Consider the following 56,174-nt stretch of genomic DNA (forward strand, 5'->3'; position numbering starts at 1 on the left):
ACATCTTTTGATAGCTGCGTCATCCGGGTCGCATATCCGCCTGTCGGCACCGTCAGTCCGCTGCATCCTCTGCCTGATCACCCGCACCGTCCGAATTGAGAGACGGGGGCGTGGCGGGCAGGATCACGCTGGGCGAGGGCAACTGCACCGGAGCTGCCGGGGCAGCAGGTGCATCGGTAGCAGCAGGCGCAGCAGGCGCGGGCGCATCGGGTGCCGGAGCATCGGGTGCCGGAGCAGCCGGGGCCGTGGTCGGAGCCGGGGGCATCTCGCTGGCCGGGGTGCCCTGAACCGGGGTTGCGGGCGCATCGGTCGCGGGCGTTTCCGCAGGCGTGGTTGCGGGTGTCTCGGCTGCGGGGGTTTCCGCTGCGGGCGCGGGCGTCGCTGCCGGACGGGTTGCTGCGGGGGTCGCACGGCGGGTGGCGCGCGGCTCTGCCGGGGCCGGGGCACGTGTCGCTGCGACGGCTTGCGCCACCTCGGCCGAGGCCGGGCCTGCACAGCCACGCTGGACATTGCCCGCGACGGTCACGGTCGCCGTCATCGGGAAGCGGTCACCCGACATGCTGTCCTGACAGCGCGCTGCGCGGATATTCACGGTGAAGGGACGACCGCGATGGACGCCGATATATTCGACGCCTTCCGCAAAGGCGATGCGATCGACGCGGATCGCGGTGCCGCGCTGGTTCTCGGGCGTCTTGTAGATGGCGGTGTTGCCTGCGACATCGACGGCCCAGAACGGCTCATTGCCGCGCGCGCTGAAAGCGGCGGTGTTGTAGGTCGTGGCTTCTGCGGTCGAAAGGGCGCGGCCCTCTTCGGCGCCGGTCTCGATGGCCTGTTCCAGCGGCGAAACGCCGGGCGGGCCTTTGTGTCCTTCAACCTGAGGTTCTTCCTGACCGGGCAGGTTGATGCCTTCGCAAGCGGCAATCGGCAGGGTCAGAAGGGCGATGAGGGCAAGACGCGGGGTCATCGGTCGGCCTTTTTTTGTTTGGATCACTGTCACGCAACCGTTAGCAACCGTTAACCGCCGGAGCAAGCACGGCGCATCCCGAACGGCGGCCCCTTGCCGTCACGAAAAAGTCAGCGCGGCCGCCACCTGCCCGAGACCAAAGCCGCCCGCAGGCGCCGCAACACCCACCGTTCGCAAGCTGTGTACAGCCTGTGTACGCCCTGTGCATCCTCGGTGGATATGCGGTGCAGCCGTTTCGCCAGCATTTGCTGGTAAAATCCGCAGATGGATTTCTCCGTTGCACAAATACCGGCTGCAACGCCCGCAGGCGTTGCGCGGCTTAACAGTTCGGCACGTTCACGGCCAAACCGCCCAGCGACGTTTCCTTGTATTTGTCGCTCATATCGCGCCCGGTCTGCCGCATCGTCTCGATCGCGGCGTCCAGCGGCACGAAATGCTTGCCGTCGCCCCGCAGCGCCAGACTTGCCGCGCTGACCGCCTTGATCGCGCCCAGCCCGTTCCGCTCGATACACGGCACCTGCACCAGCCCCTTCACCGGATCGCAGGTCATGCCCAGATGATGCTCCAGCGCAATTTCGGCTGCGTTTTCAACCTGCTCCGGCGTTCCGCCCAGCACGGCGGCCAAGCCCGCCGCTGCCATGGCCGAGGCCGAGCCCACTTCCGCCTGACAGCCGCATTCCGCCCCCGAGATCGAGGCATTATGCTTGATCAGCCCGCCAATCGCCGAGGCGGTCAGCATGAATTCCGGCATCTGCCGCTCGGACGCGCCGGGCACATGGTCCAGCCAGTAGCGGATCACCGCAGGCACCGTTCCGGCCGCACCATTGGTCGGCGCGGTGACGACCTGACCACCGGCGGCGTTTTCCTCGTTCACCGCCATTGCATAGGTGGACATCCAGTCGTTGATCACATGCGGCGCGGTCAGGTTCATGCCGCGTTCGGCCATCAGCTTGTCATGGATCCCCTTGGCCCGGCGCCTGACGCTCAGCCCGCCGGGCAGGATGCCATCGGTCATCAATCCGCGATCCATACAGTCGCGCATCACCCGCCAGATGCCTAAAATCCCCTCGCGCAGATCGGCATCGTTGCGGTAAACCAGCTCGTTCGCCTGCTTCATCTCGGCAATTGATTTGCCTGATTTTTCGGCCATTTCCAGCATCTCGACCGCGCTGGAAAAGGGGAAGGGCACTTTCGGCGCGGCGTCGCTGCGGTCCTCGTCCCCCTTCCGGGCGAGTTCGTCGTCGGTCAGCACAAAGCCACCGCCGACCGAATAATAGATGCGGTGAAAGATCACATCGCCCTGCGCATCGGTCGCCGACAGCGTCATTCCGTTCGCATGGCCGGGCAGGGCGCGGTCATAATCGAAGACCAGATCCGCCTCGGGATCGAAGACCAGATCGCCCAGACCCTTTGGGCTGAGAAGTTTGGTGCGGCGGTTTTCATCGAGCGCCGCCTCGGCCGCTTCGGCGTCCAGCGTAGCGGGAACGAAGCCCGCAAGCCCAAGAATCGTTGCGCGATCGGTGGCGTGGCCCTTTCCAGTAAAGGCCAGGCTGCCATGCAGGCTTGCCTTCAGCCCCGCGGCCTTGAAGGGCTGCTGACGAAGCTCTTCCAGGAAGCGGGCACCCGCCACCATCGGCCCCATCGTATGCGACGATGAAGGACCGACACCGACCTTGAACAGGTCAAATACCGACAGGAACATGACGACCTCTTGTATATTCGCGTCCATCTAATCAGGACCATGACGACGCTGCCAGCACGGAAGCGACCGGGTCGCCCCTCGGTTGCGACATCGCGTTAACTGTCTGCTGCCTTTATTGCGGGCATGCTGCATAATAAATAGGCATGAATTGCGATTGCCCAACAAGTGACCATTGCTGCGAAACGCGCCAGCTTGCGGCTTTGCGGTGCCGCGTGAAGGAACGAGATATGACGAATTGCGAACCGATCATCATTGGCGAAACGCACCTTGGCCCGCCGGTCTTTCTGGCGCCGATGGCGGGAATCACCGATCTGCCGTTCCGCCGTGCCGTGGCGCGGTTCGGGGCAGGGCTGCTGGTCAGCGAGATGGTCGCCTCGACCGAAATGGTGACGCCGCGCCCCTCGACCCGTGCGGCGGTCCGGGCCAAGGCGCTGACCGAAGGCGGGTTGCCCGTCAGCGTCCAGATCGCCGGACGCGAGGCCGCACCGATGGCTGAAACGGCGCGCATCGTCGAGGGGATGGGCGCGCGGATTATCGACATCAATATGGGTTGCCCGGCCAAGAAGGTGACAGGCGGGCTGTCGGGTGCGGCGCTGATGCGCAATCTGGATCATGCGCTGACGCTGATCGATGCGGTGGTCGGGGCGGTCTCGGTGCCGGTGACGCTGAAGATGCGGCTTGGCTGGGACGAGGATTGTCTGAACGCCGCCGATCTGGCGGCGCGGGCCAGCGATGCCGGCGTGCGGATGCTAACCGTGCATGGCCGGACCAGGGCGCAGTTTTACAAGGGCAATGCCGACTGGACCCGGATCAGGGCGGTCGCCAATCTGCCGGGCAGGCCGCCGCTGGTCGCCAATGGCGATATCGTCGATGCCGCGACGGCGCGGGCGGCGCTTGATGCCTCGGGGGCCGAGGCTGTGATGGTCGGGCGCGGCGCGCAAGGGGCGCCATGGCGGCTGGCCCAGATCGCGCATCAGCTTTACGGCACACCTGCACCGCTGATCCCCACCGGACAGGCGCTGGCCGATCTGGTCGAGGCGCATTACCGCGATATTCTTGGCTTTTACGGCACCGAACTGGGCCTGCGCGTCGCCCGCAAACATCTGGGCTGGTATGCCGAGGCGAACGGCGCCCCCCTTCGCGCCGAAATGCTGCGCGCCGACAGCCCCGAGGCCACCATATCGCTGATCCGCAAGGCCTTTGCCGATGCGGTCGGACCCGGCGACCTGATGAAAGCCGAGGCCGCATGACGCGCATCCTTCCGTCTTTCATCAGGAATGTCCGTCCCGGCGCTGGCTGGGAAACCCTGCCGCTTCCCGCGCTGATCATCGATGACCGGGACCGTGTGGTGGCGATGAATGATGCGGCGGAAATCTGGCTGAACATCTCGCGCAATTCGCTGCTGGGCAAGCCGCTGGAGGATGACGACATCCAGACCCGGCTGCGCTTTTTGCCCTCGCTGGCGCAGTCCCTGTCCCGCGTCCGCCATAATGAGGAAACGCTTTATCAATCCCATCTCCGCATCGAGATCGGCGACCGCGCGGGCGGCCATCAGGACCGCCGCGCCGGGCTGCATGTCGGCCCCTATGGGTCCAGCCGCGACTGGATTTCGATCCTGCTGGTGCCGGAAGAGGCGGGGATGGAGCAGCAAAGCCGCGCCGTCCGCAGCGCTGCGCGCAGCGCCATCGGCATGGCCGAAATGCTGGCTCATGAGATCAAGAACCCGTTGGCGGGCATTCGCGGCGCGGCACAGGTGATGGGCATGAACGCCTCGCCCGAGGATCGCGAGATGGCCGAGATGATCGTCAGCGAAACCCGGCGTATCGTCGCCCTGCTGGAGCAGGTAGAGCGCTTCGGCGATACATCCGCACCCAATCTGCGCCCGATCAATATCCATGACGTGCTGGAAAAGACCCGCCGCTCGGCTGCGGTCGGGTTTGCGAAAAAGATCACCGTCAGCACCGATTACGACCCCTCGCTGCCGCCTGCGATGGCCGATCCCGATCAGTTGACGCAGGTTTTGCTGAACCTGATCAAGAACGCCGCCGAGGCGCAGTCCGAGACGGAAAAGCCGGTGATCCGGTTGCGCACCTTCTATGACCACAGCCTGCGCGCCCCGCCCAGCGATGCCGAGCCAGCGGGCCGTCCGCTGCCCCTGCAGATCGAGGTCGAGGATAACGGCTCCGGCCTGCCCGAACCGATTGCCGATCAGGTTTTCGAGCCCTTCGTCTCGGGCCGCGAGAACGGCACCGGGCTTGGGCTTGCGCTGGTCAGCAAGATTATCACCGACCACGGCGCGCTGATCCGCGTGGACAGCCGCCCCGGACGAACCATCTTTCGAATTTCACTTGCAAAGGCCCAAGGATCGTAGCCATGGACGGAACAGTTCTCATCGCCGACGACGACCGCACCATCCGCACGGTGCTGACACAGGCCTTGACCCGCGCCGGCTGCCGGGTCCACGCCACAGGCTCGCTGACACAACTCTCGAAATGGGTGGAAGAGGGGCGCGGCGATCTGGTGATCACCGATGTGATGATGCCCGACGGAAACGGCATCGACCGCATTCCCGCGATCCGAGAGGCGCGGCCCGATCTGCCGGTGATCGTGATCTCGGCGCAGAACACCATCGTCACGGCGATCCGCGCGAACGAGGCCGAGGCGTTCGAATATCTGCCGAAGCCCTTCGATCTGCCGGATCTGATGTCGAAGGCCAATCAGGCGCTGTCGCGCCGCCCGCGCAAATCCGATCCGATGCCCGACCCGATTCCCGGTCCCCGCGAAACCGCTGATCCCGAGATGCCTTTGATCGGCCATGCGCCCGCCATGCAAAGCCTGTTCCGCATGATCGCCCGCGTGTTGAACGCCGATCTGCCGGTCCTGATCGCAGGTGAGCCGGGGGTGGGTAAATCGACCATCGCGCGGTCCTTCCACGATCTTTCCGATCGGCGCGGTAGCGGATTGGCGATCCTGACCTCTGCCGATGCGGGCGAGGATGCGGTGATGCGGGCCTCGGAAAAGGCGCGGGGCGGCACCATCGTGATCGAGAACCCGGCGGGCTTCGATCCCGCCGCACAGGCCCGTCTGATCGGGTTGATCGAGGCGATGGAAAGCGGACCTGACCGCGCGCAGGCCCCCCGGATCGTCGCCACCACCGGCGCCGATCCGCACGCGGATGTGGCGTCGGGGCGTTTGCGTTCAGACCTCTATTACCGGCTTGCGGGGGTCACGGTCTCGGTGCCGCCGCTCAGGGCGCGCGTGGATGACATCCTGCCGCTGGCCAGCCATCTTCTGGCCCGCGCCGCCGGGCAGGGCCTGCCAGAGCGCAGCCTTGGCGACGATGCCGCCTCGCTGCTGCGGGTCCATGCCTTTCCGGGCAATGTCCGTGAACTGGAAAATCTGCTGCGCCGCCTTGCCCTGACGGCCAGCGGCGCAACCATCACCGCGTCCGAGATGCGCGAGGCGCTGAACCAGCAGACCGTGCCCCGCGCCGCACCGCTGCCGGTCTCGCATGCAGCACCCGCCAGTGCCGAGCCGGGGCCGGGCGTTGTCGCCTCGGTCTTTTCCACGGCGGCGGGGTCTTTGTCTGACAATGTCGAGGCGCATCTGCAGCGCTATTTCGACCTGCACGGCGATTCGCTGCCCCCACCGGGCCTTTACGACCGTATCTTGCGCGAGATCGAGCGGCCGCTGCTACAGGTAGCGCTGGACGCAACAGGCGGAAATCAGCTTCGTTGCGCCGATCTTTTGGGGATTAATCGCAATACTTTGCGCAAGAAGCTGACTGACCTGAATATCGAGGTGACACGCAGGCGCAAACTGATGTAAAACCGCCACAGGATGCGGTGCGACAGTCACAGCGCCGCAACAGCAAAGCCGCGTAAGACGGCGGGTGGGGTTTATGGCAGAGTCCGCGACGGGGCTGAGCTGGGACAGGCTTGCACGGATCAGGTTACCACGTCAGTGGCGAGGGCTGCTGACCTTTAGCCTTCTGGCCGTAGGGGCCGTGCTGGCCGTGGCGACGATGACCGTGCTGGGCCCGCTGGCGCAGGGCGCGCACAGCCGGATGCTGCGGCTGATCCTGCTGCTTGATCTGCTTTATCTGATCGTGCTGACCGGCTTTGTCTTGGTCAGGATGGCGCGTCTGATCTCGGACCGCCGCCGCTCTGCCGCCGGATCGCGGTTGCATGCGCGACTGGTGATGATCTTTGCGGGGATTGCTTTGGTGCCGACCGTTCTGGTCGCGCTGTTCGCCGGGTTCCTGGTGAATATCGGACTTGAGGGCTGGTTCTCGGGCCGGGTGCAGCAGGTGGTGACCACCTCGCAGGCCGCCGCCGAAGCCTATCAGGAAGAACACCGCCATGACCTGAGCGAGGATGCGCAGGCGCTGGCGGGGTTTCTGATTCAGGCGGGGCGGTCTGATCCGTCGCTGGATGATGCCGATATGCGGCAACTTCTGGTGAACGGGCAGGCGCAAATTCAGCGCGGGCTGCGCGAGGCCTATATCATCACTGGCACAGGTGAGATCCGGTCACGCGGCGAACGCAGCTATCTGTTCTGGTATAAAGAACCGGAAAGCGACCAGCTTGATCAGGCGCAGTCCGAGGGGCTGGTGCTGATCGAGGATTGGCAGAACAACGAATTTCGCGCGCTGGTGGCGCTGCCGACGCTGGCAGACCGCTATCTGTATGTGACCCGGGAAGTCGATGGCGATCTGCTCGGCCTGCTGGACGATACCCGCGCCACGGTTGGCGATTATCGCCAGCTTGAACAGACGCGCGGGCAGGTTCTGTTCGAATTTTCGCTGGTTTATCTGGGCTTTGCCCTGCTGCTGGTCGCTGCCGCGATCTGGATGGGCCTGTGGTTCGCAAGCCGTCTGTCCCGTCCGATTGGTGCGCTTGCGCTGGCCAGCGAACAGGTCGGCCACGGCAATCTGGACGTGCAGGTGCCTGAACCGACCACGGGCGACGAAATCCAGACTCTGGGCGAGGCGTTCAACCGGATGACCCGTCAGTTGAAGGCGCAGCGCGACGAGTTGGTGGACAGCTACCGTATCAGCGACGAACAACGGCGGTTGTTCGACAATGTGCTGACCTCGGTCACTTCGGGGGTGATCGGGCTGGATGCGGCGGGCGAGATCGACTTTGTGAACCGCTCGGCCACGCGGCTTCTGGGGTTGGACCCGAAACGTGATATCGATGCGCTGCTGTCAGAGGCGGTGCCTGAATTTGCGCCGCTGTTTGATCGGCTGTCGGCTTCGGTGGCGGAATCGGTGCAGGATGAGGTGCGGTTGGCACGCGAAGGTCGGGTGGAAAGCCTGCTGGTCCGCATGGCGATCCGGCGCGGCACCGATGGCGATCTGGAAGGCTATGTCGTGGCCTTCGACGACGTGACCGAGCTGGTCAGCGCGCAGCGCATGGCCGCATGGGGCGACGTGGCCCGGCGCGTCGCGCATGAGATCAAGAACCCGCTGACCCCGATTCAGTTGTCTGCGGAACGGCTGCGCCGCAAGTTCATGCCGCTTGCGAAGGAAGAAGAAAAAGCCTCTCTTGATCAATATGTTGAGGTGATTATCCGACAAACCGGCGATCTTCGCCGGATCGTCGATGAATTCAGCCGCTTCGCCCGGATGCCAGAACCGGACCGGGCCGAAATCGATCTTGCCGCGCTGCTGCGCGAGGCGACTTTGTTGCAGCAGGACGCGCTGAAAGGCGCTTTGCACAGCGAAATTCCAGAACAGCCGGTGATCGTCGATTGCGATGCCGGGATGATGCGTCAGGCCTTCACCAATCTTCTAAAAAATGCCGGGGAAGCCGTTGATGAAATGACGGAAAAATCGGCTGAAGGTTGGAATCCCCGGATTGACGTGACCATGCAGGCCGAGAATGAGGCGGTGACGATCCGCATCATCGATAACGGCCTTGGTCTTCCGGCGGACCGCTCGCGCCTGTTCGAGCCTTATGTGACCCTGAAATCGCAGGGAACCGGGCTTGGCCTGCCGATTGTGAAAAAGATCGTCGAGGAGCATGGCGGAAGCCTGATCCTGACCGATGCACCGGGCCATCAAGGCGCGATGGCCGAGATCAAATTGCCGCGCGAGCGCCATCCGGTGCGCGGCACGCAGCGAAAACACAAACAAGAAAAAGACGAGGCGGCTACGACATGAGTGACATTCTGATCGTCGATGACGAACGTGATATCCGTGAGCTGATCGCCGATATCCTGAAAGACGAAGGGTTCGAGACCCGGCTGGCGGCCAATTCCGATCAGGCCGTGGCCGAGCTGAATGAGCGTGAACCGGATTTGATGGTTCTGGACATCTGGCTGAAGGACAGCCGGATGGACGGGATCGACATCCTGAAACAGGTCAAGCGCAACAATCCCGACGTTCCGGTCATCATCATCTCGGGGCACGGCAATATCGAAATCGCGGTCGCGGCGATCAAGCAGGGCGCTTATGACTTCATCGAAAAGCCGTTCAACATCGATCAGTTGATGGTGGTTGTGAACCGCGCGATGGAGACCAGTCGGCTGCGTCGCGAAAACAGCAGCCTGCGCCGCAACGGCGACCGCCCCGGCGAGATGCTGGGCCATTCCGCCGCCTTCAAGCGTCTGCGCGATAATCTGGATAAGGTGGCCAAATCGAACGGCCGGATCATGCTGACCGGCGAGCCGGGAACCGGGAAGGAAATGGCTGCCCGCTATATCCACGCCCACAGCCCGCGCGTGAATGCGCCCTTCATCACCGTGCCCTGCGCCACCATCGAGCCAGAGCGTATGGAAGAAGTGCTGTTCGGTCGCGAAACCGTCGAACGCGGGATCGAGCCGGGCTTACTGGAACTGGCCCATGGCGGCGTCATCTATTTCGATGAAGTTGGTGACATGCCATTGGGAACGCAGCCGAAAATCCTGCGCGTTCTGACCGAGCAGCAGTTCAGCCGGGCGGGTGGCTCGGACAAGGTGCGGGTGGATTTGCGGGTGATTTCCTCGACCAACCGCGACCTGCCCGCCGAGATTGCGGCGGGCCGTTTCCGTCAGGAATTGTTCGACCGGCTGAACGTGGTCCCGGTCGCGGTTCCCTCGATGGCCGAGCGGCGCGACGACATTGCCGAACTCGCCCGCTATTTCATCGAGCAGTTCCACAAGACCCAAGGCCTGACCCCGCGCGAATTGCCCGAGGATACCATCGCGGCGCTGCAATCGATGCGCTGGCCCGGCAATATCCGGCAGTTGCGGAACGTGGTCGAGCGGGTGCTGATCCTGGCCGAGGAAACCGGCCCGATCCAGCCTTCCGAGCTTGAGCCGCAGGGCGCGACGCCGGATAACAGCGACGCGTTAAGCCTTGGCCCGCAGATCACCGCTATGGCACTGCGAGAGGCGCGGGAGATGTTCGAGCGGGAATATCTGCTGGCCCAGATCAACCGTTTCGGCGGCAATATCAGCCGCACCGCCCAATTCGTCGGGATGGAGCGCAGCGCCCTGCATCGCAAGCTGAAATCGCTTGGCGTCGTCGGCGGAATGCGCTCGGACGACGAGATGATCATGGGGAAATGAGGCGGTGGTATAACCGCTTCAGCGGGTCAGCAGCCACAGCAACGCCCACGCGACGGCAAGTCCGGCGACGATCTTGGCGGCAAGTTTCGGGCGCAGCGGGATCAGCATGATAAGGGCAATGATGAAAACCGGAGCCAGTGCCAGAAGCAGCCCCATGAGCAGCGCGGCGGCGGCGAGATCGCCTGTTCCGAAGATCATCGTTGCCCCCTGCGATTGGCTTAAGGTGCCCTGATTCCATTAAACGGGCCGTCTGACAATGCGGTCGAATATCATCTGCCACGCCGTCTCACGTCCCCGATTAAGCCAGCTCTGTAGGTAAAGCGCTCGTCCGAAACCAAGATAGCCAACACCAATGTGGCTGTGTCCTCTGCTTTAAGAGGTGGGGCGGCCCGTCTTCCTTGCGGGCTTGGGGGTCCGCGTCTATGTGTCTGATACAAGGAAGGCAGGGGAAGCGGACATGCAAGGCAAGCGTATCCTTCTGATCATCGGCGGCGGCATCGCGGCCTACAAGATCCCGGCGCTGATCCGGCTGATCCGGGCCGAGGGCTGGCTGGTCACGCCGGTCCTGACCAAAGCCGGGGCAGCGTTCACCACCGCGATGACCGTTTCGGTCCTTGCGGGCGAGGCGGTGCATGAGGGCCTGTTCGATATCGCGACCGAGGCCGAGATCGGCCATATCCAATTGTCGCGGAATGCCGATCTGGTGGTGGTTGCCCCCGCCACGGCGAACCTGATGGCCAAGATGGCGCAAGGGCTGGCCGATGATCTGGCCTCGACCCTGCTCTTGGCGACCGACAAGCGGGTGCTGATCGCGCCTGCGATGAATGTGCGGATGTGGCATCATCCGGCCACGCAGCGGAACATCCAGGCCCTGCATGACGATGGCATCCTGTTCGTCGGTCCCGATGATGGCGATATGGCCTGCGGCGAATACGGCACCGGGCGGATGGCCGAGCCTGAAGTGATCGTCGCGGCGATCAAGGACGCGCTTCAGGCCCCCGTTCCGGCGATGCCTGTGGTGACCATTCCGAGGCTTGGGCCGCTGAGCGGCAAGCATGTCGTGGTGACCTCTGGCCCGACGCATGAGCCGATCGATCCGGTGCGTTATATCGCAAACCGTTCTTCCGGGGCGCAGGGCGCGGCGATTGCTGCTGCGCTGAGCGCGCTTGGGGCAAGGGTCAGTTTTGTGACCGGGCCTGCGACGGTCGCCCCGCCGCAAGGCGTCGAGGTGGTTCGGGTCGAGACTGCGCAGCAGATGCGCGATGCGGTCGAGGCCGCGTTGCCTGCCGATGCGGCGGTGATGGCGGCGGCTGTGGCGGATTGGCGGGTGACCAACGGGTCGGATCGCAAGATGAAGAAGGACGGCTCGGGCCGTCCTCCGGCGCTGGAGATGGCCGAGAACCCGGATATTCTGGCCTGGATCAGCAAGCTGGACCACCACCGTCCGAAACTGGTCGTGGGGTTTGCGGCGGAAACCGATGACGTGGTGGCCCATGCGACCGACAAGCGGCTGCGCAAGGGCTGTGACTGGATCGTTGCCAATGATGTCAGCCCCGCCACCGGCATTATGGGCGGGTCCGAGAATGCCGTGACCCTGATCACCGAACAAGGTGCTGAGGAATGGCCGCGCATGGCCAAGGACGCCGTGGCCCGGCAACTGGCCCAGCGGATCGCCGAGGCGTTGCTATGAGAACCTATCTCGATTGGAACGCCACCACGCCGTTGCGCGACGAAGTGAAGGTCGCGATGCGCGAGGCGATGGAGATCAGCGGCAACCCGTCCTCGGTCCATACCGAAGGCCGCGCGGCCAAGATGGCGCTGGAGCGGGCGCGCGAGCAGGTCTCGTTGGCACTTGGGGCCGAGGGGGCGGATGTCGTCTTCACCTCGGGCACGACCGAGGCGGCGACGATGGTGCTGGCCGAGAAGGGCATCCATTGCGCGCCGGTTGAACATAGCGCGATCAAGGTCTGGTGCGAACAGGATCTGGCGGTGAATGGCGACGGGATCGTGACCGTCATTGATCCGGGGCGCTCGACCCTGCAACTGGCGAATAATGAGACCGGGGTGATTCAGGCGCTGCCTGATGGTCTGGCCTCCAGCGATCTGACGCAGGCATTCGGCAAGGTGCCGTTCGCCTTCAACTGGCTGGGGCTGACGGCGGGCTTTGTCAGTGCGCATAAGCTGGGCGGGCCCAAGGGGATCGGTGCGCTGGTCTTGAAGAAGGGCACCGATATCGAGGCGCTGATCCGGGGCGGCGGGCAGGAACAGGGCCGTCGCGGCGGGACCGAGAACCTGATCGGCATCCTTGGCTTTGCCGCTGCGGCGACCGCCGCGCAGAGGGATCTGGACAGCGGAATCTGGGACCGGGTGACCGCGATGCGCGACGCGCTGGAGGCGCGGTTGCTGGCGGCAGCGCCCGGCGCGGTGATTGCCGGAAAAGGCGCAAAGCGCTTGCCGAACACGACCTGCATTCTTACATCCGGTTGGAAAGGGGAAACCCAGGTCATGCAGATGGATCTTGCAGGCTTTGCCATTTCGGCGGGGTCGGCCTGTTCCTCGGGCAAGGTCAGGGCCAGCGGTGCCTTGCAGGCCATGGGTTTCGATGACATGGCGGCGCAATCGGCGATCCGAATCTCGATAAGTCCGGCTTTGGACATGGATCAGATCAACCGATTTGCGGATGCTTGGGAAAGCGCGTATTCACGCTGGCGCGACAGGAATGGCTAGGTCTGTGCCCAGCCGATGGAAGGACAAAGGATGACCCAGACCCCCGATCTTGAGGTTCGTGACGGTGTTGACCGCGAAACGGTCGAGACCGTGCAGAACATGGGCAGCTATAAATATGGCTGGGATACCGAGATCGAGATGGAATATGCCCCGAAGGGGCTAAGCGAGGACATCGTCCGCCTGATCTCGGAAAAGAACAAAGAGCCTGAATGGATGCTGGAATGGCGTCTTCAGGCTTATCGCCGGTGGGTCACCATGACCGAACCGCGTTGGGCGATGCTGAACTATCCCGATATCGATTATCAGGATCAGTATTACTATGCCCGCCCGAAGAGCATGGAAGAAAAGCCGAAGTCCTTGGATGAGGTCGATCCGAAGCTGCTGGCGACCTATGAAAAGCTGGGCATCCCGCTGAAGGAACAGATGATCCTTGCGGGCGTCGAGGGTGCGGGCGATGCCCCCGCCGAAGGGCGCAAGGTCGCGGTCGATGCCGTATTCGATTCGGTCTCGGTCGGGACGACCTTCAAGGATGAACTGGCCAAGGCCGGGGTTATCTTCTGCTCGATCAGCGAGGCGATCCGCGAGCATCCCGAGCTGGTCCAGAAATATCTGGGCAGCGTCGTGCCGCAAACGGACAATTTCTTCGCCACGCTGAACAGCGCGGTCTTTTCGGACGGGTCGTTCGTCTATGTGCCGAAGGGCGTCCATTGCCCGATGGAGCTGTCCACCTATTTCCGCATCAATGCCGAAAATACCGGCCAGTTCGAACGCACGCTGATCATCTGCGACAAGGGCGCCTATGTCAGCTATCTGGAAGGCTGCACCGCACCCAAGCGCGACACCAATCAGCTTCACGCGGCGGTCGTCGAGATCGTTGTGCTGGAAGATGCCGAGGTAAAATACTCGACCGTCCAGAACTGGTTCCCTGGCGACGAGGAAGGCAAGGGCGGCATCTACAACTTCGTCACCAAACGCGCCGATTGCCGTGAGGCGCGGGCCAAGGTGATGTGGACGCAGGTGGAAACCGGCTCGGCGATCACCTGGAAATATCCGTCCTGCATCCTGCGCGGCGATGAATCGCAAGGCGAGTTCTATTCGATCGCCATCGCCAACAACATGCAGCAGGCCGATACCGGAACCAAGATGATCCATCTTGGCAAGAACACTCGCTCGCGCATTGTTTCCAAAGGAATTTCTGCTGGTCGTGCGCAGAACACCTATCGCGGTCTGGTCAGCATGCACCCGCGGGCGACCAACAGCCGCAACTATACCCAATGCGACAGCCTGCTGATCGGCGACAAATGCGGCGCGCATACCGTGCCCTATATCGAGGTCAAGAACACCTCGTCCCGCGTCGAACATGAGGCGACGACCAGCAAGGTCGATGATGACCAATTGTTCTACTGCCGCCAGCGCGGCATGGGCGAGGAAGAGGCGGTCGCGCTGGTCGTGAACGGCTTTGTCCGCGAGGTCTTGCAGGCGCTGCCGATGGAATTCGCGATGGAAGCACAGTCGCTGGTCGCGATCTCGCTGGAAGGAAGCGTGGGGTGAGCAGTGATCAGCAAAGCTGGATCGCGACACACGATCCAACTCAGACCGATGTGCTTCATCCCCGCCACGGCGATGGATTGCGTGAGGCGGCGTCGGTTGCAGGTCTGGTATTTATAGTCGGTGTTGCGCTTATCCTCACCGGCTCTCTTGGTTTCATATCGGATGGGCTGGCCGTTTTTCTTACGCTGATTTTATCGGTGGGTGCGGGGTTCGGTGTTAGACACTTGTTCTGCTCTTTCCGTGGGCGCGCGTTACAGACCGGGGAAACGCAATGATCGTCACCACCACCCCCGCCATCGAAGGACACCGGATCACCGCCTATCATGGTGTCGTGACCGGCGAGACGATCCTTGGCGCGAATATCTTTCGTGATGTTTTTGCGGGTATCCGCGACATCGTGGGCGGACGCTCGGCCAGCTATGAGAAGGCCTTGGGCGAAGCGCGGGAAATCGCGCTGAACGAAATGCAAGACCGCGCCCGCCAGATGGGCGGCAATGCGGTCGTCGGAGTCGATCTCGATTACGAGGTCATTAACAATATGCTGATGGTGTCGGCTTCTGGCACCGCCGTCACCATCGACTGAGGTAAGAAGATGCTGAAAATCGACAATCTGCACGTCAAGCTGGAAGACGAGGACAAGCAGATCCTGAAGGGTCTGTCGCTGGAGGTTCCGGCCGGTCAGGTCCATGCGATCATGGGGCCGAACGGCTCGGGCAAATCCACCCTGTCCTATGTGCTTTCGGGCCGCGACGGGTATGAGGTCACCGATGGCGGCGCCTCTTTGAATGGCGATGACCTGCTGGAGATGGAGCCCGAGGAACGCGCCGCAGCCGGTCTGTTTCTGGCCTTCCAATACCCGGTCGAAATCCCCGGCGTTGGCAACATGACCTTTCTGCGCACCGCCGTGAACGCGCAGCGGAAAGCGCGCGGCGAGGAAGAACTGTCCTCGGGCGAGTTTCTGAAAAAGGTCCGCGCCAAGGCGGCGGAACTGAAGATCGATGCCGATATGCTGAAGCGTCCGGTGAATGTCGGCTTCTCGGGTGGTGAGAAAAAGCGCAACGAAATCCTTCAGATGGCCATGCTGGAGCCGCGCATGTGCATCATGGACGAGACCGATTCCGGTCTTGATGTCGATGCGATGCGTCTGGTCTCGGACGGGGTGAACGCGCTGCGCAGCCCTGATCGCAGCTTCCTGGTCATCACCCATTACCAACGCCTGCTGAACCACATTCAGCCCGATGTGGTCCATATCATGTCGAATGGCCGGATCGTGAAGACCGGCGGGCCGGAACTGGCGTTGCAGGTCGAGGAAGAGGGTTACGGCGACCTGCTGACGGGGGCGCAGTAATGGCCGACACCGCAGTCAAAAACCAGGACGTGACGCCGCAGGTGACGGGCGAGGCCAAGCCCGCCAATGCGCTGGACGCCCGCCTTGCCGCGCTGAGCCTGCCCGAAGGTGGCTTTACCGCCGCCGCGCGGGCCGATGCGCTGGCGCGTCTGCGCGACATGGGCCTGCCCGCGCCGCGTGACGAATACTGGCGTTATACCGACCCGAAGCCCTTCAATGCGCCAGAGGCCGCTCCGCTGGCGCTTGGCGACGATCTGGGCGACTCGCCGTTATTCGGCGATCTGGACCGGCTGAAACTGGTCTTCGTGGATGGCGTGTTTGACGCCGAAGCCTCGGATGATGTGGCGCTTGAAGGGGTTGAGATCGACGTTCTGTCCGTCGCCGACCGTCAGGCCGCGCATTGGGCGGGCGATCTTTACGGCGCGCTGGAAGCCTCGGGGCAGAAGCCGGTGAAGCGGCCCTTCGCGGCGCTGAACACGGTTGTCGCCCGTGACGGCGTGCTGATCCGCGTGACAGCAACCCCCGCAAAGCCGGTCCACGTCATCCACCGTCGCGGCAGCGCCGATGCGGATACCTATTGGCACCATGTCGTGCGGATCGAGGAAGGCGCGGAACTGACCCTGCTGGAAACCGGCATGTCGGGTGCCCGCTCGAACGGGGCGCTGGAGGTGGACCTACAAAAAGGGGCGAAATTCAACTACATCACCTCGAAACGTGCGGTGCATGAGACGGTCGGACTGTCGCATATCTTTGCCCGCGTCGATGCCGAGGCGCAGTTGAAAAGTTTCACCCTGTCGGTGAATGGCCGCGTCATGCGCCATGAGGGCGTGATCGATATCGTCGGTGACGACGCCTTTGCCCATATCGCGGCGGCGGTTCTGGGCGATGGCGATATCGGGCCGTTCCACCATGACGATACCGTTTTCATCACCCACGCGGCAGAACGTTGCGAAAGCCGTCAGGTGTTCAAGAAGGTGCTGAAGAACGGTGCCGAGGGCGTCTTTCAGGGCAAGATTCTGGTCAAGCCCGGCGCGCAGAAAACCGACGGTTATCAGATCAGTCAGGCGCTGCTCTTGGACGAGCGCAGCCAGTTTCTGGCCAAGCCAGAGCTGGAAATCTATGCCGACGACGTGAAATGCTCGCATGGCTCGACCACCGGCGCGCTGGATGAGGAGGCGCTGTTCTACCTTCGCTCGCGCGGTATCCCGCATGAGCGTGCCATCATTTTCCTGGTCCTGTCCTTCCTTGCCGACGCCTTGGCCGAGGTTGAGGATGACGAATTGCGGGATCAGATCAACGACCGGCTGGAAGCGTGGCTGACCGATCGCGCCGGGAAATAGCACCGGCGCGCGGCGGCATCGCGCCACGCGTAATGGAAAGCTGGTGGGCTCCGCGCCGTGTGGTGCGGGGGCTGTCTAGCATGCCCGAGCGGGTGAAGATCGCCGTTCTGATGCTCGCCATGCTGATCTTTCTGGTCGCGCAGGCACCGCTGCATGCGCGCCGCGCAGCACTTGATCCGTCGATCCCGCTTGAGGCGCGGATGGGCGGGGCGATCATGGCGATCATGTTCATGATGCCGCTGCTGGCTTACGGCCTGGCCTCGCTGATCTCGGCCTTCTCGCGGCTGACGCCATGGCGGCTTGGCCCCGAGGATTCGCGGCTGGCGCTGTTCTGGGCGTTGCTGGCGGTGTCGCCTGCGATGCTGTTGCAGGGGCTGGTCGCGGGCATGGTCGGGCCGGGTCCGGGGCTGATCGTGGTGCAGATCATCTGCGGCTTTGGTTTTCTGTTCATCTGGGGTGCGGGCATCTCGGTTCTGGCGAGGCGCAAATGATATCCCTGACTTCTCTTCGTGGCCTTGTGGTGGACAGTTTCCGCCGCCCCGCCGATGTGGCAGGGGTGCTGATCCGCAGCGATATTCCGATGCCTGCGCGCTGGATGCTGCTGATTCTGGTGATCTCTTTCTCGGGGATCCTGTCCTATCTCACCTCGCTGACCGTCGGTCCCGGGCCAAGCCAGTTTGACGACGCGCTGCTTGAGATGATCGGACAGCCGATGGTGATGGCGGGGATCCAGCTTGTCGCGGTGCTGGCCGGGTCGGCGCTGGTCATCTCGATCGGGCGGCTGTTCGGCGGCACTGGTCGGTTCGAGGATGCGCTGCTGCTGATGGTCTGGACCGAGTTTCTGCTACTGCTCGTTCAGGGGCTGCAACTTTTGCTCGTGCCGATCCTGCCGACCGCTGCGGCGGTGCTTGGACTGGCCGCCGCCTTCGTCTTCCTGTGGATGAGTTTGCAATTCGTCCGCGTCCTGCATGGCTTTGACAATCTGATCAAGCCGGTCGTGGTCGTGATCGGTGCCGGAATCGGCGCCGTGCTGATCCTTTCGGTCGTCCTCAGCATGGCCGGTTTCACCCCCGAGGTGCCCAATGACCTTTGATGTCGCCAAGATCCGCGAAGACTTTCCGATCCTGTCTCGGCAGGTGAACAAGAAGCCGCTGGTTTATCTGGACAACGGCGCCAGCGCGCAAAAGCCGCGTCAGGTGATCGAGGCGATCACCCGCGCCTATGAAGGCGAATACGCCAATGTCCATCGCGGGCTGCATTTCCTGTCGAACCTTGCTACCGACAATTATGAACGCGTCCGTGCCATTATCGCCCGCTTTCTGAACGCGCCGCATGAGGATGAGGTGATCTTCACCTCGGGCAGCACCGAAGGCATCAATCTGGTCAGCTATGGCTGGGCCGCCCCGCGCTTGCAGGCCGGGGATGAGATTGTCCTGTCGGTGCTGGAACATCACGCCAATATCGTGCCCTGGGCGTTCCTGCGCGAACGTCAGGGCGTGGTGCTGAAATGGGTCGAGCCGGAAGCGGATGGCAGCCTGCCGCCTGAAAAGGTGCTGGCTGCGATCAGCCCGAAGACCAAGCTGATCGCCGTCACCCATATGTCGAACGTCACCGGCACCATCGTCGATGTCGCGGCCATTGCGCGTGGGACCGATGTGCCGGTTCTGGTCGATGGCTCGCAATCCTCGGTGCATATGCCGATTGATCTCAAGGCGCTTGGCGTCGATTTCTTCTGCATCACCGGGCACAAGCTTTACGGCCCCTCGGGTTCGGGCGCGATCTGGATCAGCCGCGAGCGTCAGGCCGAGATGCGCCCCTTCATGGGCGGCGGCGATATGATCCGCACGGTCACCCGGGATGAGGTGACCTATGCCGATCCGCCGCTGCGGTTCGAGGCGGGCACCCCCGGCATCGTCAATCAGATCGGCTTGGGCGTGGCGCTGGAATATCTGATGGATATCGGGATGGAGAATATCGCCGCCTATGAACGGGGCTTGCGCGATTATGCCCGTGACCGGCTACGCAGCCTGAACTGGTTGCAGGTGCAGGGCGATGCGCCGGACAAGGGGGCGATCTTCTCGATGACGATGGAGGGGGCGCATGCCCATGACATCTCGACCATCCTCGACAAGCGCGGGATCGCGGTCCGGGCGGGAACGCATTGCGCCATGCCATTGCTTGATTTCTATGGAATCAATGCCAGCGCGCGGGCATCCTTTGCCATGTACAACACTGCCGAGGAAGTAGACGCTTTGGTCGAAGGTTTGATCTTCTGCCGCGAACTTTTCGGCTGAATCTTGCAAAGATTCTGAACCCCACCGAAGAATGCACGAAATTTCTTGCCAGATTCGCGGAATGTCCACATCTCTGACCTAAATGTGGTCAGGAGGCAGCAATGTCGGAGATTCTGGTTCTTGGGGCAGGCATGGTCGGCGTCAGCACGGGTCTGGCACTGCAAGCCCGTGGGCACGACGTCACCATCATCGAACGCGGCGTGCCGGGGCGGGAAACCAGCTATGGCAATGCCGGGCTGATCCAGACCGAAGCCGTTGAACCCTATGCAATGCCGCTTGCACCCTGGGCGCTGACGCAGATCGCGTTGGGCCGGGGCTATGACGTGAAATGGAACCTCTCGGGGCTTCTGTCGCAGGTCGGCGCGGTCGCGAATTATGCGTGGAATTCGCTGCCCGCGGGGCACAAGCGGGCCACGGTGGTCTGGGGCAAGATGATCCGGCAATCGACCGACCGTCACGCACCTTTGGTTGAGGCGGCGGGGGCGGGCAATCTGATCCGCAAGGACGGCTATATCGAGGTGCATCGGACGCCTGCGCGGATGGAAAAGGCGCGCAAGGCGGCGGCGCGGTTTCTTGAGCAATTCGGGGTCGAGGCGCGGCTGATGGACGGGCGCGAATTGCGCGCGCTGGAGCCGTCAGTCAAGATCGAGGTCGAGGGCGCGACGCATTGGCGCGACGCCTGGGCCTGCTCGGATCCCGGTGGGCTGGTGGCTTCTTATGCGGCGCTGTTCGAGAAGCAGGGCGGGCGGATCGTCAATGGCGATGCGGGCGATCTGCATCGCGAAGGCGCGGGCTGGAAGGCCGATGAATATACCGGCGAACATGCGGTGGTGGCACTTGGGCCTTGGTCGCCGATGCTGCTGCAACGCTATGGCCTGAAGGTGCCGATGGTCTTTAAGCGCGGCTATCACCGACATTACCACATGGACGTGCCGCCGAACCATCCGATTGCAGATTTTGGAAATTCCGTGGTTCTGTCACCGATGCGGCGCGGTTTGCGGATCGCCACGGCGGCCGAGCTGACCTCGCACCCCCGGCTGACGCCGCCGCAATTGCGCCATGGCGAAAAGGCCGCGCGAGAGCTGTTTGACATCGGCTCGCCGGTCGAGGCGGAGCCTTGGACCGGGCGGCGGCCCTGTATGCCGGACATGCTGCCGGTGATCGGGCGAGTGCCGGATCAGTCGAACCTTTGGGCGCATTTCGGGCATGGGCATCAGGGGTTCACGCTTGGCCCGGTCACCGCCGAAATCTTGGCTGAAGAGATGGACGGTGGCGAGGGCTGGGCCGAATTGCAGCCGTCGCGGTTGAAGCGCTAAGCCGGGGCGCTGCGCGGGTTCGGGTTTTGCCTGACCGACGGGTCATTCTGGTGGCTTGCGACGCAAGGCAAGGTCAACCGTCGAGTTGACGGGCGCGGCCAGAAAGGTCGGGGCTTTCCGCCGTCGCGATTGAGGCGGCAGATATTGAACCGACCGATTGCGGGATTAGATACATCCTCGACGCGATGAGGGAGGTTGTCTTGTCTGGCATCGAAGTGCTGTTCTTTGACGTGCTTGGGACGGTTGTCGATTGGCGCGGCAGCATCACCGCCGAGACGCGGGCGTTTTTGAAACGCCATGAGGCTGAGCAGGTGGATGCCGGTGCCTTGGCGGATGCTTGGGTCGGTCGCTATGACGCCTCGGTCGATCCGATCCGGGCCGGGACACGACCCTTCGTGCCGCTGGATATTTTGAATATGGAAAATCTGACAGCCACCTTGGCGGTCTTTGGGCTGGATCCCGCCGCGTTGCCGCAGGATGAGCTGGAAGACCTCAATCAAGCGTGGCACCGGCTGAAACCCTGGCCGGATGCGGTCGAGGGGCTTTCGCGCCTGAAGCAGACCCATATCGTCGCGCCACTATCTGACGGCAACACCCGGCTGCTGGTGAATATGGCAAAGCGCGCCGGGTTGCCTTGGGACACGGTGCTGGGCGCCGATATTTTTCGGGCATATAAGCCGATGCCCGAGGTTTATCTTGGGGCCTGCTCGCTTCTGGGTGTCAGCCCGGATCGGGCCATGCTGGTTGCGGCGCATGATTACGATCTGGATGGGGCGCGGCTTTGCGGCATGAAGACAGCCTATGTGAGGCGCGATCACGCCGCCGATCCGTCCAAGATTGGCGAAAGGGTTGTCTCTGCTGATTGGGATTACAACGCCAGCGATCTGGTTGAACTGGCGGATATGCTGAAATAGGCAAGCGTCAGAGGTAAGCCGGGCTATCGGCCCATTCGACAAACCCACTCTGCTGACGCGATCTGACAGCACCCCCGGTTGACATTCGCGCGCGCGCACACACCTTGGGTGCATGCCGACAGAACGGATGCCCCATGGGTCATAACAATACCAACGCCCCCTCGGAACGCTTTGCCGAAGTCACCCGCCCCAAGCTGGAAGGCGGCCGCAGCTTCGTGATGAAAAGCGAGTTTCAGCCTGCGGGCGATCAGCCCACCGCCATTGCCGAATTGTCGCAAGGCGTGACGGAGGGTGAGCGCGATCAGGTGCTGCTGGGGGCGACCGGGACCGGCAAGACCTATACGATGGCGAAGGTGATCGAGGCGACGCAGCGTCCGGCGATCATCCTTGCGCCGAACAAGACCTTGGCCGCGCAATTATATGGCGAATTCAAGGGCTTCTTTCCTGACAATGCTGTCGAGTATTTCGTCAGCTATTATGATTACTACCAGCCCGAAGCCTATGTCGCCCGCAGCGATACCTATATCGAGAAGGAATCGCAGATCAACGAGGCCATCGACCGGATGCGCCACTCGGCCACGCGGGCGCTGTTGGAGCGGGATGATGTGATCATCGTCGCCTCGGTATCGTGCATCTACGGCATCGGCTCGGTCGAGACCTATTCAGCGATGACGCAGGATATGGTCGTGGGCGACAGCTATGACCAGCGCGAATTTCTGGGGCAGTTGGTGGCGCAGCAATACCGGCGGCTGGATGCGGCGTTCCAACGTGGGGGTTTTCGGGTGCGCGGCGATGTGGTCGAGGTTTGGCCCGCCCACCTTGAGGATCGGGCATGGCGGTTCGATTTCTTCGGCAATGAGCTGGAAAGCATCACCGAATTCGATCCGCTGACCGGCCAGAAGACCGACAATTTCCGCCAGATCCGCATCTATGCGAACAGCCATTACGTGACGCCCCGACCGACGCTGCAACAGGCGATCAAGGGCATCCGCAAGGAACTGATCGAGCGGCTGAAGGTGTTGCAGGACGAAGGCAAGCTGTTGGAAGCGCAGCGGCTGGAGCAGCGGACGAATTTCGATCTGGAGATGCTGGAAGCCACCGGCGTCTGCAACGGGATCGAGAATTACTCGCGCTATCTGACGGGGCGGGCACCGGGCGAGCCGCCGCCCACTTTGTTCGAGTTTATTCCGGATAACGCCATTGTTTTCGCTGACGAATCCCATGTCAGCGTGCCGCAGATCGGCGGCATGTATCGGGGCGACTTCCGGCGGAAATTCACCTTGGCAGAGCATGGTTTCCGGCTGCCAAGTTGCATGGATAACCGACCCCTGAAGTTCGAGGAATGGGATGCGATGCGCCCGCAATCGGTGTTCGTCTCGGCCACCCCGGCGCAATGGGAGATGGACCAGACCGGCGGCGTCTTTACCGAACAGGTGATCCGTCCGACCGGCCTCATCGATCCGCAGATCGAGATCCGCCCGGTCGAGATGCAGGTGGATGATCTTCTGGACGAGGTTCGCAAGGTCGCCGCTGCGGGGATGCGCACGCTGGTGACGACGCTGACCAAGCGGATGGCCGAGGATCTGACCGAATATCTGCACGAGCAGGGCATCCGTGTTCGCTATATGCACAGCGACATCGACACGATCGAGCGGATCGAGATCCTGCGCGATCTGCGGCTGGGCGCCTTTGATGTGCTGGTCGGGATCAACCTGCTGCGCGAGGGGCTGGATATTCCCGAATGCGGGCTGGTCGCCATTCTGGACGCCGACAAGGAAGGTTTCCTGCGGTCTGAGACGTCGTTGATCCAGACCATCGGTCGGGCGGCGCGGAACGCCGACGGGCGGGTGATCATGTATGCCGACAAGGTGACCGGCAGCATGGAACGCGCCATGGCCGAGACCGAGCGGCGTCGCGAAAAGCAGGTGGCCTATAACGTCGAACACGGCATCACGCCGCAAACCGTGCGCAAGAATGTCGAGGATGTTCTGGCGGGTCTGTGGCAGGGCGATACCGATCAGTCGCGGATCACCGCGCGGGTGGATAAGCCGATGGTCGGTGCGAACCTTGCCGCGCATCTGGACGGCTTGCGGGCGCAGATGCGCAAGGCTGCCGAGAACCTTGAATTCGAAGAGGCAGCGCGCCTGCGGGATGAGGTGAAACGGCTTGAGGCGGTCGATCTGGCGATCTCGGACGATCCTTTGGCGCGGCAATCGGCCATCGAACAGGCGGCAGAGGACGCGGTCAAATCCTCGGGCCGGTCCTCGGCAGGGCGGGCCGGGCAGCGCGGTGGCAACAAGCGGTCGAAGCGGCGCAGATAGTTACGTTTTGTCTGCGCGATTTCCTTCTTGGGAATCAGTGCCTGTGATAGAAGTGAACGGAATGGTTCGCTTTCTATCCAGTGTCGCCGGTTTCAATGGAGGTATCCGGTTATGAGTATTTCAGGAAAACTTGCTGCTTTGCTGCTTGCGATTGGCGTCGCAACGCCAGCCTTGCCCGCGATCATGTATGTCCATGACGAGGGCGGCAATCTTGGCACCGTCGATACCGCGACCGGCGCTGCCAGCGTCATCGGGAATATGGGCGTCCAGATGACCGATATCGCCTTTGACCCGACCGGCAATCTCTATGGGCTTGGCTTCGGCTCTCTCTACAGCATCGACAAGACGACCGGGGCCAGCAGTCTGATCGGCGCGCATGGCATCTCGGTCGGGAATGCGCTGGTCTTTGGCAGCGATGGCGCGCTTTACGGGGCGGGCGGCGGTTCTGACCAGCTATATTCGCTGAACGTTTCGACCGGGGCAGGCACGTCGCTGGGCACGATCGGCTTCTATTCGGGCGGCGATTTGGCCTTTGTCGGCAGCGATTTCTATCTCGCCTCGGGATCGGGTGATCTGGTCAAGATCGATCTGGCCAACCTGTCGAATACGACGGCGATCGGTTCCTTTGGCGTCAGCGGTGTCTATGGTCTGGCGACCGCGCCCGACGGGACGCTTTACGGTGTCGCGGGCACCTCGATCTTCGAGGTGGATACACTGACCGGGCTTGCCTCGAACGCGATGTCATTCGGCGGGCAGGGGCTGGGCATCGCCTATGGGCAGAGCTTCTACACCGAGGCGGGCGCCCCGCCCGAGCCATCGCCGATCCCGGTCCCGGCAGCAGGATTTCTGCTGATGGGGGGGATGGCGATGCTGGGCGTCGCGAAACGGCGCAGCAGGGCGGTTAGCCGCAAGTGACCTTCGCGATCCAGCCCTTCTCGTCCACGAAGAGATTCAGGCGATTGGGGCGAAAATCGCGGGTATAGGCATCGCCGGTGCTGATCACGCGGCGGGGAAGGACCGCAGGAAAGTTCACCTCGCCGATATTCATGCCGACCAGAGTCTGATGCTTTTCAAGATCGCATTGCCGCGCCATCACCGTCGGGCCTTCCGAGGTGGTGGCGCAGGCGGCCAGAGTCGACAGCAAAGCGGGTGCCAGAAGCAGGGAAAGACGTGACATCACGGTAACCTCTCTGTTTATGGACAGAACCGTTTTGAGGCCTCAGATGTTCCCTTCCAAGGCAACAATGAGGCGAAAGATGAAACGATTTCTTCCGATTGCGGGCTTCTGTGCGGCAATGCTGCCGCTGACGGCGCAAGCATCCAGTGACGACGCCTGGCAAGAGTTTCAGGCCAATGTCGATACCGCCTGCCGCGCGCTGGTCGAGGCGCCGGATGATGCCGAAGTGACGGTCGAGGTGAACCCCTTCGGCTCTGAAAGCTTTGGCGCGGCCTTGGTGACGGTCAGCTTTGGCGATGCAGGCGAGGACCGGATGGTCTGCATCTACGACAAGCAGAGCGGCGATGCCGAGATGACAGGGGCCTTTACACCCGCCGAAACGGATGCAGAGGCTGCGAATCAATAGGGCTTGTTCCCGCGCGTGGCGATTGGCTGCGCGCGGGACCGCTGCAAGCTGTCAGCTTGCCGAAGCGAAACTGCCGCAGCCGAGGCGCGCGCCAGCATGGCCGGTCGGCTGTCCGACATAATCGTCGGGGTGGTCGTGGATAATGATGGCCGAGCCGTCTTCGTCATTCATCAATTCATGCGTCAGACCGGCGGCAAAATATTCGACCGTCAGTTCGCCATTTTCGGGCACATGGATGTTCGGCAGATCGCCCGGATGCGGACCGTTTGCCGACATCACCCCGTGATCCTTGTCCGCCGCCAGATGCCCGCCAGCCGAATCGAAATCGGGCGGGGTGCAGGTGCCGGTCTCGTGGACATGCAGCCCGTGAATCCCGGGTGCGACGCCCGAAAGCTCGATCGTCAGCAGCGTCAGGCCCGAAGGCGTTGCGGTGGCGGTCGCGGTGCCAAGGCTTTCGCCATTGGCGTTCTTGATCTCGGCGATCAGGGGCGGGGGGCCATCTGCCGCCGGGGCCGTCTCTTGCGCCAGCGCGGGGGATGCCAGAAGGGCAAAGGTCAGGGCGGCTGTGGAGGATCGAAGCATGGACTTTTTCCTTTCGGTAATGCCATTTCCCAACGTCCGATCGCGCCGGCCGTTCCCGGGGGACTTGATCAGTTGCGGGACATTCGCGATAACGCCTTCAAGAGCCAGCCTGAAAGGTTACAGCCATGCGCGTCCGAATCTACCAACCTGCCCGCAATGCCATGCAATCCGGCGTCGCCCGCACGAAAGGCTGGATTCTGGAATTCCCGCCCGCCGATCCGCGTGACATCGACCCGCTGATGGGCTGGACCAGCAGCGACGACACCCAAAGCCAGGTCCGCCTGCGCTTCGAGACCCGCAAACAGGCCGAGGATTACGCCCGCGAGCACAAGCTGGACTATGTCGTGCAGGAACCGCAGCCCCGTGCCGCGAATATCCGTGCGCGCGGCTATGGCGAGAATTTCGCGACCGACCGGCGCGCGCCCTGGACGCATTGAGGCTGCTGCTCGGGGGATAGTTGCCGCCGACGGGGGCAAGGTTTTTTCGGTTCGGGGCAAAGATTTCGTAACCTATTGATTTTGTGATCACCGCCTTAGGGCGGTCTTTGCATGCAGAAGCCTTACGCAATTTCAGCGTACGATCTGCATCGACTACTCCGGCTCGGAAACGACGGATGCGGGCCTGAAGGGTCTGCGTGTCTACATGACTGAACATGGCGGCCAAGCCACTCGCGGCGAGGGCAGCCTTTGGGCCTTTACGCAGATCCACCACCTACGATCTCTGGAAGGGGCATAACTGGATCCTCGGCACGCGCACTCGGTTCTGAGCTACCGGTCATGCCAACCGCAGCACATGGCCGGTTGCCGGCCCGAAGCGGAGGTTTGTCCTAGGTCACTTTGACAAATGTCGGCGCCCCTAGCCTGATGCAGGCGATGTTTATGAAGCCGAGGAAACTGCCTGCGGTTTTGTTGTAACCTGTGGCGAGCCGCCGGCTGTTTTTCAGCTTGTTGAAGCAACGCTCGACCATGTTGGTAGCGTGTAGATCGTCATGTTGACGGTCTTGCGCACATTTCGGTTCTTGCGCCTGGGTAGGGAGGAGGGTCTGCAAACAGTCCGGGGATTGTTTTCCCGACGAACGGCAGGGCGCTTGATAGCGTTGATACCGCTCCGCTCTGGTTCAGGGCATCCATGATGTCCTTCCAAAGGCTTGCAGGCGTCCAAGGCGGGAATTGCCGGTAGATGCTTGACCATTCACCGAGTTCGGCTGGCAGATCGCGTCATGGCGCCCCAGTTCGTCCGATCCAGAATATGCCATCAAGGACGAGGCGGTGGTCGGCGGGTTTGCGTCCGTTCAGGGAGCAGATAGCTAGGATGAAGTCCTTAAAGCAGGCCCATTCCTCGTCCGACATAACGTTTCCTGCCAAGCTGGTCTCCCTCACAGATATCAGCTTGAATCATGCAAAGCACAGCGAGAGAACCCATTTTTGTCAACACGACCTAAGGCGGGCTCGCGGCGTTTCTCGGGTTCCCCCTACTTCCACCGCCTATGCACCCAAAACCACTGGCCCATATGCCGCCGGACCAGCATCTCCAGATCGTCGTTCAGCGCCTGCATCATCCCCGCCGACTCACCATGCTCGACCGGCTCGCCCACATGGACGCGGAACGACAGCCCGTCCGGCAAGCGGATCGCATGGATCGGGACCAGCAGCGCATCATAGCGCAGTGCCAACTCTGCCGGGGTCAGCACGGTCTTGCTGGGCAGGTCGAAGAAGCGCAGCTCGGTCCCGTGGCGGTCATATTGGTCAAAGCCAAGCGCCAGCCAGCCACCTCCCTTCAGAAACCGCAGCATCGAGGCCAAACCGGCGCGGCCGCGCGGAAATAGCGGCTCGGCAATGGCGGTGATCGCCGGGATATAATGGCGGTTGAAGGCCTCGTTGTTCATCGGACGATAAAGCGCGCCGACCGGCCAGCCACGCCCCGCCAATGCGGCCCGCATTGCGTCGTAATTGCCGAAATGGGCGCAGGCGATGATCACCGGACGCTGACTTTCAAACGCGGCTTCCAGCGCCGCCAGCCCCGGGCCCTCCAACGGATCGGCCTTGCGGATACGGGTGGTGAATTCGTCGCCGGAATAGATCTCGGCCACGGAGCGCCCGGCATTTTCGGGGACCGCAAGAACAACCTCGCGCAATTCCTCGGCGCTCAGATCGGGACGGGCCAGCGCCAGATTGTCGCGGATGCGCCGCCGCCAGCCGGCCACAGGGGCCAGCAGATGCGTGAACAGCCAGCCGGTCGCCGGGATCCGCCGCTCATAGGGCAAAAGCCGCGCCAGCCCGATCACCGCCAGAAAGGCGGTATTGGCGATCCTGTCCAGCAGCGGTGGTTTTTCGTCCTGACTCATTCTTCCTTCCGTGCCGCACGGGCCTCTCGTGACCAGATGTAAAGGCCCGCGGCAACGATAATCGTGGCGCCGATGATGGTCCAGAGATCAGGCAGTTGATCGAAGAACAACCATCCCCAGAACCCGGCCCAGATCAGCCCGGTATAGCCGAACGGCGCCAGCGCCCCCGCCTCGGCGACCGAAAAGGCGCGGACCAGAAGCCACTGGCTCAGCGTCCCGAAGCAACCCAGCAACGCGAAAAGCCACAGATCGCTCATGGCAATCGGCGTCCAGAAGAACGGCACCACCAGCGAGGTCGCAACTGTCCCGACCACCGCCGACCACATGACCGAGGTGGCCACCGAATCCGCCCGGACCATCCGCGTCAGCAACGCACCCGCCGCATAGGTGAACGCCCCGGCCAAGGGCAGCAGGGCTGCGGGCTGGAACACGCCCAGACCCGGACGGATGATGATCATCGCCCCGATCAGCGCGGCCACGATCCCGGCGACCCGGCGCGGGCCGATCTTCTCGCCCAGAAACAGCGCCGCGCCCAGCGTGATCAGGACCGGGTTGATGTCCATGATCGCCGTCGCCTCGGCCAGGCCGATGAATTGCAATGAGGTAAAGAACAACCCGACCGAGCCAAGCTGCATCAGCGCCCGCGAAAATTGCAGCCCCGGCTGCCTTGTCCGCATCAGAAGAAACGCGCGTTGGCGATAGATCAGCGCAAAGATCGCCAGATTGCCGACAAAGCGCGCCCAGACCACCTGAACCGGATGATAACCTTCAGTCAGATATTTCGCCGTCGCATCCATCATCGTAAAGCCGATGATCGCGGCCAGCAGCAGCCCGATCCCGGTGGCCTGATCGTTGCCCGGATTGCGCAAGCCCTCCCGCTCGCGTCCCATCAACGCGAATGCCCGCGCCAGAACCCGCATCATCTTCTCCTGTGAAAGCCGCGCCGGGCTTCTTCTTCACGCAAATATCCCCGCCGGAGGCGAAGGCCAAAGCTACAGCAACCCCTTCGCCTTTTCAGCGACAGCCTCGGCGGTGATCCCGAATTCCCGGTAAAGTTCGCCTGCAGGCCCCGACGCACCAAAGCCCGTCATCCCCACGAAGGCCGACTTGTCCTCACGACCGCCTTCGCCCAGAAGCAGCCAGTCCCAGGGTTGCCGCACCGCCGCCTCGATCGCGATCCGCACCGTGCCCCCCGGCAAGACCTCCTGGCGCCACGCGGATGAGGCGTCGCGGAACAGCTCCATCGACGGGACCGAGACGACCCGCACCGCTATTCCCTCGGCTTCCAGCAGATCGCGGGCGGCGGTCGCGATCTCAACCTCCGAGCCGCTGGCCATCAGGATCACCTGCGGCTTGCCGCCCACCGCCTCGCGCAGCACATAGGCCCCCTTGGCCGACAGATTCTCGTCCCGATGGGTGATCCGCAGCGTCGGCAGGTTCTGCCGCGACAGGGCCAGAACCGAGGGCCGCGATGTCTGCGACAGGGCGATCTGCCATGCCTCGGCGGTCTCGATCTCGTCGCAGGGGCGCAGCACCAGCAGGTTTGGCGTCGCACGGGCGATGGCCAGATGCTCGACCGGCTGATGGGTCGGGCCGTCCTCGCCCAGACCGATGGAATCGTGGGTCATCACATAGACCACCGGCAGCCCCATCAGCGCCGACAGGCGGATGCCGCCCCGCGCGTAATCGGTGAAGGTCAGGAACGTGCCGCCATAGGGGCGAAAGCCGCCATGCAGCCAGATGCCATTCATCGCCGCCGCCATGCCGTGTTCGCGGATGCCATAGTGGATATAGCGGCCCAGCCGGTTGCCGGGGTCGAAAATTCCCATTCCTGGTGTCAGCGTATTGTTCGAGCCGGTCAGATCGGCCGAGCCGCCGAAATTCTCGGGCATCTCGGGGTTCAGCACCGCCAGAACATTCTCGCTTGCCTTGCGGGTCGCGATCTTCGGCTTTTCCTGCGCCGCCTTCACCTTCATCGCGACGATCAGCGGGTCCAGCGCCGGGTTCGGCCGCAGATCGATCCGCCGCCGGAACTCATCGCCGCTGTCGCTGCTCAGCGCGGTGACGCGGGCGTCCCAATCCTGACGGGCGGCACGCCCCCGCGCGCCGATCTGGCGCCAGTCATCAAGAAGATCCTTCGGGATCTCGAAGGCGGGCGCGGTCCAGCCGTAATTCTTCCGTGCCGCCGCGATCTCGTCCGCCCCAAGGGGCGAGCCATGGGCCTTGGCCGTATCCGCCTTGGTCGGGGCACCAAAGCCGATGATGGTCTTGCAATCGACGAAGGTGGGGCGACCATCGCCTGCGGCGGCCTCGGTCAGGGCGCGGCGGATATCGGTCACGTCATTGCCGTCACAAGACAGCACCCGCCAGCCCGAAGCGGCAAAGCGGTCGCGTTGATTGGTGCGGTCGGCAAGCTCGACCCGCCCGTCGATGGTGATGTCGTTATTGTCCCAAAGCACGATCAGCTTGCCCAGTTGCTGCGCGCCTGCCAGCGACAGCGCCTCCTGACTGATCCCCTCCATCAGGCAGCCGTCGCCCGCGATGACCCAGGTGCGGTGATCGCACAATTCGGCCCCGTATTCGGCACGGAACGCCTCTTCCGCGATGGCCATACCGACCGAGGTGGCAAGGCCCTGACCAAGCGGGCCGGTGGTGGTCTCGACCCCATCGACATGACCGTATTCGGGATGGCCCGCGGTGATCGCGCCAAGCTGGCGGAAGTTGCGGATCTGCTCCAGCGTCATCTGTTCGTATCCGGTCAGGTAGAGCAGCGCGTAAAGCAGCATCGAGCCGTGCCCGGCAGACAGCACGAAGCGGTCGCGGTCGAACCAGTGCGGGCTGGCGGCGTCGAATTTCAGATGTTCGCGGAACAGGACCGTCGCCACATCGGCCATGCCCATCGGCATGCCGGGATGGCCTGACTGAGCCGCCTCGACCGCGTCCATCGCCAGAACCCGGATCGCCGTCGCCAACCGCCAATGTTCGGGGTCTGCCTCGCGTTTCGCCTTGAAATCCATCTGTGCCTCCGGCCTTCCGCATGGCGTCCCTTGGCCATTGCTAGGACCGGGGGCAGGGGGATGCAACCCGAGGCAGGCGCGCGCCCCCGATGCCTTTCCGAAAGGTGATAGGGCGGCGTCAGCCCGCGCAGATCTGTTGCAGCGCCCGCCATTGTTCGGCGGTCAGCAGCGATTTCAACTGGCCGCCGGTCCGGGCCGGATCCCCCTCGATCAGCGCAAGCACCGATTGGCCGGTCGGGTCCAGCGAGCGGGCATAGGGTTCGGCGGCAATGCCGCGCTGACGAAGCTCGGCCAGAAGCCGGTCGTCCTGCGGTCGCTGCGGCGGCTGTTGCAAAAGGCCCTCGGCAAAGCCGGTCATCGCGTCGGACGACAGGGTGCCCAGCGTCATCAACCGCATGGCCGACAGGAAACCCGCATAGGACATGGCCTCAAGCCGAAGCGTGTCATCCTCGACCGCAAGTTTGGCAGCGATCAGATGCGCCGCTGCCGTTTCCGGGCCCGGCGCGGCCCGCAGCAGATCATTGCCCAACACATAGACATTTCCGGGCAGACGCCGCGCGCCGCTGATCGGGACCGGCACGACATGGACCTGTGCGTCATCGCCGATCAGGCGAGGGGTCAGATAGTCCAGCACCGCCTGACCCGAGGCGCGCTTGCAGGCCGCCCCGGTCGAACGCTCCATATCGGTCAGGATCGCCTTGCCCACAGCGCGCGCCTGCGCCGGCGGCGAGATATGGGCGGCGTGACGGATGATCGCATCCGGAAGCCAGAAGATCGCCGCCGCCAGCATCGCCAGAACGGCAAGAATGGTCATGCCGCCGCGCAGACGGCCCGGATGGGCGCGGTGCGATTCGATGGCGCGATGAACACGCTCGATCGCGTCGATCATCAACTGGTCGTCGATCTCGACGGTTTCGTCGGTGGCGTCGGGACCGGGCGCATAGATTGCAGGCATTTTGCCGGGGTTAAGGCGGGTTACGGCGGGCAGGGACCAATGCGACAACGGGCTGTCGGACTTTGGATCGGAAAGGATCAACGTCGCGCTGCCGACCGAAACGACCACTTCGCGCAGCCGGGCATCAGGCGTCTCGCGCCACGAGCCCTGCGATTCCAGCCGTTGAAATTCGGTCAGCGCGGTTGTCATTTTGCCTGTTCTGCCTGCCTGTGAAGTGACCATAGCGCGCGCTGGTCCCACGTCAATCTGGCGCGGTGGAAACGGCTCTGCCGGAAGAATGTTTTTCAGATCCGGCACATGGTTCCGAATGCTCGATTGTGGCTGTTTGTGCGAAAAGCCCGGCGGAAGATTATTGGTGAAGTTAATCAAAAGTAGTGATGTAATATATCTCGCGGTCGTTATGATTCTGCTTTTGACGACACGCTTCTGAATATATTTCTATATTTACCGCAATTCCAGGTTGTTTTGTTTTTGATAAATTTTCAGAAGCTGCAAATGGTTCAATCTGGAATTGTTTGACAGGTCAATGTTCGCTTTTTTGGTGAGGATAGTTTCATGCTGATAAAGGCTTCTTTAGCGGGATGTCTCGCGCTTGGCCTGACATGCCAAGTCGCCGGGGCTGCAACGTTCAATATCGAAAACTTCGATATCCTGCTGCGATATGACGGGACCTCGATCAGTCGTCTGATCGGAACATTGCACGAAAACCCTGCCGACACGTTCGAAATGAATATCGATCAGGGTCAATATGACTACGATGTCGCCGAATATACCCATCTTCAGATCGGCGAGATCGTGAGCTTCAAGGCGACAATCTCTTTTCCCGTGCCGGAGCCTGACGTTACCGGCGGCTTGGGGAATGGCGGTTCAGCCTCGGTTTGTGAAATCGGTCGTCGCGATTGCACCGATGTCAACTACACGTCGCGACGGCCTGATAGTGTTTTCATCGCCGTAGGGGACTCGGCGATGATTGACGTGCCGCTGACCATCGGCAGCCAGACTTCGCATTATTTCTGGGGTTTGGGGATGCCAAGTATCGTGAACAATCTTGGCACGTTCAACTATGCCGATCAGCACGCCTATTTTACCGTCGTGGACATCATCGATCAGCCTGCGCCGATCCCGCTGCCCGCTGCGGCATTGATGTTGCCCGCCGCGATCGGTGGCTTCGCCTTCTTCAGACGGCGCAAAAGCGCATAAACGAAAACGCCCGCGCGATGTGTTCTGCACGGGCGTTCTTTATCGGTTTCGCTTAGGCTCAGGCGCTTTCGGGCACCCGCATCCCCTTTTCACGAGCCAGAACCCGCATCCGGTCCTGAATCTTCTCGAAGGCGCGGACCTCGATCTGGCGGATACGTTCACGGCTGACATCATAGCGCGCCGAAAGATCCTCCAGCGTCATCGGATCGTCGCGCAGGCGGCGTTCCATCAGGATGTCCTTTTCGCGTTCGTTCAACGTGTCCATCGCGGCAAGCAGCATCTGACGGCGGGTGTCCAGCTCTTCGGATTCGGCATAGCTTTCCGCCTGATTGGCGTCCTCATCCTCAAGCCAGTCCTGCCATTGCGAAGTGGATTCGCCATCGCCCGACCCGACCTGCGCGTTCAGCGAGGCATCGCCGCCCGACATCCGCCGGTTCATGTCGATGACTTCCTGCTCGGTCACGTTCAGATCATTGGCGATCTGCGCCACGTTTTCCGGGCGAAGGTCGCCTTCTTCCAACGCGCCGATGCGGTTCTTGGCCTTGCGCAGGTTGAAGAACAATTTCTTCTGCGCACTGGTCGTGCCCATCTTCACCAGCGACCACGACCGCAGGATATATTCCTGAATCGAGGCGCGAATCCACCACATCGCATAGGTGGCAAGGCGGAAGCCCCGTTCGGGGTCGAAGCGTTTGACGGCCTGCATCAGGCCGACATTGGCCTCGCTGATGACTTCGGCCTGGGGCAGGCCATAGCCGCGATAGCCCATGGCGATCTTGGCGGCCAGACGCAGGTGGCTGGTCACCAACCTGTGCGCGGCCTCGCTGTCCTCGTGATCGGCCCAGGCCTTGGCCAGCATGTATTCTTCCTCTGGCTCAAGCAGAGGAAATTTGCGGATTTCCTGCAAGTAGCGGTTCAGACCCTGTTCGGGACTGGGAGCCGGAAGATTACCATAATTTGCCATGTGAGACGGCCTTTCGCAGATCAACAACGGAAACGCAGTGAGCGCTATCAGGGTTCCGTGATGCGCAGACTGCAATCCCCGCTGAGAAGGATGTCGGAACTTGAAGACTATACTGTCGGGATTTCAGCAAGCTGAAAGGTGGGTATGGATCACGATCTTGTCAAGGGCGGGGCTGCAAAGTCCGCAAGTTGAGAGCCCGCCCGGAATCAAGGCGCGGAACGCGCCGCCGGGCAGTGCCCGACCGCCCCCAGGGCGGGCACGTCGGTGATGTTACGCGCAATAGAGATGGACGACGGGGCGGTACGATAAAGTGCAAGGAACTTCTGTAGCAGGTGCCCACCCGCGGTCTGGCACAGCCCTCATCTCTGAGGGGCAGCCGTTCTGAGGCTATCCAGCAGAACCTGCATATCCTCTGGCAACGCGCTGTCGAAGCTCATCATTTCGTCGCTCACCGGATGCCGGAAGCCCAGATGCGCGGCATGCAGCGCCTGACGCGGGAACCGGGTCGCGGCCTCTGCCGCCGCGCCAAGCGCCTTGGCCGAGGCGCGCCGCGCGCCGCCATAGACCGGATCGCCGATGAGCCCCAGACCGGCATGGGTCATGTGAACCCTGATCTGATGCGTTCGACCCGTCTCAAGCTGACATTCGACCAGCATTGCCGAGGGTGGCGTTCCGAACACCTCAAGCATCCGCGCCCGCGTCACCGCATGGCGGCCCTTGTCGAAATAGACCGCCTGCCGCTGCCGGTCGGTGGCGTGGCGCGTCAGGCGAGAGGTGATCTTCAGCACGCCCCCCGGTTCGAAACTGACCCCCGGCACGCCACGCAATCGGGGATCGGCGGCGTCGATCACGCCATGCGCCAACGCCAGATAGCGGCGTTCGGCGGTATGCGCCTCGAACTGCGCGGCCAGACCGTGATGGGCGCGGTCGGATTTCGCCACGACCAGCAGACCCGATGTGTCCTTGTCGATCCGATGCACGATGCCGGGCCGCCGCTCGCCGCCGATTCCCGACAAGGTCTCGCCGCAATGGGCCAGAAGCGCGTTGACCAGCGTGCCATTCGGGCTGCCCGGCGCGGGATGGACGACCATTCCGGCGGGCTTGTCGATCACAATCAGGTCAGAATCTTCATAGGCAATGACCAACGGGATCGCCTCGGGCCGGGTCTCGACCGGCTCGGGATCGGGCAGGGCGATGTGGTATTCCTGACCCTCGGCAACCTTGGCCTTGCCGTCGCGCACCACGCCATCGGGGCCGGTAATCGCGCCATCGGCAATCAGTTTCGACAGGCGAGACCGCGACAATGCGGCTTCCTCTGGCACCGCGACGGCAAGCGCCTTATCAAGCCGGTCAGGCGGATCGGCCGGGATGGTTACGACAAGGTTCGACATGGCTCAGGATGATAGCGACTGGAAAAAGGTGGCGAAAGAGGTGCCCGAACTGCGGCTGTTGAAGGCGCTGGTGACCGGGCTGGCCTTGGTCATGGGTCTGGGGATGATCGCCATCGTGGCGCTGTTGTGGATGCGGTTCGGTCAGGCGGAGCTGCCGGAACTGCCCGCGAATATTGAGCTTCCGGCAGGCGCGGGCGTCGATGCGGTGACCTTTGCCCGCGATTGGATCGTCGTCGTCACCGACGCGGGCGAGGTGCTGCTTTACGACCGTGCAGGCGCGCTGAAGGACCGCGTTCAGCCCTGAGCGCCGCGACCGGCTTCCAGCGCATCAAGCCGGGCTTTCAGTTCGGCATTCTCTGTCCGGGCCTTGATCGCCATTTCGCGAACCGCCTCGAATTCTTCGCGGGTGACGAAATCGCGGTCGGCCAGCCAGCGGTCGACCCAGCCATTGACGGCGGTTTCGGCTTCGGACTTGGCGCCCTGGGCCACGCCCATCGCATTGGTCATCAGCTTCGAGATATCGTCAAAGAACTTGTTCTGCGTCGTCATATGCCTTGGCCTCTGGCGTTGTTCGCCCTCTATATGGGCCGGTTCGCCCGCCGGTTCAATCCGGGCTTCGATGTTGACACCGCGCCCGGCGCGGCTAGCGTGCGCCCCGAATTAGAAGCCGAGGCCCAATGATCCCCTTCCCGAATATCAGCCCCGAGATCTTTACCATCAATCTGGGCGGGCTGTCGCTGTCCTTGCGCTGGTATGCGCTGGCCTATCTGGCCGGGCTGCTGATCGGCTGGCGGATTCTGATCCGGATGATGCGCGGAAACGCCATCTGGGGCGACCGCGCACCGATGCAGCCGCGGCAGGTCGATGATCTGCTGACATGGGTTATTCTGGGGGTGATCCTTGGTGGGCGGCTGGGCTTCGTGCTGTTCTACGAGCCGGGATATTACCTGTCGAACCCGCTTCAGATCCTGAAAGTCTGGGAAGGCGGGATGAGCTTCCACGGCGGTTTTGCCGGGGTAATCGTCGCCACCTGGGCCTATTGCCGCGCGAATGGCATCCCGCCGCTGCGGCTGGCCGATGCCATGGCGGTGGTGGCGCCGATCGGGCTTTTCTTTGGACGGGTGGCGAATTTCATCAATGCAGAGCTTTGGGGCCGTCCCACCGATGCGCCCTGGGGCGTGATCTTCCCCGGAGAGGCGGCACAGAACTGTGCAGGCGTCGAGGGGCTTTGCGCCCGCCACCCAAGCCAGCTTTACGAGGCGGGGCTTGAAGGCCTGCTGCTGGGCCTGATCCTGTGGGCGCTGGTGCGCAGCGGCGGTTTGCGCCGTCCCGGCCTGTCTTTCGGAATTTTCCTTGCAGGTTATGGTCTTGCGCGCATGTTCGTCGAATTGTTCCGGGTGGCCGATGCGCAGTTCATCACCCCTGACAACCCGCTGGGCCATGTCATCGGCGGGCCGGTCATCGGACTGACCATGGGACAGGTTCTGTCCCTGCCGATGGTGCTTCTGGGCCTGATCTTCATCTTCCGCGCATTGCAGCGCCCCCGCATTCCGGCCACGCTTACCGCATGAACGCGCTGGCCCGGATCATCGCGCAGCGCATTCGCGCGACCGGGCCAATAACGCTGGCCGATTATATGGAGCTGTGCCTGCTGCATCCACAGCACGGCTATTACAGCACCCGCGACCCATTCGGACAGGCGGGAGACTTCACCACCGCCCCCGAAATATCCCAGATTTTCGGTGAGTTATGCGGCCTTTCCTTGGCGCAGTCATGGCTGGATCAGGGAAGCCCGCAGCCCTTCACGCTGGCCGAATCGGGGCCGGGGCGCGGCACATTGATGGCCGATATGCTGCGCGCCATTGCGAAAGTGCCGGGCATGCACGACGCGGCTAAGGTGACACTGATCGAGGCATCGCCGCATCTGCGACAGCTTCAGCGTCAGAAACTGGGGCAGGTCACGCATCTGGATTCGGTCGAGGATTTGCCGCAGAAGCCATTGTTTCTGATCGCAAACGAATTCTTCGATGCCCTGCCGATCCGCCAATTCCAGCGAACCGAGGAGGGCTGGGCCGAACGTATGGTTGGTCTTGGTCCTGAGGGGTTGCAGCTTGGCCTCGGCATGCCGGTCGATCTGCCGCGTGAGGGTAAGATCGGCGACGTGGTCGAGGATTGCCCTGCGGCGCCCTTAATCGTCAGCGCCATCGCCAGCCGGATTGCCCTGCATGGTGGTGCGGCGATCTTCATCGATTATGGCGGATGGAACGGTTTTGGCGATACGTTTCAGGCGCTTCGAGGCCATAAGCCCGAAAGCGTTCTGGCCAATCCGGGGCAGGCGGATCTGACGGCGCATGTCGATTTCGCGCCGCTGGCCGCCGCGGCGATCCGCGCGGGGGCCGAGGTCTCTCGCCCGATCCATCAGGGCGACTGGCTGCTGTCGCTTGGCGCTGCAGAACGGGCGGCACGGCTTCAGGCGGCGGGCGATGACGGGGCGACCGAGGCGCTTCGGCGCTTGACCGATCCGTCGGAAATGGGTCACCTGTTCAAAGCGATGGCCATCTGGCCGAAAGGGGCGCAGGCGGTGCCCGGTTTCGATCCGCTGAGGCTTCATGCAGACGACACTTGAAATACTGACCCATCCGTTGCTCGACGGCGTCAAACACGGGTTTTTCACGCGGAAAGGCGGGGCATCCTCGGGACTTTTCGCGGGGCTGAACTGCGGTCGGCGTTCCACCGATCAATCCGACATGGTGCAGGTGAATCGCGCCCGCGTGGCCGAAGCCATGGGCTTTCCGCCCGAGGCGCTGGCGACGGTGAAGCAGGTTCATTCGGCCGATGTGGTGACTTTGGCCGAGGGCGATGATGTCGGGCAGGTTCGCGATATTCATGCGGACGGCATCGTCTCGCGGCGGCGGGATGTGGCATTGGCGGTGCTGACGGCGGATTGTCAGCCGATCCTGCTGGCCGATCCCGATGCCGGTGTCGTCGGCGCCTGCCACGCAGGCTGGCGCGGCGCACTGGCCGGTGTGATCGAGGCGACGGTGAAAGCGATGCACGCGCTTGGCGCGGGCCAGATCAAGGCGGTGATCGGCCCAACGATCAGCCAGCGCGCCTATGAGGTCGGCGAAGATTTCATGGATGAGTTCCTGATCGAAGACCCTGCGTACCAACGCTTTTTCAGCGGCGGCCCGAACGGAAGGCCGATGTTCAACCTGCCGTCCTTCGGGTTGATGAAACTGCGCGAGGCGGGCGTCGAGGCTGAATGGTCGGCGCATTGCACCTATTCCGACCCGGAGCGTTTCTTCAGCTATCGCCGCGCCACCCATGAGGGGAAGGCGGATTACGGCAGGCTGATTTCGGCTATCGCCTTATAGGCTCTGGCTTGAATACCGTCCGGGTATCGACGCGGCATAAATGTGGGGGCCGCGCTTTCACTCCAAAGGGATCGTTTGAGATAATCATCGATCTTAGTGCAGTTCATCGCATCCAAAAGATGGGATAGGAAAGCGGATTGCTGCATAAAATCGTGATTTTATCAAAAAACAACTGATTATGGCGGAGGGGACGGGCCTGATATCCAACCTTCTCCAGTATAAGTCATTGATTTATATAGAAACGGCTCAGGCCCCGCGATACCTCACTGCATGAATGGCGTCGCTCCCGACACCTGCGTCGCTAAACGAGGGAGGCGATGCTCTCGTAAGCTGTTGCCGCTCCCCATCTCTCACGGCTAGTCTGCCAAACAGGGTGAGGGCGTGCGGGAACAGCCTACGCAGATGTTTCCATTAAGGTATTTGAGGCGTGCATGGATGTTCGCAACCAGGAATCCGATCTAAAGCAACTGGCAGAGTTCGTTCACGAAGAATGCCAGAAGCGCCTTAAGGCCTACGAAGCACAGCCGCGTGACGCGGCCGAGCATTTCGAGACCGAGAACGAAGTCCTGTCAGGCGGATACGCCTACCGACAGTTGTACGAACTGGTGCAGAACGCTGCCGACGCGATCCTCGAGGCCGCGGAGCCCCAAGGGCGGATTCATGTCCGTCTCTCCCACAATCGGTTGGAGGCGGCCAATACCGGCGCCGCCCTGGATGAACCGGGAATTGTAGCGCTTCTTAATGCCCGCAGCTCCCCCAAGCGCGGCAATCAGATTGGACGGTTTGGTATCGGGTTCAAGTCGCTGCTCAAGCTGGGCGGTCGCGTTGACCTAACATCCAGATCTGTAGGTCTGCGCTTCGACCCCGAGGCCTGCCGTGATCGGATTCGTCGACATCTTGGTCTTGCCAAGGATGCTCCCGCGCCCGGCATGCGGCTTGCCGAGGTGCTAGATCCCGCCGCCGAAAGTAGCCCGCTATCAGAAGCGAGCAGATGGAACTGGGCAACCACCGTCGTTTCAGCGGAAATTGCGGATGAGACCGCGTTCGAGCGACTAAGCCAGGAGATTGCAGATTTCCCGGCCGAGTTTCTGCTATTCCTGCCCTCGGCAATCTCCCTCGAGCTGGAAGTGGAAGGTGCTGCACCCCGTCTCTTGACCAAGCGGATTGAAGACGGGCTCGCGGTTGTGAGCGACGGAACCAACGAGGCCCGATGGAAGGTCTTCGAGGCGTCGGTAAAGGTCGACAGCCCGGCCGCGCGCTCCGACGCAACACACATCCAGGCGAGGGAACAAGTTCCACTGTCGTGGGCGGTGCCGGTCGGTGGTCGCGAACAGGCTGGTCGCTTCTGGGCGTTCTTCCCGACAGAAACGCAAAGCCGCACTTCGGGCATCCTCAACGCACCGTGGAAACTCAACAGTGACAGGACCAACCTGATCCGAGGTCCATGGAACGAAGCGATCATGCAAGCCGCGGCCGACCTGATAAGCGGCTCGCTCACGGCGTTGTCGACACCCGAGGACTGTGGGGCCGCCGTAAGTGCGTTCCCGCGTCAACCGGAACGGCAGGACGAAATCGCCGTGCCACTCATTCGGTCTCTCTGGGACCAGATCGTTTCGTCTGAAGTGTTGGCTGACGTGAATGGCATCCCGCGCAGTCCAAGCCAGCTCCTGCGGCATTTCGTTGAGGACACGGAGATCTGCAGATCGTGGGCCGACCTTGCGAGCGCGGATGCGCGGGATCGTTACCTGCATCCAGACTGCTATTCGTCCGAGGCAAGGGTATCGCGATTGAATGCCCTCGTCACGGAAGCAAAGCGCCGGGACATGCAGGTCTTGGCGAAATCGCCCGCCAATAAATGGCTCGACTGCATTGCGCACACAGATCTCGCCATGGCGAGACGGACCTTGGCGTTCACCGGTAACCTATTGAGGGAGAAGTTCAAATACGGACTGTTCAGCGTTCCAGAAGCATGCCTTATACCCACCGCAGATGGGGGTTTGGCCGCCCCTTCGGAAGCAGTGATTGTATCCGGATCAGCGCCGCCCGCAGGCTTTCTAGCGGTTGCTGAGGGACTTGTTTCGGACAAGGAGGCCCGCGATATCCTCGTCAATCTGATGGATGTCACCGAATTGGCATCTGCATCGTGGTCCGACATTCTCGAGGCCTCGCTGACGACCGCCGAGGATTCCAATCGGCCAGAAGACTGGGAGAACTTCTGGTACAACATTGCCTCGGCGCCACAGGAAGCGAGGCAGGAATACATTGATGAGCTTGATCTGGAGCGCACCAAATTCCGCGCAGTATCCGGAATGTGGACAAGCCGGAGCCTGTTGATCGTACGGGAGAGTCCATCGGGATTTCCCGAGGATCATGTCATGGACCCGCAATTTCGGCAGCAGATCGAAACCACGGTCCCATCGGGCTGGCTGTCGGAGTTCCCCGGTATCGAAGAGTCCGCGGACCGAGACGATCCGGACTTCAAGGACTATCTCCGCTTGTTGAGCCCTGGTTTCGATGAGATTTGCAGGGAGCACTCCGGAAGCACGCCACGATACTTACCCAAGTTCTCGAGCTACTCGATCCGCATGCCGTCAGGGTGGCGGCTGCTTCCGGTGCTGCCTACGGCGAGTTCCGCACAGCTGAGTCGGATGCTGGTGGGTGCGATCGCGCAATTTGCCGAAAATGCGTCTATCTCCGAGGCTTGCGCGGCGACAATGGGCGGCGCGAGCGGCGCGACGTGATCGCCACGGTCTTCCAGGGCTTCGCCAACCGCATGGAAAGCGGCTATCTGCTGCGCGACGTGGTCAACCTGATCGACGGCATCCATTTCGACTCGTCTGAGGAAGTTCACACGCTCGGTCGCCTCTACGAGACACTACTGCGCGAGATGCGTGACGCCGCCGGTGACTCGGGGGAATTCTACACGCCCCGGCCTGTCGTGCGCTTCATGGTCGAGGTCACCGACCCGCAGTTGGGCGAGACCATCCTGGATCCGGCGTGCGGCACCGGCGGCTTCCTGACCGATGCCTTCCTTCATCTGGAACGCCAGGCCGACACGGTCGAGAAACGCCGCATCCTGCAGGAGGAAACCATCCGGGGCGGCGAGGCCAAGTCGCTGCCGTTCCTGCTGTCCCAGCTCAACCTCCTGCTGCACGGCCTGCACGCCCCGCGCATCGACCCCGGCAACGCCCTTCGCTTCCGCCTGGCCGAGATCGGCGAGGATCAGAGGGTCAATGTCATCCTGACCAATCCGCCATTCGGCGGCGAGGAGGAGGCAGGCATCCTCAACAACTTCCCCGAGGACCGGCGCACGGCCGAAACGGCGTTGCTGTTCCTGCAACTGATCATGCGGCGGCTGAAGCGCGCCGGGCGCGGGCGGGCCGCGGTCGTCGTTCCGCACGGTACGCTGTTCGGTGACGGCATCTCGGCACGGATCAAGGCGGACCTGCTCGAGAAGTTCAACCTGCACACGGTGGTCCGGCTGCGTGAAGGCGTGTTCGCGCCCTACACGGACATCCCGGCAAACCTGATCTTCTTCGACACGACCGGACCGACGAAGGACATCTGGTACTACGAGATGCCGCTGCCGGAGGGCCGCAAGAAGTACTCGAAAACGGCGCCCATGGCCTATGAGGAATTTGCGGACTGCCTCGCCTGGTGGAAGAAGCGCGAGCCGAACGAGCGCGCCTGGAAGGTCTCCGCAGCTGACCTGATTCAGCGCGACGATCAGGATCGTGTCGTCGCCTGCAACCTCGACATCAAGAACCCCCATTCCGGTGAGGTCGTCGATCACCGTGCACCGGCCGAGATCGTGGACGCAATCATCGCACAGGAACATCGGATCATCGGCATCATGGACGAGATCAAGGCCGTGCTGGCGGAGCGGGTGTGATGTCGCGGACGATAACCATCGACAGGTTTCTGACCAAGTCAGAGGACTGGGTCCAAGTAAAGCCGGATGAAAAATACAAGCAGATTACCGCACGTCTGTGGGGAAAGGGCCTCACGCTGCGCGGCGAAGTTACGGGGAGCGCGATTGCTGCCGCCCGACAGTACTGCGCCAAGCCAGGTCAGTTCCTGATCTCCAGGATCGACGCGCGTCACGGAGCTTTCGGGATCGTTCCAGCAGAACTGGACGGCGCACTGGTCAGCAATGATTTCCCCTGCTTCAACATCGACGCTTCGACGGTGCTGCCACACTTCTTCGAGTGGTATTCGCGCACGCCTGAGTTCATCGATCTATGTCGCCGAGCGAGCGAGGGTTCGACAAACCGCGTTCGCATGAAAGAAGCGAAATTCCTGAAGATGACGGTGCCTCTGCCTTCTCTCGACGAACAGCGCCGTATCGTCGAAAAGCTCGACCGGGTCGCGGCGCTGGTGGACGACCGCCGCAACGCCATCGAGGCGGCCGAGCGCGAAACGCAGGCGCTGCTGCTGAAAGCTTTCCAGCGCGCCATCGACGGCGCCCCCCTGCGCCCCATGCCCCAGGTCGCGCCGCTGGTGCGCAGGCCGGTCGAGATCGATCTTGACGCGAGCTATCCCGAGCTTGGCGTCCGTTCGTTTGGCCGCGGTACTTTTCACAAGCCCGATCTGCTGGGCGCGGACCTAAGCTGGCAAAAGCTCTTCCTTGTTCAGCAAGGCGACCTCGTGTTCAGCAACATCAAGGCTTGGGAGGGGGCCTTCGCGGTGGCTGGCCCCGATGATCATGGGCGGGTCGGCTCGCACCGCTACCTGACATGCGTTCCCACTCAGGGGCTCGCGACAGCCGATTTCATCTGGTTCTACCTCCAAGCCTCTGAAGGTCTCGGCAAGGTCCAATCCGCATCGCCTGGAAGTGCCGACAGGAACCGCACTCTGGGGCAAGGAGCGCTGGAGGCGATCACTGTTCCGACGCCACCGATCGGCCGCCAGCAATGGTTCGATCGTCTGCATGCGAGGGCCCGCGAAGCCCGCACCATCCGCGCTAGCACTGCGCAGGACGTGGAGGCCCTGATCCCGGCCATGCTGCACGAGATCTTTAATGGAAAGGCGAACGCCGCATGATCCCTCGCGCCATCCTGACACGGATCGACAGGGTTGCCGTTCAGGGCCGTACTGGCCCGATCCTGTCGGCATGCGAAACGGATGGCGAAGACGATGAAATCGAGGTTTTCGTCAAGCTGTCTGCAGGGTGTGATCAGCAGGTCGTGAACCTGGCGAGAGAAGCGATTGCGGCATGCCTCGCTGCCGATCTGCGACTTCCGGTACCCAAGCCATGGCTGGTGGAGATACCGCCTGAAATCATCCCTGTCGTGACCGACCCGCAGATCGCGGACAAGCTTCGCCGCAGCTGCCCCGTGGCGTTCGGCTCTACCCGGTCAACGGGATTTTCCGCATGGAACAGCGGGCAGCGCCTCTCTGACACAATGAGGCCTGTGGCGGCTGGCATCCTGCTTTTCGACGCCATCATCCAGAACCCCGATCGGCGGGCTGAAAACCCGAACTGCCTTGTCCGGGGCACCGATCTGCGGATCATCGACCACGAGCTTGCCTTTGCGCATCGGCTCATCCTGTTGTGGCGGGCGCCATGGGTCTTGGGCGGCATGAGGGATTTCGAAACCCCTGGCAGGCATATTTTCGTTCAGGAGCTGAAAGGCGCGCCCTTCGACTTCAACGAGATCAAATCTCGTTGGACCGCCTTGTCGGATGCGCGCCTGCAGGAGTATGAAAGGGCTATCCCTCCGGAGTGGGCAGCCGCCCGCGTCGACATAGATGCTGCGCTGAAGTTGATCGCCGACGCAAGGGACAACATCGATGCATGCATCGGGGAACTTGGGAGGATACTGGCATGACCACGAAGGAGCCGTACAGCTACGTCGTTCTGCGCTACATTCATGACGTCCTGACGGGCGAGTTCGTGAATGTCGGCCTCGTCATGGTCGTTCCCGGCCGCCCGCTCATCCTTTCGAAGTCACGCAAGACCTTCGGGCGCATCAAGAGCGTTTTTCCGGATCTGGACAGCGAAGCCTACAAGGGCGCAATCGATGCGATCGAGCGCGGTATGAGAAGCGTCCAGCGAAGCTTGAAGGACGAGGGTCTCTTCAAGGACGGTAAGACTGCGGGCGATTATGCACGTATCGCGCTGCCTCTGGACGATAGCTCATTGCAGTGGTCGCCGGTCGGTGCGGGCCTGACCACTGATCCACAGAAGACATTTGATCAATTGTATCAGAGATTTGTCTCACGGTACGACCGTGCATCGGAGCGCCGTCGGAGCGATGACGACGTCTGGCGCCCTGTGGAAGCGAAGCTCAAGGAGCACGGCGTCAACGTTGAACTGGAAGCCAAGCGCATCCAAGGCAACACCGACGCGGTGGAGTTTCGCCATGCCTGGAAGAACGGGCGCTGGCACGTCTACGAGCCTCTGTCCTTTGACCTCTCGGATGCAGACAATATCAAGGACAAGGCACGCCGCTGGCTCGGTCACCTTTCAGCAGTGAAGATCGGTACGACTGAAGATGTCCAAGTGCATTTCATCGTCGGTCGTCCTCAGAACGCGTCTTTGGTGCCCGCTTACAGGAACGCCGTTGAAATCCTTCGTCAGGTTCCCTTCGACAACAAGGTCTTCGAGGAGGACCAGATCGAGGACTTTGTGAATCAGATCGAGGATGAAGTTCGGCACCATGAGGGTCGTGCTCAACACTAGAGCACGACCCTACTGTTGCGACCGGTTCGCTGCCAGAGGCATCTTGGCACGGATGGCAAAGGCGAACTTGACCCATGATCAAATGCGACTGAATCTTTTTGAGATCAATTACTTGTTCGCTGATAACCGTGATCGGCGCGGTTAACAGGTCCGGAGAATTCCGCCCCTGAGAGACCGCTTCGGGGCCTCGCAGCGGCAGGGGCGGTTAACAGCCCCACCCGCATAACCCTCGAAAACAACGGAAAAATCCGGCCGCAGCCGGATCGGGAGAACGCTTTCGCGAGGGCAAGTGGCGGAGGCGGTGGGATTCGAACCCACGGTGGACTTTCACCCACGTCGGTTTTCAAGACCGGTGCATTAAACCACTCTGCCACGCCTCCGACGGATGCGGCTTATCCGCTTGCGGCTTGCCGCGCAACCGTGCTCAGCGGCGAAGTGTGCCCACGTTGCTTGCGCCGACGATCTCGACAGCGGTGATGCGCGCAAGCTGCACATGCGACAGCGACATCGCCGCGTTGATCGTATCGGTCGCGGGATTGGCGATCATCCGGGCGGCGTCGGAATCGGGCAGGGGCGGCACGCCGACAAGGCGCAGGCGCAGCACGCCATCCGCGTCGGGGCTGATCCGTCCCGGCGGCTGTGGTGTCATCGTTACCAATTCAACCGAGGAATAGCCCTTGGTCGGCGGCACGGCCTGCACGACCAGCAGGCGACCTTCGCTCAGCGGTTCCCACCGGGCGCTGACGATCTGTCCGATCGCGGGGCGTTGATCGGTTCCGGCTGTATAGCCGCCATCGGGCTCAAGCGTCTTGGGGCCGGATGAGCCTGAACCCCACCGCAGCGGGTTCCAGCCGCTATCGCTGAAGCGTCCGCCGCAACCGGCAAGGACCAGGGTCGCGATCAGCAAAGGCAGGGTCAGTCGTCTCATGTCACCATCCCGAAGTTTCGGCCGCTTCATCCGGCGCGGATTTTGCAAAGTGTTAGGCGAAAAGCCGGGCCGGATAAAGGCTCTTTGACCTTCCCCGCCGCGCGCGCTAGGTCACAGCCATGCCGAAAGGAACCGATGATGGCCACCAAAGCCTTTGAAGAGATCGCCGAGACCTTCGATTTCCTTGACGATTGGGAGGATCGCTATCGTCATGTGATCGAGCTGGGCAAGGCAATGCCGCCGATGGATCCGGCGCTGCAGGTGCCCGCAACCAAGGTCGATGGCTGCGCCAGTCAGGTCTGGATCATGCCGGTGGTGCAGGATGGCCGCTTCGATTTTCAGGGCGACAGCGATGCGATGATCGTCCGCGGGCTGATCGCGATCCTGCACGCGCTGTATTCCGGCGTTCCCCTGACCGAGGTGCGCGCGATCGATGCACAGGCCGAATTGGCCCGGCTGGGCCTGGACGAGCATCTGTCCTCGCAGCGTTCCAATGGGCTGCGCGCGATGGTTGAAAGGATCAGGCTGCTCGCCGCCGACGCAGGCTGATCCAGCCGCCGCCAAGCACGCGGGTGCTGTCAGGCGCGTAGAAGACGCAGGCTTGACCCGGGCTGACGCCTTCCTCGGCGTCCAGCAATTCGACCTCGGCCCGGCCATTGCCTGACGGTCGCAGGATCGCGGGCTTTGGCGGACGGGTAGAGCGGATGCGGACAAGGCAGGGGATTTCACCCTCGAACGGCGCGTCACCCAGCCAGTTGACCTCGGTGATCGCCACGACGGTCGTAGCCAGCGCCGATTTCGGGCCGACGATGACGTGGCGCAGATCGGGGTCCAGCCGGACCACATAAAGCGGATCGCCCAAGCCGCCGATCCCAAGGCCACGCCGCTGACCGATCGTGTAATGGATCACGCCACGATGCTGGCCCAGCACATTGCCGTCCATATCGACGATATCGCCCGGATCGGCGGCACCGGGGCGCAATTTCTCGATCACCGATGCGTAATCGCCGTTCGGCACGAAGCAGATATCCTGACTGTCGGGTTTGTCGGCAACGCCCAGCCCGTATTCCGCCGCCAAGGCCCGGGTTTCTGCCTTGCTTTCCAGATGGCCCAGCGGGAAGCGCAGGAAATCAAGCTGCTCTTGCGTGGTCGAGAACAGGAAATAGCTTTGATCGCGGTTCGGGTCGGCGGCCATGTGCAACTCGGCCCGCGCGGCACCGTCCTTGCGCTGGATATAGTGGCCGGTCGCCATGCAATCGGCATCCAGATCGCGGGCGGTCATCAGCAGATCGCGAAACTTCACCCGCTCGTTGCAGCGGATGCAGGGAACCGGGGTCGCGCCCGCCAGATAGGCATCGGCAAATTCGTCGATCACCGATTCGCGGAACTTGTTCTCGTAATCCAGCACGTAATGCGGAAAGCCCATGCGCTCGGCCACGCGGCGGGCGTCATGGATATCCTGACCGGCGCAGCAGGCGCCTTTCTTGGCCAAAGCCGCGCCGTGATCATAAAGCTGCAACGTCACGCCGATGACATCATAGCCTTCGGATTTCAGCTTCGCCGCCACGACAGAACTGTCCACGCCGCCCGACATCGCCACGACCACGCGCGTCTGTGCCGGCGGCTTCGCAAAGCCCAGCGAGTTCAATTCGGTGGCACGCGCTGTCGTCGGCGCGGGGCTGTGGATCGTCATGACGAAGTCTCGGATATGAAGATGTGTCGAAATATAGGCAAATGCTGTGCATTCTCAACCCATGGAGGCACAGAATCGGCATAGCGGCTAACCGCGAATTAAAACTGATCGGCCAAAGTCCCTTCATGAGTGAGGGACAGGTGGAATGTTCGTGAAAAGATCAGAGACGCCGCGCACCGCGATTCTGCCCGACGGCACGGTTCTTTCGCTGGCCGATCTGCCGCCGCTTGATGTGCGGTGGGTGGCAAGTCGCAAGGAAACCGTTGTCTATGCGGTGGCCTATGGACTGCTGACGCGGGAGGAGGCTTTGCGCCGTTACGGCCTCTCGGATGAAGAGTTCGATGCATGGGTCAACGCGATTCGGCGGCATGGAAGAATGGCGCTGAAAGTCACCGCTTTGCAGCGCTATCGAAAACAATAAATCTTCAAAAACCCCAGACGTAAGCGTTTGCGCGAATCTTGGTAACCTCATATTAACCTTCTGGGCCGATGGTCGAGGGACTTAGGCGAATCGGGGGCAACACGAGATATGAGAATTTTACTGGTTGAGGACGACCCAAGCACGGCACGCGCAATCGAGCTGATGCTGACGGCGGCAAGTTACAACGTTTTTCGCACCGATATGGGTGAGGAAGGCATCGATCTGGCAAAGCTCTATGACTACGATCTGATCCTCTTGGATCTGGATCTGCCGGACATGCACGGGATGGAGGTGTTGCGTCACCTGCGTCTTGCGCGGATCGACACGCCGATCCTGATCCTGACCGGGTCGGACGACACTGAAAGCAAGCTGCGCGGCTTTGGCTTCGGTGCCGATGACTATATGACCAAACCCTTCAATCGCGAGGAATTGCAGGCCCGGATTCAGGCGATCATCCGTCGCTCGAAAGGTCACAGTCAGGCGATCATCCGCACCGGCGAGATCGTGGTCAATCTGGATGCGCGCACGGTCGAAGTGAAGGGCAAGTCGGTCAATCTGACCGGCAAGGAATACCAAATCCTTGAACTTCTCAGCCTGCGAAAAGGCACGACGCTGACCAAAGAGATGTTTCTGAATCACCTCTATGGCGGCATGGATGAGCCTGAGCTGAAGATCATCGACGTTTTCATCTGCAAGCTGCGCAAGAAACTGTCCGAGGCGAACCAGGGCGACAACCATATCGAGACGGTATGGGGACGCGGTTATGTGCTGCGCGAGCCCAATCCCGGAGAGGGACGGATCGCACTTGGCGCCTAGCAGGCCGCACACTGTCTTCCCTTCATCGGAGGTAAGGCGCTGACGCGGCATCGCTCACGGAACATGTGCCGCGGTTGACGAAGACCGGGTTGCGCGACGGCGTTTCCCGGTCTTTTCTTGCGCATAACGTTGCACTGGTCGGTCAAGGCGTGTCTTTGCTTTCGCCTTGTCAGCACTCTGGGAAACCGGCATCCGGTCACGTTATAGAGAAGGCGGGGTGGATGGCCCCGAGGAATGACGGGGCGCGCCATGACGACAGAATCGGATAATGTGATCGGGCAGGACACAGTCGCGCCGCGGGATCTGACCGAAAAGCAGGCCGCCGATCAGATCGCCGCGCTATCTGAACAATTGCTGCAGGCGAATGAGGATTATCATACCCTCGACGCGCCGGTTCTGTCCGATGCCGATTACGACCACCTCAAACAACGGTTGCAGGCGCTTGAGGCGGCATTCCCGCAACTGGCCAGCCTCGACAGCCCGACACAGAAGGTCGGGGGCGCTCCGGCAGAGGGTTTTGGAAAGATCACCCATGCCCAGCGGATGATGTCGCTGGAGAATGCGTTCTCCGAGGAAGATGTGACGGATTTTGTCACCCGCGTCCGTAATTTTCTTGGCCTCGGCCCTGAAAAAGAGCTGCGATTCACCGCAGAACCCAAGATTGATGGGCTATCCCTGTCACTGCGCTATTTGGACGGTAAACTGGTGCAGGCGGCGACCCGCGGCGATGGCAGCGTTGGTGAAAACGTCACCGAAAACGCCCGGACGATCCGCGATATTCCGCAGAAACTACAGGGCGATGTTCCAAACATCCTCGAAGTTCGGGGTGAGGTCTATATGAGCCACGCCGATTTCGAGGTGCTGAACGCCTCGGGCACTGGCCGTATCTTTGCCAATCCGCGCAATGCCGCTGCAGGCTCGCTGCGCCAGATCGACCCAAAGGTGACCGCCTCGCGCCCGCTGCGCTTCTTTGCCTATAGCTGGGGTGAGCTGTCGGCACCGCTGGCCAAAACCCAGATGGGCGCGGTCGAGCGATTGCAGGCGCTTGGGTTCCAGACCAACCCATTGACCCGCCTTTGCGATGATGCCGCGCAGATGATCGCCGTGTGGTCCCAGATCGAACAACAGCGCGCGACCTTGGGTTATGACATCGACGGCGTGGTCTATAAGGTCAACGATCTTGCCTATCAGTCCCGGCTGGGCTTCCGCTCGACCACGCCCCGGTGGGCTTTGGCACATAAATTCCCGGCCGAGATTGCCTGGACGCGCCTTGACCGCATTGAAATTCAGGTCGGACGCACCGGCGCGCTGTCCCCGGTTGCGCGGCTGGAACCGGTGACGGTGGGCGGCGTCGTTGTGTCCAACGCGACGCTGCATAACGAGGATTACATCGCCGGTCGCGACAGCAATGGCGCGCTGATCCGCGAGGGGCGGGATATTCGCGAAGGCGATTGGGTCAAGATCTATCGGGCGGGCGACGTGATCCCGAAGATCGCCGATGTCGATCTATCAAAGCGTCCCGCCGACAGTCAGCCCTATGTCTTTCCTACGACCTGCCCGGAATGCGGCTCTGATGCGATCCGCGAGCCGGGCGATTCTGTACGTCGCTGCACCGGCGGCCTGATATGCCCGGCGCAGGCGGTTGAAAAGCTGAAACATTTTGTCGGGCGGGCAGCCTTTGATATCGATGGACTTGGCGCGAAGCAGATCGAGATGTTCTTTGCTGACGACGCCCTGCCGATCCGCGAGCCTGCAGATATCTTCACGCTGGCAGAGCGCGATGCCAAAAACCTGACCAAGCTGAAGAACCGCGACGGTTTCGGCGAACGCTCGGTCGAAAAGCTGTTCGCGGCAATCGAGGAAAGACGCAATATCACGTTGAAAAGGTTGATATTCGCGCTTGGCATTCGCCATGTGGGCGAGGTTGCGGCGGCGGTTCTGGCGCGTCACTTCGGCACATGGGACGCGCTTGTCGCCGCCATCGACGGCGCGGCCAGCGAACCCGCCTTCAGCGCCCCCGACGACAAGGCCCGCCGCGCCGTGCTGGCCGATAGCCCGAATTGGGCGGAACTGACCGGCATCGACGGCATTGGCGCGGTTCTGGTGCAATCGCTGGTCACCACCTTCACCCAAGAGGCCGAGCGGGGCAGCATCGACCGGCTGGTCGCGCAACTGGACATTCGGCCGGACGAGACGCCGAAGAATATTCAAAGCCCGATTGCGGGTCAGACGCTGGTTTTCACCGGCACGCTTGAGCAGATGACCCGCCCCGAGGCCAAGGCGCGGGCAGAGGCGATGGGCGCGAAGGTCGCGGGCTCGGTCAGTGCCAAGACCGATCTGGTGGTCGCCGGACCCGGCGCGGGCTCGAAGGCAAAGAAAGCGGCAGAGCTGGGCGTCAAGGTGATCGACGAGGACGAATGGATGCGGATCGCCGGGGCATGACGCAGCCTGCCGGTCGCCCGCCTGCGCTGTTCCCGCTGTTCGCGGGGATCGACACGCTGCCGGGGATCGGCCCGAAGGGGCGCGCCGCGCTGCAACAGATGGGGATCGAGACGCCCCGCGATCTGGCGATGACCCTGCCAAACAGCGGCGTGACCCGCCGCCGTATCGCCTCGCTGGCCGAAGCGCGCGCACCCGAGGTGGTGACCGTCGCTGTCACCGTCGGGCGCCACCATCCGCCCGCTCAACGCGGCCGTCCGTGGCGCGTTCATTGCAGCGACGGCACCCATGACCTGACGCTGGTGTTCTTCCACGCCCGCCGCGACTGGATCGAAAGTCAGTTGCCGACCGGCGCGCGTCGCGTGGTCAGCGGCAAGCTGGAACTGTTCGACGGCATGGCGCAGATGGTCCATCCCGACCATATCCAGCCGCCCGAAGACCCGCTGCCACCGGAATTCGAGCCGGTTTACCCGCTCTCTGCCGGGCTGACGCAGAAGATGATGTCGAAGGCGATTGCGGCTGCGATGGAGCGGATGCCGCCGATGGCGGAATGGATCGACCCGCAGCTTCTGGCGGATCGCGGCTGGCCCGGTTTCAACGATGCCCTGACCGCCGCCCATGCGCCCGAGGCGGCGCGCGATCTGTCGCCCGATCAGGGTGCGCGCGCGCGGTTGGCCTATGACGAGTTTCTGGCGCATCAGATGACACTGGCTCTGGTGCGGCGCGAGAAACGCCGACTGAAGGGGCGGCCCACGCAGGGCGACGGGCGGCTGCGACAGGCGGTTATGGCGCAATTGCCCTGGCCCCCGACCGGCGCGCAAACCCGCGCCATTGCCGAGATTGCCGAGGATATGGCCAGCGACCGCCGCATGAACCGGTTGCTTCAGGGCGATGTCGGCGCGGGAAAAACGCTGGTGGCGATGCTAGCCGCCTTGGTCGCGGTCGAGGCGGGCGGGCAGGCGGTGCTGATGGCGCCGACCGAGATCCTTGCCCGGCAACATGCCCGCGCGCTGGAGCCTCTGGCCCGTGCGGCGGGAGTGCGGCTGGCGGCCTTGACTGGGCGGGATCGGGGTGAGCTTCGTGCGCAGATGCTGGAAGATCTGGCTGCGGGGCGGATCAACATTCTGGTCGGCACCCATGCTGTTTTCCAAAAAGACGTGCATTTCCAAGATCTTCGGCTGGCGATCATCGACGAACAACATCGCTTTGGCGTGGCGCAAAGGCTGGAGCTTTCCGCCAAGGGCGCGGTGCCGCCGGATATGCTGATCATGACGGCGACGCCGATTCCGCGCTCGCTGGCGCTGACGCAATATGGCGATCTGGACATCTCGATCCTTGACGAAAAGCCGCCCGGACGACAGCCGATCACCACCGTCATGATCAGCGATCAGCGGTTGGACGAGGTGACCGCGCGGCTACGTGCCGCCATCGCTCAGGGCGCGCGCGCCTATTGGGTCTGCCCGCTGGTCGAGGAAAGCGAGGTCAGCGATCTGACCGCAGCCGAGGCCCGGTTTCAGACGCTGCGGGCGCAGTTCGGCGATGTGGTGCGGTTGATCCACGGGCAGATGCCCGCCGAGGATCGCGACCGCGCCATGGCGGATTTCGCCAGCGGTGTTGCGCAGATTTTGGTGGCGACGACGGTGATCGAGGTTGGCGTCGATGTGCCCGAGGCGACGATCATGGTCATCGAGCGCGCCGAGAATTTTGGTCTGGCGCAACTGCATCAGCTTCGCGGGCGCGTGGGCCGGGGGCAGGGCGCCTCGACCTGTCTGCTGATGTATCATTCGCCGCTGGGCGAAACCGCCGCGCGGCGGCTGACGACGTTGCGGGACACCGAAGACGGGTTTCGGATCGCCGAAGTCGATATGGAGATGCGCGGCGCGGGGGATGTGATCGGCACTGCCCAATCCGGTCTGCCGCGATTCCGAATCGGGGATTTGGAACATCAGGCCGGTCTGATGGCGGTTGCGCGGCAGGATGCGCGGGCGCTTCTGGAACGCGATCCGGCGCTTGAAAGCCCGCGGGGCAAGGCGCTGCGGATGCTTATGTGGTTGATGCAACAGGACAAAGCGATCCGCCTGATCTCGGTCGGATAGGTTCTAACGACGTTCGCATAATGTTCTTAAAATGTTCTTTACATACAACCAGAGATATGAGAACAAATAGGCAACCGATGAGGAGTTGCCGCCATGTCCCGCGAATTCGTCTCTGATCTTCTTGGGGTCGCCGCCCTGTCCGTCACCACCATCGTGGTGCTGTGGCTGCCCGCGATCCTGCAAGCCTGACTCTCTGCCCCGCGTTGCGATGACGGCGCCACCGCCTGTGCGCCATCTGGTCCCCCTGCACGCGCAACTTGACCGGCCCCTTTGTGGGCCGGTTTTTTCTTGGGCTGTTTCAGGCTGCGGCCAGCGCGTGATCCAAGGCCTCAAGCGTGGCGTCCCATGCAAGCAGGATCGAGGCATGGCGGTTCGGATATTCTCGCGCCGGCAGCAGCGTTTCCAGTTCCGCAAAGGGCGCGGCGGGGGGCTGTCCGTCTTGCTTCAGCATGGCTTGCAATGCATCGCGTGCGGTCTGAATTTCCTCGCGGCTGCGCCCGATCACCGCGCTGCCAAGGACCGAGGCCGAAGCCTGCCCAAGCGCGCAGGCCCGCACCTCTTGCGCGAAATCGGCGATGCGACCATCGGCAGTGGTGGTCAGATGCACCGTCACCGAAGAACCGCATTGGGGCGAACGGCGCATGGCGCTTGCCTCAGGCGCGTCAAGCCTGCCCAAATGCGGGATCGTCGTGGTCAGCGCCAGAATCCGGCGCGAATAGAGCTGCATCAGGTCGCTATCGGCCATTGGTCTTTTCCACAGGCTGCCTTAGCCCTAGATAGGGGCGGCAATGCTGAAAGGAAACCCGATGTTCGACCCGTCGCGGCTGAAATACGACCAGAACGGCCTGATTCCCGCGATCGCGCAGGATGCTGGGACCGGCGATGTGCTGATGATGGCGTGGATGAACGCCGAAAGCGTGGCGCAGACGCTGAAGACCGGGAGGGTCACCTATTGGTCGCGGTCGCGGCAGTCTTTCTGGATCAAGGGGGAAAGCTCGGGCCATGTGCAGGAGCTGGTCGAGCTGCGGGTGGATTGCGATGCGGATTGTCTGTTGGTGCTGGTGAACCAGACCGGGCCTGCCTGTCACACCAATCGGCGGTCGTGTTTTTACACGGCGGTTCGTGACGGCGAAGAGGTCGAGATCCTGCGGCCAATGGCGTAGGGGGCTTTGCCCCCGCCGCCGTATCGGCGACTCCCCCAGGATATTTTTGGACCAATCCAGGGGTCAGAGATTGAGCATCTGCCGGATCTGGGCGGGGGTGGTGCCGTCGTCGCGATAGTGGCGCAGCGCGCGGGCGTCGTCGCGTTTGGCAAGGCGTTTGCCGGAATCGTCGCGGATCAGGCGGTGGTGGTGATAGATCGGGGTCGGCAGCTTCAGAAGTTTCTGAAGAAGAACATGTATCCATGTGGAATCGAATAGATCTTTGCCACGGGTGATGTGGGTGATGCCCTGTTCGGCATCGTCGATCACCACGGCGAGATGGTAGGATGTGCCCATGCCGCGACGGGACAGGATCACGTCGCCGATGCCGTCCAGAAATTCGTCTCGGCTCAGGATATGGTCCTGATCCGGCAAGATGCATTCGTCGCGGAAGCTGAGGTTTTCGATGCCAAGGGCGTCGAAGGCACGGGCGGTGTCCAGCCGGATCACGTC

Annotated in this window: 53 protein-coding genes, 1 tRNA gene and 1 pseudogene (1 of these 55 cut by a window edge); 37 read left to right on the forward strand and 18 right to left on the reverse strand. The window is 62.4% G+C overall.

Going from position 1 to position 56,174, the window contains the following annotated elements:
- Positions 1–52: 52 nt before the first annotated feature.
- Positions 53–964, reverse strand: a complete 912-nt coding sequence (locus JJJ17_RS14860) for a COG3650 family protein (RefSeq protein ID WP_200687795.1) — start codon at positions 962–964, stop codon at positions 53–55.
- A 319-nt stretch (positions 965–1,283) separates the two neighbouring features.
- A complete protein-coding gene (locus JJJ17_RS14865) occupies positions 1,284–2,666 on the reverse strand; it encodes an L-serine ammonia-lyase (protein ID WP_200688071.1) in 1,383 nt (460 codons plus the stop codon).
- 227 nt (positions 2,667–2,893) lie between these two features.
- On the opposite strand from JJJ17_RS14865, the gene dusB reads away from it, so the two are divergent.
- From dusB to ntrX, 5 genes are all read left to right on the forward strand, one after another.
- Entirely contained in the window at positions 2,894–3,916 is a 1,023-nt protein-coding gene (gene dusB, locus JJJ17_RS14870; protein WP_200687796.1) for a tRNA dihydrouridine synthase DusB, read from the forward strand.
- Entirely contained in the window at positions 3,913–5,037 is a 1,125-nt protein-coding gene (locus JJJ17_RS14875) for a two-component system sensor histidine kinase NtrB (protein WP_200687798.1), read from the forward strand. The genes dusB and JJJ17_RS14875 overlap by 4 nt, the downstream gene beginning before the upstream one ends.
- A 2-nt stretch (positions 5,038–5,039) precedes the next feature.
- A complete protein-coding gene (locus JJJ17_RS14880; protein ID WP_200687800.1) occupies positions 5,040–6,494 on the forward strand; it encodes a response regulator in 1,455 nt (484 codons plus the stop codon).
- A 73-nt stretch (positions 6,495–6,567) separates the two neighbouring features.
- The gene (locus JJJ17_RS14885) at positions 6,568–8,832 is read left to right on the forward strand and encodes a sensor histidine kinase NtrY-like (protein WP_200687802.1); all 2,265 of its coding nucleotides are present in this window, start codon (positions 6,568–6,570) and stop codon (positions 8,830–8,832) included.
- Entirely contained in the window at positions 8,829–10,220 is a 1,392-nt protein-coding gene (gene ntrX, locus JJJ17_RS14890; RefSeq protein WP_200687804.1) for a nitrogen assimilation response regulator NtrX, read from the forward strand. The genes JJJ17_RS14885 and ntrX overlap by 4 nt, the downstream gene beginning before the upstream one ends.
- A gap of 18 nt (positions 10,221–10,238) precedes the next feature.
- Here ntrX and JJJ17_RS14895 read toward each other — a convergent pair whose 3' ends face one another.
- Complete coding sequence (locus JJJ17_RS14895; protein WP_200687806.1) at positions 10,239–10,418, reverse strand: hypothetical protein; 180 nt, start codon at positions 10,416–10,418, stop codon at positions 10,239–10,241.
- Between the two features lie 259 nt (positions 10,419–10,677).
- Between JJJ17_RS14895 and coaBC the strand changes: the two genes are divergently transcribed.
- The 14 genes from coaBC to JJJ17_RS14965 all read left to right on the forward strand — a co-directional run bounded on the left by coaBC (position 10,678) and on the right by JJJ17_RS14965 (position 24,946).
- Positions 10,678–11,910, forward strand: coding sequence for a bifunctional phosphopantothenoylcysteine decarboxylase/phosphopantothenate--cysteine ligase CoaBC (gene coaBC, locus JJJ17_RS14900; protein ID WP_200687808.1), 1,233 nt, complete (start codon positions 10,678–10,680; stop codon positions 11,908–11,910).
- A complete protein-coding gene (locus JJJ17_RS14905; RefSeq protein ID WP_200687810.1) occupies positions 11,907–12,947 on the forward strand; it encodes a cysteine desulfurase family protein in 1,041 nt (346 codons plus the stop codon). Before coaBC ends, JJJ17_RS14905 begins: the two co-directional genes overlap by 4 nt.
- A 30-nt stretch (positions 12,948–12,977) precedes the next feature.
- Entirely contained in the window at positions 12,978–14,498 is a 1,521-nt protein-coding gene (gene sufB, locus JJJ17_RS14910; RefSeq protein WP_200687812.1) for a Fe-S cluster assembly protein SufB, read from the forward strand.
- Positions 14,495–14,773 (forward strand): hypothetical protein, encoded by a 279-nt coding sequence (locus JJJ17_RS14915; protein ID WP_200687813.1) that lies wholly within the window; start codon positions 14,495–14,497, stop codon positions 14,771–14,773. The genes sufB and JJJ17_RS14915 overlap by 4 nt, the downstream gene beginning before the upstream one ends.
- Positions 14,770–15,081, forward strand: a complete 312-nt coding sequence (locus tag JJJ17_RS14920) for a heavy metal-binding domain-containing protein (RefSeq protein ID WP_200687815.1) — start codon at positions 14,770–14,772, stop codon at positions 15,079–15,081. The genes JJJ17_RS14915 and JJJ17_RS14920 overlap by 4 nt, the downstream gene beginning before the upstream one ends.
- Before the next feature lie 9 nt (positions 15,082–15,090).
- On the forward strand, positions 15,091–15,846 hold the full coding sequence (gene sufC, locus JJJ17_RS14925; RefSeq protein WP_200687816.1) for a Fe-S cluster assembly ATPase SufC: 756 nt from the start codon (positions 15,091–15,093) through the stop codon (positions 15,844–15,846).
- Positions 15,846–17,186, forward strand: a complete 1,341-nt coding sequence (locus JJJ17_RS14930) for a SufB/SufD family protein (protein WP_200687818.1) — start codon at positions 15,846–15,848, stop codon at positions 17,184–17,186. Before sufC ends, JJJ17_RS14930 begins: the two co-directional genes overlap by 1 nt.
- Before the next feature lie 32 nt (positions 17,187–17,218).
- Complete coding sequence (locus JJJ17_RS14935; protein ID WP_200687820.1) at positions 17,219–17,677, forward strand: hypothetical protein; 459 nt, start codon at positions 17,219–17,221, stop codon at positions 17,675–17,677.
- Positions 17,674–18,279 (forward strand): YIP1 family protein, encoded by a 606-nt coding sequence (locus JJJ17_RS14940; protein ID WP_200687821.1) that lies wholly within the window; start codon positions 17,674–17,676, stop codon positions 18,277–18,279. The genes JJJ17_RS14935 and JJJ17_RS14940 overlap by 4 nt, the downstream gene beginning before the upstream one ends.
- Entirely contained in the window at positions 18,269–19,480 is a 1,212-nt protein-coding gene (locus tag JJJ17_RS14945; RefSeq protein WP_200687823.1) for a cysteine desulfurase, read from the forward strand. Before JJJ17_RS14940 ends, JJJ17_RS14945 begins: the two co-directional genes overlap by 11 nt.
- A 101-nt stretch (positions 19,481–19,581) precedes the next feature.
- Positions 19,582–20,796, forward strand: a complete 1,215-nt coding sequence (locus tag JJJ17_RS14950; RefSeq protein WP_200687825.1) for an NAD(P)/FAD-dependent oxidoreductase — start codon at positions 19,582–19,584, stop codon at positions 20,794–20,796.
- Between the two features lie 200 nt (positions 20,797–20,996).
- On the forward strand, positions 20,997–21,710 hold the full coding sequence (locus tag JJJ17_RS14955; RefSeq protein WP_200687826.1) for a haloacid dehalogenase type II: 714 nt from the start codon (positions 20,997–20,999) through the stop codon (positions 21,708–21,710).
- A 134-nt stretch (positions 21,711–21,844) separates the two neighbouring features.
- Positions 21,845–24,031, forward strand: a complete 2,187-nt coding sequence (uvrB, locus tag JJJ17_RS14960; protein ID WP_200687828.1) for an excinuclease ABC subunit UvrB — start codon at positions 21,845–21,847, stop codon at positions 24,029–24,031.
- A 111-nt stretch (positions 24,032–24,142) separates the two neighbouring features.
- Positions 24,143–24,946, forward strand: coding sequence for an NHL repeat-containing protein (locus JJJ17_RS14965; protein WP_200687830.1), 804 nt, complete (start codon positions 24,143–24,145; stop codon positions 24,944–24,946).
- Here the strand turns inward: JJJ17_RS14965 and JJJ17_RS14970 are convergent.
- Entirely contained in the window at positions 24,933–25,208 is a 276-nt protein-coding gene (locus JJJ17_RS14970) for an I78 family peptidase inhibitor (RefSeq protein ID WP_200687832.1), read from the reverse strand. The two genes, JJJ17_RS14965 and JJJ17_RS14970, sit on opposite strands and share 14 nt — an antisense overlap.
- A 79-nt stretch (positions 25,209–25,287) precedes the next feature.
- On the opposite strand from JJJ17_RS14970, the gene JJJ17_RS14975 reads away from it, so the two are divergent.
- Positions 25,288–25,614, forward strand: coding sequence for a hypothetical protein (locus JJJ17_RS14975; RefSeq protein WP_200687834.1), 327 nt, complete (start codon positions 25,288–25,290; stop codon positions 25,612–25,614).
- A 51-nt stretch (positions 25,615–25,665) separates the two neighbouring features.
- Here JJJ17_RS14975 and JJJ17_RS14980 read toward each other — a convergent pair whose 3' ends face one another.
- Positions 25,666–26,196: a superoxide dismutase family protein gene (locus JJJ17_RS14980; RefSeq protein ID WP_200687836.1), complete on the reverse strand. Its 531-nt coding sequence runs from the start codon at positions 26,194–26,196 to the stop codon at positions 25,666–25,668.
- Between the two features lie 125 nt (positions 26,197–26,321).
- Here JJJ17_RS14980 and JJJ17_RS14985 point away from each other — a divergent pair, with 125 nt between their 5' ends.
- Positions 26,322–26,633 (forward strand): ETC complex I subunit, encoded by a 312-nt coding sequence (locus tag JJJ17_RS14985; protein WP_200687838.1) that lies wholly within the window; start codon positions 26,322–26,324, stop codon positions 26,631–26,633.
- A 389-nt stretch (positions 26,634–27,022) separates the two neighbouring features.
- Here JJJ17_RS14985 and JJJ17_RS14990 read toward each other — a convergent pair.
- The 5 genes and pseudogenes from JJJ17_RS14990 to JJJ17_RS15010 all read right to left on the reverse strand — a co-directional run bounded on the left by JJJ17_RS14990 (position 27,023) and on the right by JJJ17_RS15010 (position 32,701).
- A pseudogene (locus JJJ17_RS14990) lies at positions 27,023–27,545 on the reverse strand (transposase).
- Between the two features lie 122 nt (positions 27,546–27,667).
- Positions 27,668–28,540, reverse strand: a complete 873-nt coding sequence (locus JJJ17_RS14995) for a lysophospholipid acyltransferase family protein (protein ID WP_200687840.1) — start codon at positions 28,538–28,540, stop codon at positions 27,668–27,670.
- Positions 28,537–29,463, reverse strand: coding sequence for a DMT family transporter (locus JJJ17_RS15000; RefSeq protein ID WP_234464137.1), 927 nt, complete (start codon positions 29,461–29,463; stop codon positions 28,537–28,539). The genes JJJ17_RS14995 and JJJ17_RS15000 overlap by 4 nt, the downstream gene beginning before the upstream one ends.
- A 69-nt stretch (positions 29,464–29,532) precedes the next feature.
- Positions 29,533–31,557, reverse strand: a complete 2,025-nt coding sequence (gene tkt / locus JJJ17_RS15005; RefSeq protein WP_200687842.1) for a transketolase — start codon at positions 31,555–31,557, stop codon at positions 29,533–29,535.
- Positions 31,558–31,675: 118 nt separating this feature from the next.
- Positions 31,676–32,701 (reverse strand): hypothetical protein, encoded by a 1,026-nt coding sequence (locus JJJ17_RS15010; protein ID WP_200687844.1) that lies wholly within the window; start codon positions 32,699–32,701, stop codon positions 31,676–31,678.
- A gap of 366 nt (positions 32,702–33,067) precedes the next feature.
- Between JJJ17_RS15010 and JJJ17_RS15015 the strand changes: the two genes are divergently transcribed.
- Entirely contained in the window at positions 33,068–33,712 is a 645-nt protein-coding gene (locus JJJ17_RS15015; RefSeq protein ID WP_200687846.1) for a VPLPA-CTERM sorting domain-containing protein, read from the forward strand.
- A gap of 58 nt (positions 33,713–33,770) precedes the next feature.
- Here JJJ17_RS15015 and rpoH read toward each other — a convergent pair whose 3' ends face one another.
- Both rpoH and JJJ17_RS15025 read right to left on the reverse strand, forming a co-directional pair.
- Entirely contained in the window at positions 33,771–34,676 is a 906-nt protein-coding gene (gene rpoH, locus JJJ17_RS15020; protein ID WP_200687848.1) for an RNA polymerase sigma factor RpoH, read from the reverse strand.
- A 359-nt stretch (positions 34,677–35,035) separates the two neighbouring features.
- Positions 35,036–36,067 (reverse strand): RluA family pseudouridine synthase, encoded by a 1,032-nt coding sequence (locus tag JJJ17_RS15025; RefSeq protein ID WP_200687850.1) that lies wholly within the window; start codon positions 36,065–36,067, stop codon positions 35,036–35,038.
- On the opposite strand from JJJ17_RS15025, the gene JJJ17_RS15030 reads away from it, so the two are divergent.
- Positions 36,066–36,371: a DUF6476 family protein gene (locus tag JJJ17_RS15030; protein WP_200687851.1), complete on the forward strand. Its 306-nt coding sequence runs from the start codon at positions 36,066–36,068 to the stop codon at positions 36,369–36,371. The genes JJJ17_RS15025 and JJJ17_RS15030 overlap by 2 nt on opposite strands.
- On the opposite strand, the gene JJJ17_RS15035 is transcribed toward JJJ17_RS15030, so the two are convergent.
- Positions 36,362–36,616, reverse strand: coding sequence for an accessory factor UbiK family protein (locus tag JJJ17_RS15035; protein ID WP_200687852.1), 255 nt, complete (start codon positions 36,614–36,616; stop codon positions 36,362–36,364). The genes JJJ17_RS15030 and JJJ17_RS15035 overlap by 10 nt on opposite strands.
- 128 nt (positions 36,617–36,744) lie before the next feature.
- Here JJJ17_RS15035 and lgt point away from each other — a divergent pair, with 128 nt between their 5' ends.
- The 8 genes from lgt (at position 36,745) to JJJ17_RS15075 (ending at position 46,126) form a co-directional block, all read left to right on the forward strand.
- Positions 36,745–37,638, forward strand: coding sequence for a prolipoprotein diacylglyceryl transferase (gene lgt, locus JJJ17_RS15040; RefSeq protein ID WP_200687853.1), 894 nt, complete (start codon positions 36,745–36,747; stop codon positions 37,636–37,638).
- Positions 37,635–38,693: a class I SAM-dependent methyltransferase gene (locus tag JJJ17_RS15045; protein WP_200687854.1), complete on the forward strand. Its 1,059-nt coding sequence runs from the start codon at positions 37,635–37,637 to the stop codon at positions 38,691–38,693. The genes lgt and JJJ17_RS15045 overlap by 4 nt, the downstream gene beginning before the upstream one ends.
- Positions 38,677–39,441 (forward strand): peptidoglycan editing factor PgeF, encoded by a 765-nt coding sequence (pgeF, locus tag JJJ17_RS15050; protein WP_200687855.1) that lies wholly within the window; start codon positions 38,677–38,679, stop codon positions 39,439–39,441. Before JJJ17_RS15045 ends, pgeF begins: the two co-directional genes overlap by 17 nt.
- 431 nt (positions 39,442–39,872) lie before the next feature.
- The gene (locus JJJ17_RS15055; protein WP_200687856.1) at positions 39,873–42,182 is read left to right on the forward strand and encodes a sacsin N-terminal ATP-binding-like domain-containing protein; all 2,310 of its coding nucleotides are present in this window, start codon (positions 39,873–39,875) and stop codon (positions 42,180–42,182) included.
- Positions 42,143–43,333 carry an HsdM family class I SAM-dependent methyltransferase gene (locus JJJ17_RS15060; RefSeq protein WP_200687857.1) on the forward strand — a complete coding sequence of 397 codons (1,191 nt, stop codon included), beginning with the start codon at positions 42,143–42,145 and terminating at the stop codon, positions 43,331–43,333. Before JJJ17_RS15055 ends, JJJ17_RS15060 begins: the two co-directional genes overlap by 40 nt.
- Positions 43,333–44,484, forward strand: coding sequence for a restriction endonuclease subunit S domain-containing protein (locus tag JJJ17_RS15065; protein WP_200687859.1), 1,152 nt, complete (start codon positions 43,333–43,335; stop codon positions 44,482–44,484). Before JJJ17_RS15060 ends, JJJ17_RS15065 begins: the two co-directional genes overlap by 1 nt.
- Positions 44,481–45,272 (forward strand): HipA family kinase, encoded by a 792-nt coding sequence (locus JJJ17_RS15070; RefSeq protein ID WP_200687861.1) that lies wholly within the window; start codon positions 44,481–44,483, stop codon positions 45,270–45,272. Before JJJ17_RS15065 ends, JJJ17_RS15070 begins: the two co-directional genes overlap by 4 nt.
- Entirely contained in the window at positions 45,269–46,126 is an 858-nt protein-coding gene (locus JJJ17_RS15075) for a DUF3037 domain-containing protein (protein ID WP_200687863.1), read from the forward strand. Before JJJ17_RS15070 ends, JJJ17_RS15075 begins: the two co-directional genes overlap by 4 nt.
- Positions 46,127–46,416: 290 nt before the next feature.
- On the opposite strand, the gene JJJ17_RS15080 is transcribed toward JJJ17_RS15075, so the two are convergent.
- Positions 46,417–46,506: transfer RNA gene (locus tag JJJ17_RS15080), tRNA-Ser, on the reverse strand.
- Between the two features lie 44 nt (positions 46,507–46,550).
- Positions 46,551–47,054: a hypothetical protein gene (locus tag JJJ17_RS15085; protein ID WP_200687865.1), complete on the reverse strand. Its 504-nt coding sequence runs from the start codon at positions 47,052–47,054 to the stop codon at positions 46,551–46,553.
- Positions 47,055–47,192: 138 nt separating this feature from the next.
- Between JJJ17_RS15085 and JJJ17_RS15090 the strand changes: the two genes are divergently transcribed.
- Positions 47,193–47,603, forward strand: coding sequence for a SufE family protein (locus JJJ17_RS15090; RefSeq protein WP_200688073.1), 411 nt, complete (start codon positions 47,193–47,195; stop codon positions 47,601–47,603).
- Here the strand turns inward: JJJ17_RS15090 and mnmA are convergent.
- A complete protein-coding gene (gene mnmA, locus JJJ17_RS15095; protein ID WP_200687867.1) occupies positions 47,575–48,747 on the reverse strand; it encodes a tRNA 2-thiouridine(34) synthase MnmA in 1,173 nt (390 codons plus the stop codon). The genes JJJ17_RS15090 and mnmA overlap by 29 nt on opposite strands.
- Before the next feature lie 145 nt (positions 48,748–48,892).
- Between mnmA and sciP the strand changes: the two genes are divergently transcribed.
- The 4 genes from sciP (at position 48,893) to recG (ending at position 54,519) form a co-directional block, all read left to right on the forward strand.
- Positions 48,893–49,168 (forward strand): CtrA inhibitor SciP, encoded by a 276-nt coding sequence (sciP, locus tag JJJ17_RS15100; RefSeq protein WP_200687869.1) that lies wholly within the window; start codon positions 48,893–48,895, stop codon positions 49,166–49,168.
- Between the two features lie 108 nt (positions 49,169–49,276).
- On the forward strand, positions 49,277–49,984 hold the full coding sequence (gene ctrA, locus JJJ17_RS15105) for a response regulator transcription factor CtrA (RefSeq protein ID WP_200687871.1): 708 nt from the start codon (positions 49,277–49,279) through the stop codon (positions 49,982–49,984).
- Between the two features lie 249 nt (positions 49,985–50,233).
- Positions 50,234–52,426, forward strand: a complete 2,193-nt coding sequence (gene ligA, locus JJJ17_RS15110; RefSeq protein WP_200687873.1) for an NAD-dependent DNA ligase LigA — start codon at positions 50,234–50,236, stop codon at positions 52,424–52,426.
- On the forward strand, positions 52,402–54,519 hold the full coding sequence (recG, locus tag JJJ17_RS15115; protein WP_234464138.1) for an ATP-dependent DNA helicase RecG: 2,118 nt from the start codon (positions 52,402–52,404) through the stop codon (positions 54,517–54,519). The genes ligA and recG overlap by 25 nt, the downstream gene beginning before the upstream one ends.
- 298 nt (positions 54,520–54,817) lie before the next feature.
- Here recG and JJJ17_RS15120 read toward each other — a convergent pair whose 3' ends face one another.
- The gene (locus JJJ17_RS15120) at positions 54,818–55,264 is read right to left on the reverse strand and encodes an iron-sulfur cluster assembly scaffold protein (RefSeq protein WP_200687875.1); all 447 of its coding nucleotides are present in this window, start codon (positions 55,262–55,264) and stop codon (positions 54,818–54,820) included.
- Positions 55,265–55,307: 43 nt separating this feature from the next.
- Here JJJ17_RS15120 and hisI point away from each other — a divergent pair, with 43 nt between their 5' ends.
- A complete protein-coding gene (gene hisI, locus JJJ17_RS15125; protein ID WP_234464139.1) occupies positions 55,308–55,682 on the forward strand; it encodes a phosphoribosyl-AMP cyclohydrolase in 375 nt (124 codons plus the stop codon).
- 63 nt (positions 55,683–55,745) lie between these two features.
- Here hisI and gluQRS read toward each other — a convergent pair whose 3' ends face one another.
- Positions 55,746–56,174, reverse strand: partial view of a tRNA glutamyl-Q(34) synthetase GluQRS gene (gene gluQRS / locus JJJ17_RS15130; RefSeq protein WP_200687877.1) — the 3' portion only. Its footprint extends 423 nt past the window's final position; the window shows 429 of its 852 coding nt (coding positions 424–852); its start codon lies beyond the right edge, outside the window; the stop codon is at positions 55,746–55,748.

This window comes from Paracoccus caeni (assembly GCF_016629665.1).
Lineage (GTDB): Bacteria > Pseudomonadota > Alphaproteobacteria > Rhodobacterales > Rhodobacteraceae > Paracoccus > Paracoccus caeni.

What these genes read in the sequence shown, in the direction of transcription:
- JJJ17_RS14860 (WP_200687795.1), bottom strand. Translation starts at nt 964, where the DNA reads ATGACCCCGCGTCTTGCCCTCATCGCCCTTCTGACCCTGCCGATTGCC.
- JJJ17_RS14865 (WP_200688071.1), bottom strand. Translation starts at nt 2,666, where the DNA reads ATGTTCCTGTCGGTATTTGACCTGTTCAAGGTCGGTGTCGGTCCTTCA.
- dusB (WP_200687796.1), top strand. Translation starts at nt 2,894, where the DNA reads ATGACGAATTGCGAACCGATCATCATTGGCGAAACGCACCTTGGCCCG.
- JJJ17_RS14875 (WP_200687798.1), top strand. Translation starts at nt 3,913, where the DNA reads ATGACGCGCATCCTTCCGTCTTTCATCAGGAATGTCCGTCCCGGCGCT.
- JJJ17_RS14880 (WP_200687800.1), top strand. Translation starts at nt 5,040, where the DNA reads ATGGACGGAACAGTTCTCATCGCCGACGACGACCGCACCATCCGCACG.
- JJJ17_RS14885 (WP_200687802.1), top strand. Translation starts at nt 6,568, where the DNA reads ATGGCAGAGTCCGCGACGGGGCTGAGCTGGGACAGGCTTGCACGGATC.
- ntrX (WP_200687804.1), top strand. Translation starts at nt 8,829, where the DNA reads ATGAGTGACATTCTGATCGTCGATGACGAACGTGATATCCGTGAGCTG.
- JJJ17_RS14895 (WP_200687806.1), bottom strand. Translation starts at nt 10,418, where the DNA reads ATGATCTTCGGAACAGGCGATCTCGCCGCCGCCGCGCTGCTCATGGGG.
- coaBC (WP_200687808.1), top strand. Translation starts at nt 10,678, where the DNA reads ATGCAAGGCAAGCGTATCCTTCTGATCATCGGCGGCGGCATCGCGGCC.
- JJJ17_RS14905 (WP_200687810.1), top strand. Translation starts at nt 11,907, where the DNA reads ATGAGAACCTATCTCGATTGGAACGCCACCACGCCGTTGCGCGACGAA.
- sufB (WP_200687812.1), top strand. Translation starts at nt 12,978, where the DNA reads ATGACCCAGACCCCCGATCTTGAGGTTCGTGACGGTGTTGACCGCGAA.
- JJJ17_RS14920 (WP_200687815.1), top strand. Translation starts at nt 14,770, where the DNA reads ATGATCGTCACCACCACCCCCGCCATCGAAGGACACCGGATCACCGCC.
- sufC (WP_200687816.1), top strand. Translation starts at nt 15,091, where the DNA reads ATGCTGAAAATCGACAATCTGCACGTCAAGCTGGAAGACGAGGACAAG.
- JJJ17_RS14930 (WP_200687818.1), top strand. Translation starts at nt 15,846, where the DNA reads ATGGCCGACACCGCAGTCAAAAACCAGGACGTGACGCCGCAGGTGACG.
- JJJ17_RS14935 (WP_200687820.1), top strand. Translation starts at nt 17,219, where the DNA reads ATGGAAAGCTGGTGGGCTCCGCGCCGTGTGGTGCGGGGGCTGTCTAGC.
- JJJ17_RS14940 (WP_200687821.1), top strand. Translation starts at nt 17,674, where the DNA reads ATGATATCCCTGACTTCTCTTCGTGGCCTTGTGGTGGACAGTTTCCGC.
- JJJ17_RS14945 (WP_200687823.1), top strand. Translation starts at nt 18,269, where the DNA reads ATGACCTTTGATGTCGCCAAGATCCGCGAAGACTTTCCGATCCTGTCT.
- JJJ17_RS14950 (WP_200687825.1), top strand. Translation starts at nt 19,582, where the DNA reads ATGTCGGAGATTCTGGTTCTTGGGGCAGGCATGGTCGGCGTCAGCACG.
- uvrB (WP_200687828.1), top strand. Translation starts at nt 21,845, where the DNA reads ATGGGTCATAACAATACCAACGCCCCCTCGGAACGCTTTGCCGAAGTC.
- JJJ17_RS14965 (WP_200687830.1), top strand. Translation starts at nt 24,143, where the DNA reads ATGAGTATTTCAGGAAAACTTGCTGCTTTGCTGCTTGCGATTGGCGTC.
- JJJ17_RS14970 (WP_200687832.1), bottom strand. Translation starts at nt 25,208, where the DNA reads ATGTCACGTCTTTCCCTGCTTCTGGCACCCGCTTTGCTGTCGACTCTG.
- JJJ17_RS14975 (WP_200687834.1), top strand. Translation starts at nt 25,288, where the DNA reads ATGAAACGATTTCTTCCGATTGCGGGCTTCTGTGCGGCAATGCTGCCG.
- JJJ17_RS14980 (WP_200687836.1), bottom strand. Translation starts at nt 26,196, where the DNA reads ATGCTTCGATCCTCCACAGCCGCCCTGACCTTTGCCCTTCTGGCATCC.
- JJJ17_RS14985 (WP_200687838.1), top strand. Translation starts at nt 26,322, where the DNA reads ATGCGCGTCCGAATCTACCAACCTGCCCGCAATGCCATGCAATCCGGC.
- JJJ17_RS14995 (WP_200687840.1), bottom strand. Translation starts at nt 28,540, where the DNA reads ATGAGTCAGGACGAAAAACCACCGCTGCTGGACAGGATCGCCAATACC.
- JJJ17_RS15000 (WP_234464137.1), bottom strand. Translation starts at nt 29,463, where the DNA reads ATGATGCGGGTTCTGGCGCGGGCATTCGCGTTGATGGGACGCGAGCGG.
- tkt (WP_200687842.1), bottom strand. Translation starts at nt 31,557, where the DNA reads ATGGATTTCAAGGCGAAACGCGAGGCAGACCCCGAACATTGGCGGTTG.
- JJJ17_RS15010 (WP_200687844.1), bottom strand. Translation starts at nt 32,701, where the DNA reads ATGACAACCGCGCTGACCGAATTTCAACGGCTGGAATCGCAGGGCTCG.
- JJJ17_RS15015 (WP_200687846.1), top strand. Translation starts at nt 33,068, where the DNA reads ATGCTGATAAAGGCTTCTTTAGCGGGATGTCTCGCGCTTGGCCTGACA.
- rpoH (WP_200687848.1), bottom strand. Translation starts at nt 34,676, where the DNA reads ATGGCAAATTATGGTAATCTTCCGGCTCCCAGTCCCGAACAGGGTCTG.
- JJJ17_RS15030 (WP_200687851.1), top strand. Translation starts at nt 36,066, where the DNA reads ATGGCTCAGGATGATAGCGACTGGAAAAAGGTGGCGAAAGAGGTGCCC.
- JJJ17_RS15025 (WP_200687850.1), bottom strand. Translation starts at nt 36,067, where the DNA reads ATGTCGAACCTTGTCGTAACCATCCCGGCCGATCCGCCTGACCGGCTT.
- JJJ17_RS15035 (WP_200687852.1), bottom strand. Translation starts at nt 36,616, where the DNA reads ATGACGACGCAGAACAAGTTCTTTGACGATATCTCGAAGCTGATGACC.
- lgt (WP_200687853.1), top strand. Translation starts at nt 36,745, where the DNA reads ATGATCCCCTTCCCGAATATCAGCCCCGAGATCTTTACCATCAATCTG.
- JJJ17_RS15045 (WP_200687854.1), top strand. Translation starts at nt 37,635, where the DNA reads ATGAACGCGCTGGCCCGGATCATCGCGCAGCGCATTCGCGCGACCGGG.
- pgeF (WP_200687855.1), top strand. Translation starts at nt 38,677, where the DNA reads ATGCAGACGACACTTGAAATACTGACCCATCCGTTGCTCGACGGCGTC.
- JJJ17_RS15055 (WP_200687856.1), top strand. Translation starts at nt 39,873, where the DNA reads ATGGATGTTCGCAACCAGGAATCCGATCTAAAGCAACTGGCAGAGTTC.
- JJJ17_RS15065 (WP_200687859.1), top strand. Translation starts at nt 43,333, where the DNA reads ATGTCGCGGACGATAACCATCGACAGGTTTCTGACCAAGTCAGAGGAC.
- JJJ17_RS15070 (WP_200687861.1), top strand. Translation starts at nt 44,481, where the DNA reads ATGATCCCTCGCGCCATCCTGACACGGATCGACAGGGTTGCCGTTCAG.
- JJJ17_RS15075 (WP_200687863.1), top strand. Translation starts at nt 45,269, where the DNA reads ATGACCACGAAGGAGCCGTACAGCTACGTCGTTCTGCGCTACATTCAT.
- JJJ17_RS15085 (WP_200687865.1), bottom strand. Translation starts at nt 47,054, where the DNA reads ATGAGACGACTGACCCTGCCTTTGCTGATCGCGACCCTGGTCCTTGCC.
- JJJ17_RS15090 (WP_200688073.1), top strand. Translation starts at nt 47,193, where the DNA reads ATGGCCACCAAAGCCTTTGAAGAGATCGCCGAGACCTTCGATTTCCTT.
- mnmA (WP_200687867.1), bottom strand. Translation starts at nt 48,747, where the DNA reads ATGACGATCCACAGCCCCGCGCCGACGACAGCGCGTGCCACCGAATTG.
- sciP (WP_200687869.1), top strand. Translation starts at nt 48,893, where the DNA reads ATGTTCGTGAAAAGATCAGAGACGCCGCGCACCGCGATTCTGCCCGAC.
- ctrA (WP_200687871.1), top strand. Translation starts at nt 49,277, where the DNA reads ATGAGAATTTTACTGGTTGAGGACGACCCAAGCACGGCACGCGCAATC.
- ligA (WP_200687873.1), top strand. Translation starts at nt 50,234, where the DNA reads ATGACGACAGAATCGGATAATGTGATCGGGCAGGACACAGTCGCGCCG.
- recG (WP_234464138.1), top strand. Translation starts at nt 52,402, where the DNA reads ATGGATGCGGATCGCCGGGGCATGACGCAGCCTGCCGGTCGCCCGCCT.
- JJJ17_RS15120 (WP_200687875.1), bottom strand. Translation starts at nt 55,264, where the DNA reads ATGGCCGATAGCGACCTGATGCAGCTCTATTCGCGCCGGATTCTGGCG.
- hisI (WP_234464139.1), top strand. Translation starts at nt 55,308, where the DNA reads ATGCTGAAAGGAAACCCGATGTTCGACCCGTCGCGGCTGAAATACGAC.